A 55,636-nucleotide genomic window follows, 5' to 3' on the forward strand; every position below is an offset into this window, starting at 1 on the left:
AGAGCGCAAAGCTGGATCTGTGCGTTTCCGATCCAGGAGGGGACACTGACCTCTATCTCGCCGCCACTCTGAAGGACTTCATCCGAGTCTACCGCGGTGACGTTCGACTGGCGTCTGCAATTGAAGATGGCCGATTGACGGTCGATGGGGCGCCGAAGCTTATACGTCGACTCGAGCGCTGGTTCAATTTCGGCGTCGTGGAAAGGACCGATCCGGCTGAAAGCGCGCCGGCTCGCCGGCCGGTCGCGAGGACCGCGCAATCTCGTTGATTTGGTTACCAGCGGCGACAAAAGGCCGATCCAGGGCATTCCTTAATCGTTGTGCTATGAAACCATCCGAGGCTTTCATGCGGATGAAATCCGCTCATAGGGGGACACACCATGATCATGCGCATGTTTCAGGTTCTTGTGCGAAAAGGTAAGGAGAAGGAGTTCGGCGGGTTCTTTCACAATGAGACAATTTGAACCGCACCGGTTTTTCCGGAGGCTCCAGATCCCGGCTTGCTATGCCCTTCTCATGCCATCCATAACCTGCGCGAGTTCCGCGCTGATGCCGGGTTCGGACAGCGCGTGCCCGGCCAGCGGGATCATGTGCAGCGTCGCGGCGGGCCAGGCTTGGGCGAGGCCATGGGCGGTCTCGGGCGGGCAAATCATGTCATAGCGGCCCTGCACGATCGTGCCGGGAACGTCCGCCAGGCGGTGCATGTTGGCGAGAATCCAGCCATCATGATCGAGGAAGCCGCCATTGATGAAATAATGGTTCTCGAGCCGCGCGAAGGCGCGGGCGTATTCGGCGGGGCTGTCGCCGGTCTGCCCGGTCGAGCGGATCGAGGCCAGCGCGTTCTCCCATGCCGACCAGGCCTTGGCATGCGTGGTCTGAACCTTCAGGTCGTCGCAGAACAGCCGCCGGTGATAGGCGGCGATCAGGTCGCCGCGCTCTTCCTCGGGGATCAGCCCTGTGAAGCGCGCCCATGTCTCGGGCCAGAACCGACCGGCGCCGCCGCCATAGAACCAATCGAGCTCTCGCCGGGTCATGGTGAAGACGCCGCGCAACACCAGGTGGACGCACGCAGCGGGATGGGTGATGCCATAGATCAGCGCCAGCGTCGCGCCCCAGCTTCCGCCGAAGACGATCCAGCGTTCGATTCCCAGTTCCGCGCGGATGCGCTCTATGTCGGCAACCAGGTGCCATGTCGTATTCGCCGCAACCTCTGCATGGGGTTTCGAGCGTCCGCACCCACGCTGGTCGAACAGGATCACCCGATAGCGCCGCGGATCGAAATAGCGCCGCATCGCCGGGCTGCACCCGCCGCCGGGGCCGCCATGCAGGACCACGACCGGTACGCCGTCGGGCCGCCCGGATTGCTCCATGTAGACTTGGTGGCCGTCGCCCACGTCCAACATCCGCTGGTCAAACGGCTCGACCGGCGGGTAAAGATACTGCACTGCGCTCTTATGGCCCGATACCTTGTCCATATTCATCCTGTATGAAACAGCAGAAACACTTGAGCACATGGAGACAGGAATGCAACCCGCACACTCCACCATCGACGACGCCGAGGTCGCCAAGTTCGAAGCGATGGCCGCCGAATGGTGGGATCCGGACGGCAAGTTCAAGCCGCTTCACATGCTCAACCCCTGCCGGCTGGATTATATCACCACGCAGATCGCGACCGAGTTCGACCGCGACCTTGGCGGCGAGTCTCCGCTTGCGGGGCTGCGCCTCCTCGACATCGGCTGCGGCGGCGGGCTGCTGTCGGAGTCGATGGCGCGTCTCGGCGCGGAGGTGGTCGGCGCGGACGCCGCAGCCGGCAACATCCCCGTCGCGCGGCTTCACGCCGAGCAATCGGGCCTCGACATCGATTACCGCCACACCACCGCCGAGGCGCTGGCCGAGGCGGGCGAAAGTTTCGACGTGGTCCTGAACATGGAAGTGGTGGAGCATGTCGCCTCGCCACCCGATTACCTCTCCGCCTGCCATGCGCTGTTGCGTCCCGGTGGGCTGCACATCTGCTCGACCCTCAACCGTAACGCCAAGAGTTTCGCGATGGGGATCATCGGCGCGGAATACGTGATGCGCTGGCTGCCCCGTGGCACCCATGACTGGAACAAGTTCATCACTCCGGACGAGCTGTTCGGCCTGCTGCGCGACGCGGGGTTCGATCCGGTGGACCGCAAGGGGTTCGTCTTCAACCCGCTCACCTGGCGGTGGTCGCTCTCGGACCGGGACCTGAGCGTGAATTACGTCACGGCGAGCGTCCGGCCCGCCTGACGGCCTACTCTTCGGGCTCCAGCCGGGCGCGCAGGCTGCGCAGCACCGGCAGGATCGCACGCACGCGATCCTCGCCCAGTTCCGCGACGAGCTCGTTGATCAGCGGCGCGATGGAGGCCAGCGCCTCTTCGCGCGCCTCCCTGCCTGCGGGGCTGATCGATACGCGCTTGCGCCGCGCGTCGTCCCAATCGGGGCGGATATGTATGTAACCAGCCCATTCCAGCCGGCTCAGGGTATTGGTCATGGCCCCGCGCGTGACGTGAAAGCTCTTGGCGAGCTGGGCGGGGCTGCGCTCGTTCCCCGCGCGCGCAAGGTGGTTCAACACCGAGAAATGCGAGATTTGCATCCCCTTGGGCAGCACGCGGCTCAGCTGGTTGCGGATCAACTGGTCATTGATCAGCACTTCGCTGAAGAGCGCAACCGCAAGAGAGGTGACCGGCCCGCTCGTCATTCGGGGTCGCCGAAGGGGCGGTCATGGTCCAGCGCCGGGATACGGTCGCGCGCCTGCGCGACGCGCTCCATATCCAGGTCGAGCAGCGTCACGCCGGGATCGGCGCCGCCATCGGCGACCACCTTGCCCCAGGGCGCGACGGCGAGCGAATGGCCATATGTCCGCCTCGACTTCCCGCGCGTCGCGGTATGGGTTCCGCACTGCGCCGGGGCAAGGACGTAGCACCCGGTCTCGATCGCGCGGGCGCGCAGCAGCGTTTCCCAGTGCGCGGCCCCGGTGACGGGCGAGAACGCCGAAGGGACGCTAAGGACATGCGCGCCCGCCTGCGCGAGTTGGCGATAGAGGCGCGGGAACCGCAGGTCGTAGCAGATGGTCATACCAAGCCGCATTTGCCCCATATCGCCCAGCACCGCAGCCTTGCCAGGGCGATAGCCTGTCGATTCGCGATAGGATTCGGTGTCGGAAATGGTGACGTCGAACATATGGATCTTGTCGTAACGCGCGGTAACCGAGCCGTCGGGCGCGACCAGGAACGACCGGTTCGCAAAGCGACCGTCGGCATCCCCGGTCTTGAGCGCGAGCGACCCGATCAACAGCCAGATCGACCGCTTCGCCGCGAGGGCGCGCAATGCCGCCAGCGTCTGGTCCTCGTCCTCGCGCTGAAGAACCTCGTTCTGCCGTGCGCGGCTGGCCGAGACGCAGTTCGTGACCTCCGGCGTCAGGACGAACTCCGCCCCCTGCTCGGCCGCGCTCTCGATAAGGTCGGCGGTCAGTGACAGGTTGACCGCCGGGTCGTCGCCGCTGTTGAGCTGAACCAGTGCCGCCTTCACGCCGCAAGAAGCGGGTCGAGCTTGCCCGCGCGCTCAAGCGCATAGAGCTCATCGCAGCCGCCGACATGCACGTCGCCGATGAAAATCTGCGGCACCGTGCGCGCGCCATTGGCGCGTTGCACCATCTCGGCGCGTTTCCCGGGGTTCACGGCGACATTAATCTCGGAAAAACTGATCCCCTTGCTGGACAGCAGGCGCTTGGCCGCGTGGCAGAACCCGCAAAGCGGCGAGGTGTAGATTTCGACTGGCTTCATGGCGTGGCGCGCTCCGGCATTTGGGTCTTTGCCTGTCAATCTAGGGCGCTTTGCCGGCGCGCGCCAGCGTCAGCACGCTTACTTCGGCCGCGCCTGCATCAAGGCAGGCCGTCGCCGCCGCCCCCAATGTCGCACCCGTCGCCATCACGTCGTCGACCAAGAGCACATGCCGCCCGGCAAGCCGGTTCTGGCGCCTCGGATGCGCCCTGATGCTACCTTCCAGCGCCTCGAACCGCGCGGCCCGGCCGAGCCCCCCGAGCGACGGGGTCGCGTGCAGGCGGGTCAGCAGATCGGGGCACACCGGCAGGCCAAGCTCGCGCCCGACGGCGCGGGCCAGCAGCGCGGACTGGTTGAACCGGCGTTTCAGCATCCGCATCCAGTGCAGCGGCGCGGGCGCGATCAGCATGTGCGGCGCCAGCAGCGGCTGAGCGGCCCGCGCCATCCACAGCGCGGCGGGACGGACCACATCCTGTCGGTCGCCATGCTTCAGCGCGAGGCATAGCGCGCGCCCGTTGCCGTCATATTGCAACGCCGCGCGCCCCCGGGCCCAGGGACGTGCGATGCTCATGCAGTCGTCGCAACGCACAGGGCCGTCCGCGCCGGCCCCACCCATGAGCGGGATCCCGCAATCGTCGCAGACCAGCCCGGAAATGAACGGCGTATCGCGCCAGCACGGCCCGCACAGACCGAAATCGCTGTCCACCTGTACGCCGCAGACGGTGCAACGCGGCGGATAAATGAGCCGGACGGCAGATTGTAAATGTGCGTTCATCCCGTATATGTCCCCTTGATGACTGCTTTGCCCTCTCTGACCGATCGCGCCGCCCTCGCGCGCCAGCGCGCCCGCGCCGCCAGGGCGCCCGAATCGTTCCTTCACGAGGCGGCGATCGGCGAGGTCGAGGATCGGCTGGCGGTGGTTAATAAATCGTTCAGCACGACCGCCATCGTGACCGGGCATCCCGAGATCTGGCGACCCGCCTTTCCGGACGCGCTCTGCGTCGAGGACGCCGAGACGCTGGCGCTGGAAGAGGGGATGCATGACCTCGTGATCCACGCGATGGCGCTGCATTGGGCCAATGATCCGGTGGGGCAGATCATCCAGTGCCGCCGCGCGCTGCGCCCCGACGGGCTGTTCCTCGCGGTGTGTTTCGGCGGCGGCGCGCTGAGCGAGCTTCGCGCGAGCCTTGCGCAGGCCGAATCGGAGGTGACCGGCGGCCTCGCGCCGCGCGTCGCGCCGATGGGCGAGGTGCGCGAACTCGGCGCGCTCCTGCAGCGCGCGGGCCTCGCGCTGCCGGTGGCGGACACCGTACCGCTGAGCGCCAGCTATGCGGACATGACCGCGCTCATGCACGACCTGCGCGCGATGGGCGAGACGAACGCGATGGCCGCCCGCCCGCGCCACTTCACCCGGCGCGCGATCCTGCGCCGCGCCGCCGAAATCTATCGCGACGCGTTCGCCATGCCGGACGGGCGACTGCGGGCGAGCTATGATCTGACCTGTCTTACCGGATGGGCGCCCCACGCCTCGCAGCCGAAGCCACTGCGCCCGGGATCGGCGGGCGCGCGCCTCGCCGATGCGCTGGGCACCGAAGAGACGTCCCTCGATTGACCCCACCGGCAAACCGCTTATCTCCTCGCCGGTGACATGAATGAAAGCGAACAACCCATGCGCGACGCCGTCCCGGCCAAATGCCCGGCCCACGCCCCAGCCGACCACCCCGCGATCCCCGCTGAACGCATCGGCGTACTGATCGCCAATCTCGGGACGCCGGACGGAACCGATTACTGGTCGATGCGCCGCTACCTCAGCGAGTTCCTGTCGGACCGCCGGGTCATCGACTACGCGCCGTGGAAGTGGCAGCCTCTCCTGCAGCTGGTGATCCTGAGCAAGCGGCCCTTCACCAGCGGCGCCGCCTACAGGACCATCTGGGACAAAGAGCGCGACGAGAGCCCGCTGCTGACCATCACTCGCGACCAGACCACCGCCATCGCCGAGGCGCTGCACGACGATTATGGCGACTGGGTGATGGTCGATTTCTGTATGCGTTACGGCAATCCCTCGACCCGCTCGAAGGTGGCGGAAATGGTCGCCGCGGGCTGCACGCGCATCCTCTTCTTTCCGCTTTACCCGCACTATGCCGGCGCCACTTCGGCCACGGCGAACGACCAGTTCTTCCGCGCGCTGATGCAGGAGAAATGGCAGCCCGCCGCTCGCACCGTGCCCGCCTATTTCGAGCATCCCGCCTATATCGAGGCGCTCGCGCAATCGGTCGAGGCCGCCTATGCAGCGATGACGCAGGAACCCGACATTCTGGTCGTCTCATACCACGGGATGCCGATCCGCTACCTGACCGAGGGCGATCCCTATCACTGCCAGTGTCAGAAGACGACGCGCCTGCTGCGTGAACGGCTGGGTTGGGACCAGGGGCGCATCACCTCGACCTTCCAGTCGGTCTTCGGCCCCGAGGAATGGCTGAAACCCTACACCGTGGAAGAGGTCGCGCGCCTCGCGCGCGAGGACGGCAAAAAACGCATCGCGGTGATCGCGCCCGCCTTCTCGGCCGACTGCGTCGAGACGCTGGAGGAGATCAACCAGGAGATCCGCGAGAGCTTCGAAGAAGCGGGAGGCGAGGAATTCACCTATATCCCCTGCCTGAACGACAACCCGGCGCATATTGCGGCGCTGACGGCGGTGATCCGCGAAAACCTCGGCGGCTGGGTCGACTGACCTATAGCGCTGAGCCGCCCCACGACGTTGTTGGCGGTAGCGGTAGAGTTTGCCCAATCGGGACCGGGAATGGAAAAGGGGCGATGGAAACCCATCGCCCCTTCGCCGTAGAATAGTCGCGCGGCTTAGTCGGCGGCGATGACGGCAGCCACGATCGCCAGCAGGACCAGCGGAACCCAGACGCCCGCAGCCGAAGAGCTGGCTTGCGTTTCTTCGACGATGACCGGTGCTTCCATGATCGGCTCTTCGTAGTTGCCGGCGAAGCCGGTCGAAGCAGCAGCGGACAGAGCAGCGGCGAGAACGAGTTTTTTCATTGTATCCTCCAGATGTTGGCCGGACGTCACATGTTGCGACGCCAAGCGCCCAAGACTTACCTCGTGAAGTTTTTCTAATCAGCAAACCCGATTGATTGCAAACCCAACGTGACGCCGGGGCATCGAATTTGGCCGCGATTTCGTCAAATTAGCAACACCTGCGTACCCACCTTGGTCAGGCTGAAGAGTTCCGCGATATGCTTGTTGTAGAGCCCTATGCACCCGTTGGACGACTTGCGCCCGATCTTGCGCGTGTCGTGGGTGCCGTGGATGCGGTAATAGGTCCAGCTGAGATAGAGCGCATGCGTGCCCAGCGGGTTGTCCGGGCCCGGCGGGACATAGCGCGGCCAGTAGGGATTGCGCTTGAGCATGTTGGCGGTTGGGCGCCAATCGGGGCCGACGACCTTGCGCACGACCCGGGTGCGGCCCCGGCGGGTCAATTCCTCACTCAGCGGAACGGAGGACGGGTAGAGCCGGTAGGTCTGGCCATCCTGGCCCCAGAAATGCAGCGCGCGGCTGTCGACGTCGACAAGGATCGCGCCATTGCGCAGCGACGAGAAATAGGGCTGCCAGTCAAGCGCGCGGAAGCTCGAGATATTCCGCCGCACGGCGCCGGACCCCTGGGCGAGCGCGGGCGCGCCAAAAACCGCCGCGGCGCCTGCCAGAAAATGCCGTCTGTTCAACTTGCTGGTTAGATTCGCGGTCATCGTCGTCTCTCGCTCCCATCGCGTTCACCGGAATAGCGGATAATATATTGCGCGAATGTCGCAGTCGCAAATCAAACCATTGCCGGTAGGTAAAGTTCCCTTCATGTGGGTTTGAAACGCAACGGCGGTCATTGTAAAGCCTTCCGAAACAATCAAACCGGGTGGAACCCTCTCATGGCGCGAATTCTGGCACTATTTCTTACCGTGGTCCTGGCTCTCGGAGCATGCGCGGCTCCGCCGCCGCCCGAACCGCAGCTCGGCCCGGATGGCAGGCCGCTGCCCAAGGTCTACAGGATCCGCGCGGGCGACGTGTCCAAGATCGAATACCGGATGCTTGATTCAGTCAATTCGCTGCGCGAGGCCGCCGGGCGCGCGCCCGTCGCGCTCAACGCGAAGCTGAACGCCGCCGCCGCGACCCATTCGCGCGACATGTCGGTGCAGAACCGGCCCTGGCATTTCGGTTCTGACGGATCATCGCCCATCGACCGCATCCGCCGCGTCGGCTACGAAGGCGAACTGGTCGGCGAGAACATCTCGGAAACCTACGAGACCGAGCTCGAGACCCTTGCCGCATGGATGGACGAAGAGGATACCCGCCGGGTGATCCTGTCGCCCGACGCCCGCCAGATGGGTTTCGCCTGGCTGCAGGAAGACAACGGCAAGATCTGGTGGACGCTGGTGATGGGCGAGTAAACCGGCTTCCCGGCGCGCCATTGCGCCGGGGCCGCCCTAGTCAGGGCTGGATGGTGATCGGCGTTCCGTTCTTGACCATCGCGTAGATCCACTCGATATCGCGATCCCTCACCGCGATGCAGCCGGCCGTCCAGTCCGGGCTTTTGCGGCCCTTGTCGTCATTGGGCTGCCCATGGATGAAGATGTCGCCGCCCGGGTCCTTTTTCTGGGCCAGCGCCTGCATCCGGTCGGCGACGTTCGGATAGGAAATCCCGATCGAGAGGTGGAACTTGCTGTTCGGGTTGCGCCGGTCGATGAGGTAGGTGCCTTCGGGCGTACGCCCGTCGCCGCGCTCGGTCTTGTGTCCCGTCGGCGCGAAGCCGAGATCAAATTTGTAATCCTCAAGAACCCGGTCGTGGTGCAGAAGATACATCCGCCGGGCCGTCTTGTTGACCACGACATGCGTGACCTCGGGGCCGTTATACGTCTTGAACTTGGAGGAACAGCCCGACAGGCCGATAGCGACCGCCAATGCGACGGCGATGAGTTTCAGTGCGTTCATGTCCCACGTCCTGCTTCTTTTTTTGCCTCGCGCGGATCATATCGCGAACCGGCGCGATTCACATAGCGAATTTCTACGCCGCAGTCAGAACGAAACGCGCGGCCAACTCGACATGCGCGGACCAGCGAAACTGGTCCACCACCCGCACGCGCTCAATTGTGTAGCCAGCCAGCGCCAGCGTCGCCGCGTCGCGGGCAAAGCTGACCGGGTTGCAGGACACGTAGGCGATCCGCGGGATGTGCGTGCGGGCCAGCTCGGCCACCTGCGCCTCGGCCCCGGCGCGGGGCGGGTCTATCACGGCGGCGTCGAACGCCGCCAGCTCGTCCGACAAGAGCGGGTTGCGGAACAGGTCGCGCGCCTCGGTCGTGACCCGTTTCAGCCCTTGCGCGTTGCGCCACCCGGCGTCGAGCGCGGCGATCATGGCGGCGTCCCCCTCGACCGCGTGGACCTGCGCGGATTGCGCCAGCGGCAGCGCGAAGGTGCCGCAGCCGGCAAATAGATCGACGATCCGCGCGGCGCCCTCCGTGGTTTCCATCACCTCAGCCAGCAATGCCGCCTCGCCCTCCCGCGTCGCTTGCAGGAACGCGCCGGACGGCGGCACGACGCTTGCCGCGCCAAAGACCTGCGCGGGCGCGCGCCGGGTGACGACCGTTTCATCCCCGTAAGTGAGCCGCGCGAGGTCATGCGCGTCGGCCAGTTGCGCAAGGCTCACCCGCAGCGGCCCGTCGAGCGGCCGGCCGCCCGTCACCTGCACGTCAAGCCCGCCTTCGGACAGGCACGCCGCAACATCAAGCGCGCCCTTGCGGCTGGCGCAGGCCCGCGCCAGCGCCTCGGCCACCGGCAGCGCGCGCATGAGGTCCGGGTGCAGCAACTGGCAGTCGAGGATCTCGACGATCACGTCCGATCCCTTGGCGTGAAACCCGGCCATCGCGCCCTTTTTCGTGCGCCGCGCGGCAAGGGTGGCGCGACGCCGGGCCTGCGCGGGCGAGGTGGCCACCGGCGCGAAATCGGCCTTGAGGTCGTGCGCGGCAAGCGCGGAGCGCACCACGTCCACCTTCCATTCGGCGACGAAATCGTCCGAGGCGTGCTGCAACTGACAGCCGCCGCAGGATTTGAAGTGACGACAGGGCGGCGTCACGCGGGTCTCCGACGGTGTCTCGATGCGGATATCGGTCAGGCGCTGGCCCACAAGCGCGCCGCTCACTACCTCGCCCGGCAGGGTGAGCGGCGCAAAGATCGGCCCCTCCGCGATGCCGTCGCCCTGATGGCCAAGCCGCAGGATGGTATGCGTGCTCATTCAAACGCGCCTTTCATCAACTCATCGCGCCCCAGCTTGAAGCCGGAGGCGATCCAGCGGTCCTCGAGCGTCCTCAGCGCCGCGCCGAGCGCGGGACCCGAGAGCGCGGGCATGAGATCCGTCGCGCTGAGCGGGAACTGCGACCGTGCGCCGCGCGCGGCCTCGTGCAACGCCTCCGCCGGCAGCGGCGCTTCCAGGAGCGCAGCGCGCAGCAGCAGGATATCGAGCGCCAGGTCGCTCCCGTGCCGGTAGCCCAGGGCGCCGGGGCCATCGGCCGCCTCGACCCCCTCGCGCAGCACCGCCAGGCGCCTCGCATTCGCGTTGCTCAGCCGCAGGCGCTCCGCCACGCCCTCACCGCCCAGCGCCGCGAGCCGCCGCCGCCAATCGGGCGCGACGCCCGCTTCGCCCTCGTGATGCACGAGCGCGGCCAGCGCGCGATCGTCCGCACCCGGCAGGATGCGCGCCAGAACGCCGCTTTGCCGCATCGCCGCCACGCTCGGCGCCGGATCGGGCGCGGCCAGAAGCTTGGTCATTTCGGCGCCGACCCGCTCTGCCGCGATCTTCTCCAGCCCGTCCTGATGCGCGGCGCAGGCGGCCAGCCCCTCCGCGTCGATCCCGTCGCGCGCGAACCAGGCAGTGAAGCGAAAGAAGCGCAGGATGCGCAGGTAATCCTCGCAAATGCGCCGCTCGGCGTCCTCCACGAAACGAACCCGCCCGGCAAGCGCATCAGGCAATCCGCCCAGCGGGTCGATCACCCGGCCATCGGCATCCGCATAAAGCGCGTTCATGGTGAAATCCCGCCGCCGCGCATCCTCGGCCATGTCGGTGGTGAAGGCGACCCGCGCGTGGCGACCGAAGGTTTCCTCGTCCCGGCGGAAGGTGGTGATCTCGTGCGGCACGCCCTCGATCACGAGCGTCACCGTACCGTGGTCCAGCCCGGTGGGGACGCATCGAATGCCGGCCGCTTTCGCGAGCGCGGTCACCTTCTGGGGTGTTGCGTCGGTGGCGAGATCCAGATCGCCCACCCGGCGGCCCAGCACCGCGTCGCGCACCGCGCCGCCGACGAGGTAGGCGGAATGCCCGCCCTTGTCGATCAGCGCGAAGACCGCCTGAAGATGCGGCGCGCGCAGCCAGTCGCCGCCGATCTTCACGGCTCGCCCGCCACTTCCGCGATGCCGCGCAGGATGCGTGCGGTCGCACCCCAGATGTAGTAGGGGCCGAAGGGCACGACGTAGTAGCGCCTGAGCGTCCCGCGCCAGAGCCGCGCCTCGATGCGGAAATTGCCGCGCCCCATGACATGCGCGAGCGGCACCTCGAACACTTCCTCGACCTCGCCCGCCTCGGGCGCCGGGTCGAAGGGCCGCATGACATGGCCGATCACCGGCGTCACGCGAAAACCCGTCACCGTTTCATGCACCGGCATCGCGCCCAGCACCTCGACATTGCCGGGGTCAAGCCCGATTTCCTCGCGCGCCTCGCGCAGCGCGGCGGCGGTCGCGTCGGCGTCGCCCTTGTCCTGCTTGCCGCCGGGAAAGGCGATCTGGCCCGGATGATGCTTGAGCGCGGAAGAGCGTTTCGTCAGGATCACCCGCGGCCCGGCGTCGTCCAGCAGGATCGGCACCAACACCCCGGCGGGGCGCAGGCGGCGGCCCTCGGGCAGCACGGTTTCGGGGTTGAGGTCGAAATCCGAGGTCGCGCCGGGCGGGCGGATCAGCGCGCTGCGCATCCTCTCAAGCGCATCATCCTTCATCGCCCGAGCCGCTCTCGCCCTCGAACCCGAGCGTCGCCGGGTCGAGATCGTAATGCGCGCCGCAGAACTGGCAATCGGCGGTGACGCGCCCGCCCTCGGTGGTCATCTTCTCGATGTCCTTGGCCGAGTAGATCGACAGGCTCTGGCGCACGCGCTCTTCCGAACAGGTGCAGCCAAAGCGGACCGGCTGCGCGTCGAAGACGCGCGGCGTCTCCTCGTGGAACAACCGCAAGAGCAGGTCGGTGGGCGCGACCGACGGGCCGATCAGCTCCAACTCCTCGACCGTGTCGAGCAGGATGTTCGCGCGGTTCCAATGCTCGCCTTCCTCGTCGTCGAGCATGTCCTGCGCCCCGAGCAACCCGCCCTCACCCGAGCCGCCGCCCGAAATAGACGGTGACGCCTTGGGCATATGCTGCAGCATGACGCCGCCGGCGCGCCAATGTTCGCCGCCACTCCCTTCGGTCGAGCGGCCGAAGCTGAGCGAGAACCGCGTCGGCAACTGTTCGGATTGGGCGAAATAGGCTTCGGCGCAGGCGCTGAGGCTGTCGCCGGCCAGCGGCGTGATGCCCTTGTAGGGCTCCATGCCGCGGCCCTGGTCGATCATGATCGCAAAATACCCCTCGCCGAGCTGCTCGAACGGGGCCGAGTCGTTCAGCCGGTCGGCGTCATAGCTCGCGTAGGCGCGGATGCGCGCCGGCTCGCCCTCTTGGGACGGGCCGTAGTAATCGGTCGCGATCATTCGCACCGGGCCGTTCGACTGCACCTGCAATTGCAGCTTCCAGCGCAGCTTGATCGTCTGGCCGATCAGCGCGGTCAGAAGCGTCATCTCGGCCACCAACGCCTCCACCCCGGGCGGATAGGCGTGCTGGCGCAGGACGCCGTCAAGCACCCCGTCAAGCCGCGCGACGCGCCCCCGGATGTCCGATCGGTCGAGCTGGAACGGCAGAACCGTGTCGTCCCAAGCGAGTTTTTCAGCAAATGTCATGGGGTTTCCTTATCTGCCGGACCTTGGCATATCGCGAAGATATAGGCAGGGGCAACCCGGCCTCCAAGGGAAGGGCCCGCACATGATCCGAAGAGTCGGCGCACCACCCGATCAAACGCGGCGCTACACGCTGCGCCAGGGTGTCTATGCGATCCTGCCGCTCAGGGGCGGCCTGCTCCTCACCGTGCAGATGGCGCCGGAGCCGGACATGCAGCTCCCCGGCGGCGGGATAGACCCGGGCGAATCGCCCCTGCGCGCGCTGCACCGCGAAGTGTTCGAGGAAACCGGCTGGCATATCGCCGCGCCGCGCCGCCTGGGCGCGTTCCGCCGCTTCGTCTTCATGCCGGAATACGACCTCTGGGCGGAAAAGCTTTGCACGATCTATACCGCCCGCCCGGTCCGGCAGCTCGGCCCGCCCTCCGAACCGGATCACGAGCCGCTGATCCTGCCCGCCGAGGTGGCGGCGCGCAAGCTGGGCAATGCCGGCGACCGGCTGTTCGTCAGCCGATGGGCGGGAATGGCTTGAACTCGAGCAGGGCCGCCGACACGTCGTCGGCGAAACTGTCGGTTCCCGCGAATTCCGCCAGCTTCCAGACCAGCGATTCGAGGCAGGCCATGCCGCTGGTCTGACGCAGATCGTCCAGGATGCGCATCAGGCCGGCATCGCCGAGCAGCGCGTCATCCCGGCCCGCGCACTCGACCACCCCGTCCGACGAAATCAGGATGCGGTCCCCGGGTCGCAGGCATGTCTCGAACTCGTCATAGGCAGCCCCCGGGATCAGCCCGACGGGCAGGCCGCCGGCGCCGATCACTTCGGTTCCGCCATCGGCCCGCTGCACGGCCGGCGACGGGTGGCCCGCCTGGCATATGGCCACGCGCCCGCTGGCGAGGTCGACGTCGGCCAGCAGCATGGTGAAGTAATGCTCGGTCTCCATCTCCGAGAGGATCAGGTGGTTCAGCATCTCCATCGTCTCGGACGGCGGGCGGGGCGTGAACCCTCCCTCGGCGTCTCCGCTCAACGCGAGGTTCTGCGCCGGGTTGCTTGCCGACAGGTAGCCCGCAAGCCGCGCGGTCATCAGCGCCGAACTGACCCCGTGCCCGGACACGTCGATGCCATAGAGCCCGATGCGCGACTTGTTGATCGGATACATCCCCACCAGGTCGCCGCCGACATGCCCGGACGAACGCAGCAACAGCGACACCTCGGCTGCGCCGAAATCGCGATGCCGCTCGGCGACCAGCGACTGTTGCAGCTTTTTCGCCTCGAGCAGGTCACTGTCGAGCGAGTCGTAAAGCGTTCGCAACTCCGCCAGTGTCGATTCGACCAGCCGTTTCTGGCGCGTCAGTTCGCGCTCCATCCGCAGGATACGTTCGCCCGCGGCGATGCGCGCGCGCAATTCGCCGGCGTTCACGGGCTTGGTCAGGAAATCGTCGGCGCCGGCGTCAAGACCATGCGCGATCTCGTCCTTTTCCGATTTCGACGTCAGCAGAATGAAATAGCCATAAGTGTCGCGCTTCATCGCCCGGAATTCGCGACAAAATTCCAGGCCCGTCATGCCAGGCATCATCCAGTCGCTCAGCACGAGATCAGGCGGCGTTGCGCGACAGATCCGCATCGCTGCGGCTCCGGACTCCGCCTCGGAGACCCGGAAACCCCATTTGCGCAGGGACGCAATCAGGATGCGCCGCTGCAACCGGCTGTCGTCGACGACGAGCACATGCCGGATCGCCACGCAATCCTCATCCACCGTTCCCGCGGGCTGACGCGCACGTTCCACAGATCCACCTTTTCTCACACCCGAGAACGTCGATACGTCGCAAAACACTAACACATTATGAAAGTTAAACTTTTCCCGGCTTACGGTGCGACGGCCGGTCCGCGCTCACCGTTTCTTAACGAGTCGCGCGCATCCTTTGGGGGCGATAGCAGGACAGGCCGATGATCGACTGGGACAGGGTGACGGAATTGCGCGACGAAATCGGCGCAGAAGGCTTTGCCGAAGTGGTCGAGATTTTCCTCGAGGAAGTGGATGAGGAAATCGCTGCGCTGCGCGACGGCTGCGCCGATGACGCACTTGAATCCACGCTGCATCTGCTCAAGGGCGGGGCGCTCAACCTCGGCTTCGCCAGCTTCGCGGCGCTGTGTCAGGAGGGCGAAACCGCCGCCGCCGCCGGCCGCTACGACGCGGTCGACCTGCAAGCGACGCTGGCCGCCTTCGACGCGGCGCGCGCAGCTTTTCTAGACGGGCTGCATCGGCTCGACGCCGCGTGATGCGCCAGCTCAGATCAGGAACTCGGCCAGGACGGGATCGTCGGTGATGTCTCGGAACTCGAATTCCTGGGCGCGCAGCGCAGCGAGCAGCCGGTCGAAATTCTCCTCGTGTGCGGTCTCGATCCCAATCAACACCGAGCCGAAGTTGCGCGCCGATTTCTTGAGATACTCGAACCGCGCGATATCATCCTCGGGGCCCAGCATGTTCAGGAAATCCCGCAGCGCGCCTGGGCGCTGCGGCATCCGCAGGATAAAGTACTTCTTGACGCCGGAATAGCGCTGCGCCCGCTCCTTGACCTCGGGCAATCGCTCGAAATCGAAATTGCCGCCGGAGGTGATGCAGACCACCCGCTTGCCCCGGATGCGGTTTCGCATGTCCTTGAGCGCGCCCACCGCCAGCGCGCCCGCCGGCTCCAGCACGATACCCTCGACGTTCAGCATCTCGATCAGCGTTGTGCACAGGCGATCCTCGGCCACCGTGATCGCCTGCCCCGGATCGAGATGCGCCAGCCGCGCGAAGGTCCGCGCGCCGACCTGCGCCACCGCCGCCCCGTCGGCAAAGCTGTTCACATGGTCAAGCCGCACCGGCGCGCCCGTCCGCAACGCCGCGCCCAGGCTTGCGCCGCCTTCCGGCTCCACCAGCGTGAAATCGCAGGCCTCGCCGACATAGCTCACCACCCCGGCAGACAGCCCGCCGCCCCCGACCGGCATCACGATATGGTCCGGCATCCCACCCAGGTCGCGCTCGATCTCGACCGCGACTGACGCCTGCCCCTCGATCACGTCCTCGTCGTCGAAAGGCGACAGGAAATGCCCGCCGGTCCGCGCGCAATACTCCTGCGCCGCGGCAAGCGTCACGTCGAAATAGTCGCCAGTCAGCTCGATCCGCACCGCGCCGGCGCCGAATTTCTCGGTCTTGCCGATCTTCTGCCGCGGCGTCGTCACCGGCATGTAGATTACCCCCTCAACGCCGAAATACCGGCACATGAAGGCGACCCCCTGCGCGTGGTTCCCGGCGCTCGCGCAGACGAAGACCGGCGCCGGACCACCCCGGTACAGCACCTTGCGCATCGCGTTGAATGCGCCGCGCAGCTTGTAAGAGCGCACCGGCGTCAGGTCCTCACGCTTGAGCAGGATCTCCGCGCCATAAAGCCCGCTCAGGTGATCGTTGCGTTGCAGCGGCGTCGGCTCGAACACCTGCCGCATGAGCGCCTCGGCGGCGCGCGCGCCATCCTTGAAATCGTCCATGCCGCCTGCCTGCCCCATCGCCCCGCCCCGCGCAAGCGAATGTTGCCCGCCGCCCCTCCCTTGCCCAGCGGATCGAAACCGGATAATCCCGCCGCGACCCCGACAAAGGAGCCCACCCATGTCCGCGCCCAAGAAAGTCGTGCTGGCCTATTCCGGCGGCCTCGATACCTCGATCATCCTCAAATGGCTGCAAACCGAATACGGCTGCGAAGTGGTGACCTTCACCGCCGATCTCGGACAGGGCGAAGAACTGGAACCGGCGCGCGAGAAGGCCGTGATGCTCGGGATCAGGCCCGAGAACATCTACATCGAGGATCTGCGCGAGGAATTCGTGCGCGATTTCGTCTTCCCGATGTTCCGCGCCAACGCGCTCTATGAGGGGCAATACCTCCTCGGCACCTCCATCGCGCGCCCGCTGATTTCCAAGCGGCTGGTCGAGATCGCGCAGGAAACCGGCGCCGACGCGGTGGCCCACGGCGCGACCGGCAAGGGAAACGACCAAGTGCGGTTCGAACTGGCGGCCTACGCGCTCAACCCCGACATCAAGGTGATCGCGCCCTGGCGCGAATGGGATCTGACCTCGCGCACGCGGCTCATCGATTTCGCCGAGAAGAACCAGATCCCGATCGCCAAGGACAAGCGGGGCGAGGCGCCGTTCAGCGTGGACGCGAACCTATTGCACACCTCCTCCGAGGGCAAGGTGCTCGAAGACCCCGCCGAGGCGGCCCCCGATTACGTCTACCAGCGCACCACCGCGCCCGAAGACGCCCCCGACGCGGCGGAATTCATCGAAATCGGGTTCGAGCGCGGCGACGCGGTCAGCATCGACGGCGAGACGCTCAGCCCCGCCAGCATCCTCACCCGGCTCAACGAACTGGGCGGCAAACACGGCATCGGTCGGCTCGATTTCGTCGAAAACCGCTTCGTTGGCATGAAATCCCGCGGCATCTACGAAACGCCGGGCGGCACGGTGCTGCTCGAGGCGCACCGCGGGATGGAGCAGATCACGCTCGATTCCGGCGCGGGCCACCTCAAGGATTCGCTCATGCCGCGGTACGCGGAGCTGATCTACAACGGCTTCTGGTTCTCCCCCGAGCGCGAGATGCTGCAAGCGGCCATAGACCACAGCCAGCAGCATGTGACCGGCACGGTGCGGCTCAAGCTCTACAAGGGCGCGGCCACCTGCGTCGGGCGCCGGTCCGATCATTCGCTCTACTCCGAGGCGCATGTCACCTTCGAGGAAGACGCGGGCGCCTATGATCAGAAGGATGCCGCCGGCTTTATCCAGCTCAACGCGCTGCGCCTCAAGCTGCTCGCCGCGCGGGAGCGTCGGCTGAAGCGCTGACGCCGGTAAACTGCGATCACCACCACGTGACATTCCGTTGCACCCGCTTGGCGGCTGCGCGGGCTTCGGCCATGCTTTCGCACAACAGCGAGGTATGCGCCCATGAGCACATCGACGACCAAAGTGAAGACCCTTCTCCTCGGAGCACTGATCGTGCTCGGTCTCTGCGTCCAATCAAACCGCGCTCGCGCCGCCCAGACCGAGGTGCTGACCGTCGCTGGCGGCTGTTTCTGGTGCGTCGAAGCGGATTTCGAATCGGTCAAGGGCGTGACGGAAGTGATTTCGGGCTATACCGGCGGCATGCTCGAAAACCCGACCTACAAGGACGTGACCGCCGGCGGCACCGGCCATTACGAGGCGGCGCAGATCTACTACGACCCGGCCAGGGTCAGCCGTGACACGCTGCTGTCCTTGTTTTTCCGCTCGATCGACCCCCTGGATGCGGGCGGACAGTTCTGCGACCGCGGCGACAGCTATCGCACGGCCATCTTCGTCGGCAGCGAAGCCGAGCGCCAGGCGGCCGAACGCGCCAAGTCCGACGCGCAGAAGGCGCTGGGCCAAGCAATCGTGACCCCGATCCTGCCGCGCAAGACTTTCTACAAGGCCGAGGATTACCACCAGGACTACTACAAGAGCGACGACCGCCTCGCCTTCAGCAGCGTCGGCATCGGCGTAAAGAAATCGACTGCTTACAAACGCTACCGCAAAGGCTGCCGCCGCGACGACCGCGTGCGCGCTCTCTGGGGCGACGCAGCTCCCTTCGCCAAGGGGCACTGAACGCCACTCGGTCCTTCTTCTTTGTAAAAATACTTAATTAACGTGGCCGTGCATGCGCCCACGTCAGCCCACCTTGCACGCCGCCAGCACCGCCATATTCAGGATATCGGTCGCGGTGGATGCGGTCGGGCAAATCTGGATCGACTGGTCCACGCCCGCCAGGATCGGTCCGATCACCGTCGCGCCCGCCATTTCCTGCATCAGCTTGACCGAGATCGACGCCGAATGCCGCGCCGGCACCACCAGGATGTTCGCCGGGCCGGTCAGCCGCTGGAACGGGTATTGCTCCTGCGCCGCGGTATTCAGCGCCACGTCGACGGTCATCTCGCCCTCGAACTCGAAATCGACGCCGCGCGCTTCAAGCACGCGGGGCGCCCGGTGCATCTTCTCTGCGCGTTCCGAACGCGGATGACCGAAGGTCGAAAAACTGACGAAGGCGACGCGCGGCTCCAGCCCGAGATGCCGCGCCACCCCGGCCGAGCGTTCCGCAATGGTGGCAAGGTCGTCCTCTTCGGGCCATTCATGCACCAGCGTATCGGCCACCAACACGATTCGCCCCTTCAGCATGAGCGCCGTCACCCCCGCCGCCCCGTGCGCCGCGTCCGCGTCGAAGACATGGTTTATGAGGTCCAGCACATGCGCCGCCTTGCGCGTCGCCCCGGTGACAAGCCCGTCGCCATGCCCATGCGCCAGCATCAGCGAGGCAAAGACGTGCCGGTCGCGCGAGGCGAGCCGGTGAATGTCGTGCCGGTCGAAGCCGCGCCGTTGCAGCCGCTCGTAAAGAAAGCGGCGATACTCTTCGAGATGCGCGGTATTGGCCGCATTCACGATCTCGAGCTCGGCGACCGCATCGCCCATGCCGGCGGCGGCGAGCTTTTCCTTCACGTCCGCCTCGCGGCCCACGACCAGCGCGTGACCCATGCCCGCACGCTGGTATTGCACCGCGGCCCGCAGCACGCGCGGATCGTCGCCTTCGGCGAAGATCATCCGCGCCTGCGCGTTGCGCGCCCGCGCGTTGATCGAACGCATGATCGACGCGGTCGGATCCATCCGGCTGCGCAGCGCGACCTCGTAGGCCTCCATGTCCACGATGGGCCGCCGCGCGGCGCCTGTTTCCATGCCCGCCCGCGCAACCGCCGGCGGGATCGTGTAGATCAGCCGCGGATCGAAAGGCGCCGGTATGATGTAATCGCGCCCGAAGCTGAGCTTGCGCCCGTAAGCCATGCCGACCTCGTCGGGCACGTCCGCCCGGGCGAGCCGCGCCAGCGCCGCGGCGCAGGCGATCTTCATTTCGTCGTTGATCGCGCGGGCATGGACGTCAAGCGCGCCTCGAAACAGGTAGGGAAAGCCCAGAACGTTGTTCACCTGATTTGGATAGTCGCTGCGTCCCGTGGCGACGATGGCGTCCTCGCGGACCTCGTGCGCCTCCTCGGGCGTGATCTCGGGGTCGGGATTGGCCATCGCAAAGATCACCGGGTCGCGCGCCATGCTTTCGACCATCGCCTGCGTCACCGCGCCCTTGGCTGACACCCCGAGAAACACGTCCGCGCCCTCCATCGCTTCCTCGAGCGTGCGCAGATCGGTGGCGACGGCATGCGCCGATTTCCACTGGTTCATGCCCTCGCTTCGCCCCTGGTAGATCACGCCCTTGGTATCGCACGCGATGCAATTCTCGTGACGCGCGCCCATCGCCTTGAGAAGCTCGATACAGGCGATCCCCGCGGCGCCCGCGCCGTTAAGCACGATTCGGACATCCTCGATCCGCTTGCCGCTGAGATGCAGCGCGTTGATGAGCCCGGCGGCGCAGATCACCGCTGTCCCGTGCTGGTCGTCGTGAAAGACGGGGATGTCCATCTCTTCCTTGAGGCGCTGCTCGATGATGAAACATTCCGGCGCCTTGATATCCTCGAGATTGATGCCGCCGAAGGTCGGCCCCATCAGCCGCACGGCGTTGCAGAACGCATCCGGGTCCTCGGTGTCCAGCTCGATGTCGATGGAATTCACGTCGGCGAACCGCTTGAAGAGCACCGCCTTGCCCTCCATCACCGGTTTCGACCCTAACGCACCCAGATTCCCCAATCCCAGCACCGCCGTGCCATTGGAAATCACCGCGACGAGATTGCCCTTGTTGGTGTAGTCATACACCGTCTCGGGGTTCTCTGCGATGGCCTGGCAGGGCACCGCGACCCCGGGGGAATAGGCAAGGCTCAGATCGCGCTGCGTGGTCATCGGGACCGTCGCGGTGATCTCGAACTTGCCGGGCGTCGGCTCAAGGTGAAAGGCGAGCGCCTCTTCCTTGGTGAATTTGGGGTTGGGCATCGGGTCTGCGTCCTTGCTAAGCGGTTCTGTCTGCATACCCGCCCTTCGCTGTTGTCTCAACTGCGCGCTTTGGGCTTTCGTCCCCTGCACGGTATTTGTAGGTTCGGGCCAAATCGCCGGGGGGCTTTTCTTGACGTCTGCTGCATCCACCGTGACGCCGATGATGGCGCAATATCTCGAGATCAAGGAAGCGCATTCCGACGCGCTCCTGTTCTACCGGATGGGCGATTTCTATGAACTCTTCTTCGACGACGCCGTCGCCGCCGCCGAGGCGCTCGATATCGCGCTGACCAAGCGGGGCAAGCACCTGGGCGAGGATATCGCGATGTGCGGCGTGCCGGTGCATTCCGCCGAAGGTTACCTTCTGACGCTCATCCGCAAGGGGTTTCGCGTGGCGGTCTGCGAACAGCTCGAAGACCCCTCCGAAGCCAAGAAACGCGGATCCAAGTCGGTGGTGAAGCGCGGGGTCGTGCGGCTGGTCACACCTGGCACCCTGACAGAGGAATCGCTGCTCGAGGCGCGGCGGCACAACTATCTCGCTGCAATCGGGCAGGTGCGCGGGGAACATGCGCTCGCCTGGGCCGATATCTCGACCGGGGCGTTTCATGTGATGGCGCTGAATGGCGCGCATGTGCCGCCGGAACTCGCGCATCTGCGTCCGAGCGAGGTGATCATCGCGGACGGCGCGCAGGAGGATTGGGCCGAAGCAGTCTCTGAAACCGGCGCTGCGCTCACCCCCATCGGGCGCGCGGCCTTCGACAGCGCGGGGGCCGAGAAACGCCTCTGCGCCCTGTTCGAGGTTGGCACGCTCGATTCTTTCGGCGCGTTCACGCGGCCCGAACTCTCGGCGCTTGGCGCGTTGGTCGAATACCTGGAACTCACGCAAAAGGGAAAACTGCCCCTGCTGCGCCCGCCCCAGCGCGAGGACCGCGCCGGAGCGATGCAAATCGACGCCGCCACGCGTCGCAACCTCGAATTGACGCACGCGCTTTCGGGCGGGCGGGCCGGATCGCTTCTCGCGACCATCGACCGGACGGTGACCGCCGGCGGCGCGCGGCTGCTTGAGCGGCGGATTTCCAGCCCGTCGCGCAGCCTCGCCGCGATCCAAGCGCGGCTGGACGCGGTGAGTTTTGCGCTGGAACAGTCTCGAGTCGCGCAGGAACTCCGGGACAGTCTGCGCAAGACGCCTGACCTCGACCGCGCGTTGTCGCGGCTGGGCCTTGACCGGGGCGGGCCGCGCGACCTCGCGGCGATCCGCAACGGACTGCAACAGGCCGAGGCCATCGCCGCTCTGCTCGACCCCTTCGACCTGCCAGCCCAATTGTCCGCGGCCGCCGACGATCTGACGGGGCAGGCCGAACTGCTCGACCTACTGGATCAGGCGCTGGTGGCCGAACCGCCGCTCCTCGCGCGTGACGGCGGCTTCATCGCGGCCGGCTATGACGAGGAACTGGACGAAATGCGCCGCCTGCGCGACGAAGGGCGCGGCGTGATCGCCGGGATGCAGGCCGATTACGCCAAACAGACCGGCATCGCCTCGCTCAAGGTCAAGCACAACAACGTGCTGGGCTACTTCGTCGAGGTAACGGCGACCCATGCCGACAAGATGCTTTCACCCCCCCTCAACGAGACGTTCAAGCACCGCCAGACCACCGCCAGCCAGGTCCGGTTCACCACCGTGCCGCTGTCCGAGATGGAGACCAGGATCCTGAACGCAGGAGGCCGGGCGATCGAGATCGAAAAACGGCTCTATGACAGCCTGAAAGAACAGATCCTGGACCATTTTGCCGAGCTCTCGCAAACCGCCCGCGCGCTCTCTGAGATTGACCTCGCCACCGCGCTGGCCAACCTCGCCGCGGGGTTAGACTGGTGTCGGCCCGACGTGGACGACAGCCGCGCGCTCGACATTACCGGCGGCCGGCATCCGGTGGTGGAGGCGGCGTTGCAGGCGCAGGGCGCGGGGCCGTTCATCGCCAACGATTGCAGCCTCGGCGGGTCCAGCGATATCTGGCTGCTGACCGGCCCGAACATGGCGGGCAAGTCCACCTTTTTGCGGCAGAACGCGCTGATCGCGCTGCTGGCGCAAGCGGGCAGCTACGTCCCCGCGCAATCGGCGCATGTCGGACTGGTCAGCCAGCTTTTCAGCCGGGTGGGCGCGTCGGATGACCTTGCGCGCGGGCGCTCGACCTTCATGGTCGAAATGGTTGAAACCGCCGCGATCCTCAACCAGGCGGATGCACGCGCGCTTGTCATCCTAGACGAGATCGGGCGCGGCACGGCGACCTATGACGGGCTCAGCATCGCCTGGGCGACGCTGGAGCACCTGCACGAGGTGAACGGCTGCCGGGCGCTCTTTGCGACGCATTACCACGAACTGACCCGCCTGCCGGACAAGCTCGGCCGGATCGAGAACGCGACCGTGAGCGTGAAGGAACACGACGGCGAGGTGATCTTCCTGCACGAGGTGCGGCGCGGCGCGGCGGATCGCTCTTACGGCGTGCAGGTGGCCAAGCTGGCCGGGCTACCGGCGAGCGTGGTGGAGCGCGCGCGCGTGGTGCTCGACGCGCTGGAAAAGGGCGAACGCGAAGGCGGCGGCGCGCGCGCCGCGGTGATCGACGACCTGCCTCTCTTTGCCGTGCAGCCCGCCGCACCCCCGCCCCGCGCGTCAGCGCCGCCTGCGGTAGAGGCGCGACTGGCCGAGGTACTGCCAGACACGCTCAGCCCGCGCGCCGCGCTCGACCTGGTTTACGAGCTGTGCGATCTGCTGAACCAGCGGGACGAAGCAGCGGAATAGAGCCGATTCCGCGCGCGTCCACCGCCCGCCGCCGGTTAAGCCTGCATCGATGAAACGCCAACCTGCGCGGGGCGCAGGATGCGGTCATGCAGCATGAAGCCCTCGGCCGAGACCTGGATGATTTCGCCCGCCTTGGTGCCGGGCAGCGGCGCCTCGAACATCGCCTCGTGATGCTCGGGGTCGAACTTGTCCCCGATCTCGGGCGACACGATCTGGATGCCGTGGCGGTTGAACACGTTAATCAGCTCGCGCAGCGTGAGCTCGATCCCCTCGATGAGCCCCGGCGACGCCGTCTTCTGATCATCGTTCACGCTGTCGAGCGCCCGCTTGAGGTTGTCATAGACCGGCAACAGGTCACGGGCGAGCTTGGTCCCGCCGTAATGCTCCGCCTCGCGCCGGTCGCGGTCGGCGCGCTTGCGCACGTTCTCGGCGTCCGCGAGCGCGCGCATGAACTTGTCGCGGAAGGCGTCACGCTCCGCCCGCAGTGAATCAAGCTCGATCGCCTCGTCGGAGATCTCCTCTTCCTGCGCCTCGTATGCTTCCGCTTCGACCTGGTCGATATCGTCCAGGAAGTCTTCGTTCTTCTGCTCGGCCATAGTCCGCCCTTCTAACTTCTGTCCGCTATCAGCTTGCCCACAAGCTGCGCGGTATAATCCACGATCGGCACGATGCGCCCGTAGTTCAGCCGCGTGGGTCCGATGACCCCGACCGCACCGACGATCTTACGATCAGCGTTCATATAAGGAGAGACCACCAAAGAGGAACCCGAAAGTGAGAAAAGTTTGTTTTCCGAGCCTATAAAGATACGCACGCCTTCGCCTTCGTCGGCGAGTTCGAGGAAATCGGCGATGTCGCGCTTGCGCTCAAGGTCGTCGAACAGCGTCTTGATCCGGTCTAGATCGGCCTCGGGCCCCGCCGCGCCCAGCAGATTCGCCCGCCCGCGCACGATCAGTCGTTCGGGGCTGTCGCCTTCGGCCTCCGCGTCCCAGACGGCCAGCCCGCTTTCGACCATCGCATGCGCCAACTGGTCGATCTCTTGCCGGCGCTCGGCGATTTGCTGTGCGATCACGGTTTGCAGATCGCTGAGCGTGCGCCCCTCGACCAGCGCGTTCAGAAAATTCGCGGCCTCGCGCATGGAGCTCGGAGTCTGTCCCGGCGGCGGGGCGAAGATGCGGTTCTCCACGTGCCCATCGGCAAAGACCAGCACCACCATCGCGCGGTCATGGCCCAGGCTCACGAACTCGATATGCTTGATGGGCGCCTCGTGCTTCGGGGCCAGCACCAGCGACGCGCCCTGCGTCACGCCCGAAAGAGCCGAACCGATCCGGTCCAGCATGTCGCCCACGTCCTGGCTGTTGCTGGTCACGGTGGCGTCCATCGCCGCCCGGTCGGTGACCTGCAAATCGCCCACCTCCAGCAGACCGTCCACGAACATCCGCAAGCCCCCTTCGGTCGGAACCCGGCCGGCGCTGACATGGGGACTTCCCAGCAGGCCCATGTATTCGAGGTCCTGCATGACGTTGCGGATCGTGGCGGCGCTGACCTTCTCGCTCATGTCGCGGGTCAGGCTGCGCGACCCGACCGGCGCGCCGGTCGCAAGGTATCCCTCCACCACGCGGCGGAACACCTCGCGCGACCGGTCGTTCATTTCCTCCAGCAGCTTTCTGCCGTCCGTCATCGGGATGTCTGTCCTTTGCTGGTCCGTCATTACAATCCGCCCGCTGCGAAAGGTCAATTGGGGTTGGCTCTGACGCGCGCGCCTTGTATCCCCTGCCCAAAGTGGAAAAAGGGTAGGCCGATGCGTCCTTCGGGAAGAGAGTTAAGCGAAATGCGCACCGTTTCAATCGAAACGGGCGTCACGAAACACGCCGAAGGGTCCTGCATGATCCGCATCGGCGACACGCACGTCCTGTGCACCGCCACCATCGAGGACCGCGTGCCGCCCTTCATCAAGGGATCGGGCCTTGGCTGGGTGACGGCGGAATACGGAATGCTGCCGCGCTCCACCACGTCGCGGATGCGGCGCGAGGCGCAGGCCGGCAAGCAGGGCGGGCGCACCGTCGAGATCCAGCGCCTGATCGGGCGCAGCTTGCGCGCCGGGGTCGACCGCGTCGCGCTGGGCGAGCGGCAGATCACCATCGACTGCGACGTGATCCAGGCCGATGGCGGCACCCGCTGCGCAGCGATCACCGGCGGCTGGGTGGTGCTCAAACTCGCCGTGCAGAAGCTGATGAAGGCGGGCGAAGTGACGAGCGATCCGCTCACCGACCCGGTCGCCGCTGTCAGCTGCGGCATCTATGCCGGTCAGCCCGTGCTCGACCTCGACTATCCCGAAGACAGCGAGGCGGGTGTTGACGGCAATTTCATCATGACCGGGTCCAAGCGTCTGATCGAGGTCCAGATGTCCGCCGAAGGGTCGACCTATTCGCGCGACCAGATGAACCAGCTTCTCGACCTTGCCGAAAAGGGCGTAGATGAGCTGGTCGCGGCGCAATTGGCGGCGACCGGTGCGTAAGTTCTCGGGCGATACGCTGCTGGTCGCGACCCACAACACCGGCAAGCTGGAAGAGATCGCGCACCTCCTCCAGCCCTACGGCGTTCGTGTGATTGGAGCCGCGGCCCGAGATTTGCCCGTGCCGGAGGAAACCGAGACGACATTCGCGGGAAACGCGCGGATCAAGGCCCACGCCGCCGCCCGCGCCACCGGCCTGCCTGCCCTTTCGGACGACAGCGGGCTCGAGATCGACGCGCTGGACGGCGCGCCCGGCGTCTATACCGCGGATTGGGCCGAAACCCCCAACGGCCGCGATTTCGTCATGGCGATGACCAAGGCGCATGACCTGCTGCTCCAGTCCGGCAAGCCCGAGCCTTGGAGCGCGCGGTTCTGCTGCACGCTCGTCCTCGCCTGGCCCGATGGCCATGACGAGGTGTTTCCAGGCGTGATCGAGGGCCGCGTCACTTGGCCGATGCGCGGCGATCAGGGGCATGGCTATGACCCGATCTTCCTCCCCGATGGCTACGACACAACCTTCGCCGAAATGGACCGCTGGGAAAAGAACCGCATGAGCCATCGCGCCGATGCCTTCGCCAAACTCGTGAAGGGCTGCTTTGACTGAGGATTGGCGCGAGGGCGGTTTCGGCCTCTACATCCACTGGCCGTTCTGCGAGGCCAAGTGCCCCTACTGCGATTTCAACAGTCATGTCGCGCGCGAGATCAATCAATCGGCGTGGCGCAGAGCCTATTTAACTGAAATCGACCGGGTCGCCGCGCTGACCCCGGACCGTGTGTTGCGATCCGTTTTCTTCGGCGGCGGCACGCCCAGCCTGATGGCGCCGGAAACCGTCGATGCGATCCTGACGCGCGTGCGCGAAGCATGGACCCAAGCCAACGATATCGAGATCACGCTCGAGGCGAATCCCGGCTCGGTCGAGGCGGGCCGATTTCGCGCCTACGCACAGGCCGGCGTGAACCGCGTATCGATGGGCGTTCAGGCGATGAACGACGACGATCTTCGCAGGCTCGGACGTCTGCATACCGTGCAAGAAGCGCAATCCGCGTTCGATATCGCGCGCGCGTGTTTCGAGCGCGTCAGTTTCGACCTGATCTACGCTCGCCAGGATCAGTCGCCCGAACATTGGCGCGCCGAGTTGACCGAGGCGCTCGCGATGGCCGTGGATCACCTCTCGCTTTATCAGTTATCCATCGAACCCGGCACCGCCTTCGGGGATCGTTTTGCCAAAGGCAAGCTGAAAGGCTTGCCTATTGAGGATACAGCCGCTGACATGTACGAGTTGACGCAAGAGCTTTGCGATGCGGCCGGCATGCCGGCTTACGAGGTTTCGAATCACGCCATACCGGGCGCGGAATCGCGCCACAACCTCATCTACTGGCAGGCCGGCAATTATGCCGGGATCGGCCCCGGCGCGCATGGTCGGCTCACGCTCAACGGTGAACGACACGCCACCGAGGCATGGGCCCAACCCGGCAAATGGCTGAACGCTGTTAAAGATGGCGCGCCCGAGAAGGTCGCGACGCCGCTCAGCCCGAACGAACAAGCCGACGAATACCTGATGATGGGCCTGCGCGTCACCGACGGGATCGACATTCGCCGTTATGCGGCCCTGCGCGGCGCCCCGCTTAACTCCGGGGTCGTGTCCGAACTGACCGAGTTGGGAATGATTTGCGAGGAAGCCGGCCGATTGCGTGCGACGCGGCAAGGTCGCATGGTCCTCAACGCCATCATCACGCGGCTGTTGGCCTGAACGTCACCCCGCGCTCAGAAGACGGCAAAGCGTATCGAGTTCGTCCAGGTTGCCGTAACGGATCGTGATCTGGCCGTTCTCCTGACCTGTCACATGATCGACACTCACCTTCATCCCGAGCGCCGCGGAAAGATCGCTTTCGATCGCGCGGGTATCGGCATCCTTCTGAGCCGGCTTGCCGCGTCTCGCCGATTGTCCCGAATTGGTGAAGACGTTATCGATACTCTTCTTGACGAGCTTTTCAGTATCGCGAACCGACAACCCCTTCTTCACGACTTCCCTCGCCAACACAGCCGCGTTGTCCGAGGTGATCAACGTCCTCGCATGCCCGGCGGACAGCTTGCCGTCCCTGACCAGCGCCTGCACTTCGTCGGGAAGCTGCGTCAGGCGCATCGTGTTCGCGATGTGGCTGCGGCTCTTGCCCAACGCCTCGGCGAGCTTTTCCTGCGTGTGGCCGAATTTCTGCATCAACTGCTGATATCCCGCCGCCTCCTCCACCGGGTTCAGGTCGGCGCGCTGGATATTCTCGATGATCGCGATCTCGAGCACCTCGGTATCGTCGAATTCCCGCACGATCACCGGGATCCGGTGCAGTTGCGCCTTCTGCGCGGCCCGCCACCGCCGCTCGCCCGCAACGATCTGGTAGTCGCCCTCGCTCCCGGGCATGGGCCGAACGATCAACGGCTGGATGATCCCCTTTTCCCGGATCGAACGCGTCAGATCGGCCAGCGCCTCTTCGTCGAATTTCTGGCGCGGCTGGTCGGGGTTGGGGCTGACATGCTCGATCGCGATCATCATGTCGGGCGTCTTGGGCGCAGCCGTGGCCTGCTGATCGGTCACATCGGACATCAGCGCGGACAATCCCCGCCCAAGGCCACGTTGCTTGGATTTCTTGTCTGACATCTGGTTCACCCTTTCCTAGGCGGCGATTGCGGCGTTTTTCTGCATGATTTCCGTCGCTAGGGCGCGATATGCCTCGGCCCCGCGCGAATTCGGATCGTATTCAAGAACCGAAACGGCGTAGGACGGAGCCTCGCTGACACGGACGTTGCGCGGGATTCTTGTCTTGAAAACCAGCTCCCCCAGGTTGTCGCGCGCGTCCTTTTCGACCTGCCCCGACAGGTTGTTGCGGGAATCGAACATGGTCAGCACGATGCCCTCGATCCGAAGGTTTGGGTTTGCCGTCTGGCGAACCTCTCGCACCGTCAGCATGAGTTGCGACAGCCCTTCCAGCGCAAAGAACTCGCTTTGCAGCGGGACCAGAACGGAATGCGCGGCGACCATCGCGTTCACCGTCAATAGGTTGAGCGAAGGTGGGCAATCGATCAACACGTAATCGAGCGCGTAGGAGTCCATTTCCGTCTGACGCAGCGCATCATGTAGCAGATAACTCCGCTTCTCGTTCGAGATAAGCTCAATGTCCGCCGAACTGAGATCAACCGTCGCCGGGATGATCATGAGATTATCGTCATTCGTCGACTGGATCACCTCGCCAAGCGCGATTTCTTCGAGCAATAGCTCATAGGTCGTGTATTCCCGGTTATCCGCTTCGATACCCAGACCAGTCGACGCATTCCCCTGCGGATCGAGATCCACGATCAGCACCCGCTGACCCGCCTGGGCGAGCGCCGCGCCAAGGTTGATTGTCGTCGTCGTCTTGCCAACGCCGCCTTTCTGGTTGGCGATTGCTATGATCCGCGGGCCGCGCGGACGGGTCGGGTCAGTCACGGGATACTCCTGATATCTTGAGGATGGCGGCAGCAGGATCTGTTCTGCTCTTAGCAACTTCAATATCAAAGCGCCACCGCGATCGCGCGTTAGCCACCTCTTCCTGCCAGCGCGCACCTTTCGGAAACAGGGCGCAGCCACGCGTCTTCATATGGCGTTCCGCGAAACCGAGCAGCCGATCGAGATCAGCCAGTGCGCGGGCGCTAAGGACATCTGCTCCCAGCGGCTCGATATCCTCGATGCGGTCCGCGATCACCTCGGCTGTGCAGCCGGTTTGACGCAGTGCGCTTCGCAGGAACGCGCATTTCCGCTGATCGCTCTCCACCAGCGTCATGCGCGCGTCCGGCTGGAACTCGGATAGCAGGATCGCGATGACGATCCCTGGAAAGCCTCCACCGGACCCGAGATCCACCCAATGGCGCAGGGTCGGCGGCGCCAGATCAAGATTCTGGGCAGAATCTGCAATATGACGCTCCCATAGATGTGCAATGCTGGACTTGGAAACCAGGTTGATCCGCGGGTTCCATTTCTCGACAAGTTCGGCGTAAACCTTCAGTCGGTCATTTGTTTCACGTGAAACATTCGGCAAGGTTACCGCATTCATGCCGACCGATCTTTCGCACGCTGCTTCAACCGCGTCAGAAGCAGCGTCAACGCAGCAGGCGTCATGCCGTCGATCCGCGCGGCTTGCCCCAATGTTTCCGGCCGCACATGTGCGAGCTTCAGCTTCAGCTCGTTCGAGAGCCCCGAAATAGCCTCATAATTAAAACCACGCGGAATAATATGCGCCTCATCTCGCTTGATCATTTCCGCATCGCGGTTCTGACGGTCTATATAATTCGCATAAAGCGCATCTCGCTCAAGCTGGGCGCGCGATTCCGCATCCACCTCGGCCCAATCCGATTGCAGGCGGATGAGGTCGTTAAAACCGATCTTCGGGAACGCAAGCAACTGGAATCCGCTCCGGCGCGCGCCATCCTGGTTAACCTCAATCCCCACGTCGATAAGCTGGCGCGGGGTGAACGACTCGGCCTCGATACGCTCGCGCGCTGCCGTAAGGCGCTCCATCTTGTCCTCAAAGACAGCGCGGCGCGGCTCACCCACACATCCCACCCTCACTCCGATCGGCGTCAATCTCTGATCCGCGTTGTCCGCACGAAGCGACAGCCTGAATTCCGCACGCGAAGTAAACATGCGATAGGGTTCGGACACGCCGCGAGTGATGAGATCGTCGATCATCACGCCGATGTAGCTTTCCGCGCGGCTGAACGTGATCGGGTCACGCCCCAACGCTGCCGCCGCCGCGTTCAACCCGGAGACAAGCCCCTGCGCCGCCGCCTCCTCATAACCGGTCGTTCCATTGATCTGGCCGGCGAGGTACAGCCCGGGCACGTCCTTGACAGAAAGATCGGCGTTCAGCGCGCGGGGATCGACGTAATCATACTCGATCGCATAGCCCGGTTGGAGGATCTCCGCATTCTCGAGCCCCCGAATGGATCGGACATAAGCCTGCTGAACCTCCTCGGGCAGCGATGTCGAAATCCCGTTGGGGTAGATCACATCGTCGGACAGGCTCTCGGGTTCGAGAAAGATCTGATGCGTATCCTTGTCCGCGAACCGCACGATCTTGTCCTCGATCGAGGGACAATAGCGCGGGCCGACACCGTCGATATGCCCGCCATACATTGCGGACCGTTCAAGGTTCTCTCGAATGATGTCATGCGTTCGCGCGTTTGTATGGGTGATCCCGCAAACCACCTGCCGTACGCCGGGTTTCCTTGAAAGGAACGAGAACATCGTCGGTTCGTCATCGCCAGGCTGTTTTTCAAGCCGCGTCCAATCGATGGTCTTTCCGTTCAACCGCGGTGGTGTGCCGGTCTTGAGCCGTCCCATCGCCAGATCAAAGCTGTCCATCCGCTCAGCCAGGCGAACAGACGGCTTATCGCCCATCCGTCCTCCGGGGCGCGCCACGTCCCCGATATGAATGACACCCCGCAGGAAAGTCCCCGTCGTCAGGACGACGGCAGCAGCCGTCACTTCGCTTCCATCGGCGAGTTCGATCCCCGAAACCCGCCCATTGCGCATCAGGAAGTCGCAGGCTTCTCCCTCGATGATCGTCAGGTTCGGTTGGTTCGCCATCACGCACTGCATCTGTTCGCGATAGATCTTGCGGTCCGCTTGCGCGCGCGGTCCTTGCACCGCTGGACCTTTGCGCCGGTTCAACAGACGGAACTGAATCCCGGCTGCATCGGCAACCCGCCCCATGACCCCGTCGAGCGCATCGATCTCCCGGACGAGATGCCCTTTACCCAGGCCACCAATCGCCGGATTGCAGGACATCACGCCGATGCCTGCCCTCGTCAGCGTGATCAAGGCCGTGCGCGCACCCATCCTGGCGGCCGCGTGCGCTGCGTCCGCGCCAGCGTGCCCGCCTCCGATGACGATGACGTCGAAATCCCGATGTTTCACGTGAAACACTCCTTACTTACCCAGACAGAAGCTCGCAAAGATTTCGTCCAGCACATTCTCAATGTCGATCCGTCCAACCAGCGAATCAAGGGCCCGGATCGCGGCCCGAAGTTCTTCGGCGGCAAAATCCGACATACCGTCAGCATTACCTAACATGTCCAGCGCTCGTGCGAGCGATTCGTTTCCCCGCATCATGGCCGAGCGATGCCGCGCCCGGGTCGCGATGCCGGCGCTCGCGCTGCGGGTCTTCAACACCTCCGTGATCGCCCCAATTAGCTGCGGAATACCGGCCCCGGTTTTACCGGACACCGCGCCGCTCTCTGCATTCTCGAGCAGATCAGCCTTGGCGCGCAAGACGATATCATCGGCGCTTGGCTCCAAGGGCGGACCTTCCTCCTTTTCAACGAGGAAAACCCGCAAATCCGCCTGCGCCGCCCGGTCGAGCGCACGACTGACGCCGACGGCCTCGATTTCGTCCTCGGCGTCTCGCAGCCCCGCGGTATCCAGCAGCGTCACGGGCAAACCGCCAAGGTCCATCCGAACTTCGATCACATCGCGCGTCGTGCCTGCGATTTCGGAGGTGATCGCCGCATCGCGCCCGGCAAGCGCGTTGAGCAAGGTCGACTTTCCGACATTCGGTGCGCCGACAATCGCCACCTCGAACCCCGAGCGAATCCGCTCGGCCATCCCGACGCCCGCGATCTCGGCCTTGATCGCCGCGCGAACGCCACCGACAAGCTCGCGAACCTCGGGCGCGACATCGACCGGCACCTCTTCATCCGCGAAGTCTATCGTCGCCTCCAGCAACGCCGCCGCGCGGATGAGATCACGCCGCCAGTCCTCCGCGCGCCTGCCCAGATCCCCGGACAGGACCCGCAACGCCTGGCGTCTTTGGGTCTCGGTTTCTGCGTCGATCAGATCGGCGAGTCCCTCGACCTGCGCAGCATCGAGCCGACCGTTATCAAGCGCGCGCCTGGTAAATTCACCAGGTTCCGCAAGGCGAACACCTTCGTGCCGACCGATTTCATCCATAACCGCAGTCACGACCGCCGGACCGCCATGCACCTGGAACTCAACACTGTCTTCGCCAGTATAGCTGCGATCCGCCTCGAACCGGATCACCAGCGCCTGGTCAAGCCGCCCGCCATCCGCCCCGCGGAGCGTTCGCACCGACGCAATGCGCGCAGCAGGCGCGTCACCGCAAAGCGCCTTGCAAATATCGAGACTCTGGGCGCCGGACACGCGGATCACCGCGACGCCGGCCTTGCCCTGCGCGCTCGATAGCGCGTAAATCGTATCCATCGGGGCGCCCCCGTGACAGACCTCTATGTGTTCATCGAATCGAAGAATTCGGCGTTGGTCTTGGTCTGCTTCAGCTTGGAGATCAGGAACTCGATGGCGTCCGTCGTACCCATCGGGTTGAGGATGCGCCGCAGCACGAAGGTCTTTTGCAAATCAACCTTGTCGACCAGCAGGTCTTCTTTCCGCGTGCCCGACTTGAGAATGTCGATTGCCGGGAACACGCGTTTGTCAGCGATCTTGCGATCCAGAACCAGCTCCGAGTTGCCGGTGCCCTTGAACTCTTCGAAGATCACCTCGTCCATTCGGCTGCCGGTATCGATCAGCGCCGTCGAGATGATGGTGAGCGATCCGCCCTCCTCGATGTTTCGCGCGGCGCCAAAGAACCGCTTGGGCCGTTGCAGCGCGTTTGCGTCCACGCCGCCGGTCAGAACCTTACCCGAGGACGGCACAACCGTGTTGTAAGCCCTACCAAGTCTTGTGATAGAATCCAGAAGAATAACAACATCTCGTTTGTGCTCGACCAGTCGCTTCGCCTTTTCGATCACCATCTCGGCCACGGCGACATGGCGCGTCGCCGGTTCGTCGAAGGTGGAACTGACGACCTCGCCCTTAACGGACCGCTGCATGTCGGTCACCTCTTCGGGGCGCTCATCGATCAGCAACACGATCAGGTAGCATTCGGGATGGTTCTTCTCGATCGAATTGGCGATGTTCTGGAGGATAACCGTCTTGCCCGTCCGCGGCGGCGCCACGATGAGCGACCGCTGCCCCTTGCCGATCGGCGCGACCAGGTCGATGATCCGCGCGGTGCGGTCCTTGAGCGTCGGGTCCTCGATCTCAAGGTTGAGCCTTTCATCTGGGTAAAGCGGCGTCAGGTTGTCGAAGGCCACCTTGTGGTTGGCCTTCTCCGGATCCTCGAAATTGATCTGGCTCACCGTGGTGACGGTAAAATACCGCTCCTGGTCCTCGGGCTGCTTGATCTCACCCTCGACCGTGTCGCCCGTGCGCAGGGAGAACCGGCGGATAACCTCAGGCGAAACATAGATGTCGTCCGGTCCCGGAAGGTAGTTCGCCTCGGGCGAGCGCAGGAATCCGAACCCGTCCTGCAGCACCTCGAGCACGCCGTCGCCATAGACGGTCCAACCCTCCTCGGCGCGTTCCTTGAGGATCGAGAACATCATCTCACCCTTGCGCATGGTCGAGGCGTTCTCGATCTCGAGCTCCTCGGCCATTGCCAGAAGATCCTTGGCGGTTTGCGCCTTGAGGTCGGAGAGGTTCAGACGGTCGTCGGACATGGGTTCACCTGTATCCCGCATATCGGTTTGCGGGCGAAACTATAGCAAGAGGAAGACGCGGTACCCGGACGGGACGCAAGGGGCGCAATACCTCGCGGCGGCGCCCGAGTCAACGCCGCTCAGAAGCGCAGCACGACCGAGAAGACGATCACCACCATCAGCACAGTCGGCGCCTCGTTCATCAGCCGGTATCGCCGCCCGCTGACCGAACGAACGCCGGTGGCGAAATCCCTGCGCCGCGCCGCCAGCCAGAAATGGAACCATGTCATCGCCAGCACTCCTGCGGCTTTGGTCCAGGGCCAGGTATCGGACCAATCGACAACGCCGGGCACCGCGACGAGGGCAAGGCCGAGCGCCCATGTCGCGATCATCGACGGGGTCATGATCACGTTCAGAAGCTTGCGCTCCATCTCCTGGAACACGACATCACGGCTGTCTTCGGGTTCGGACTGCTCGGCGTGATAGACGAAGAGACGCGGCAGGTAGAACAGCCCCGCCATCCACGAAATCACCGCCATGATATGCAGGGCCTTCACCCAAGGATAGGTCGAGATCAGGATACCCGTCATTTTGCCCTCATTCCTGGTTCCATTCTCTATAAATAAAATAGAAAGATAAGAAAGGATGATGAAGGTGTAGGGGCGCCGCCAACCTGTGGATTACGAAACCTTGCCCGTGCTTCTCCACAACCCCATGCCATGTGGATGAAACACGGGAGAAATGACAGCTTTCACCGATCTTTGGAAAATCTATATTCAATATCAGTATGTTGAGTATCATTGAAATTGACCGTGACTGGGGATAAGACAGAGATGGATCGGCCGCGAAGAAACGGCCCCCAAGCCGGATCTTATCCCGTTCACAACGTGATGATTTCGCTCGGGACGGGGAAGCATGGCCCGGGATGTGGGGCGTTCCCCACGCGCAGCGTCTTCCGGCGGACCATGCCCGTCTTGACACGCAAACCATACAGGGACTTGTCCACATGAGCGCGCGTATCCTTCTCGCCTCGCAATCCGAAATCCGGCTGACCCTGCTGCGCAATGCCGGCGTGCCCGTCACCGCCATTCCCGCCCGTATCGACGAACAGTCGATCAAGGCCGCCCTCTCGGCCGAGGGCGCTTCACCGCGTGATATCGCCGATGCGCTGGCCGAAGCGAAGGCGCAGAAGCAAAGCGCCAGAATGCCCGAGGCGCTCGTGATCGGCTGTGACCAGGTCCTGGCCCTCGATGGCGTGATCCACTCGAAACCGTCTACGTCCGATGACGCGGTGGCGCAGCTGCGCAACCTGCGCGGCAAGACGCATCACCTCTTCTCCGCGGTGGTGGTCTGCGAAGGTGGTCAGCCGGTCTGGCGACATATCGGGCATGTCCGGCTCAGCATGCGAGAATTGTCAGACGCCTGGCTCGACGGGTATGTCGCGCGCAACTGGGACAGCATCCGCCACAGCGTTGGCGGCTATAAACTCGAGGAAGAGGGTGCGCGGCTCTTTTCGCGCATAGAGGGGGATTACTTTACCGTTCTCGGTCTGCCATTACTGGACCTGCTATCCTACCTGTCGACCCGAGGAGAGCTGGAGACATGACCGCGGAGAAGATTCCTCTCGCCGGCGTGATCGGAACCCCGATCGCCCATACCAAGTCGCCGCAGATCCACCGTCATTGGCTGACATCGATGGGCCTGCCCGGGCATTACATTCCGATGGATGTGGCGACGGATGATCTCGAAACGGTGTTGCGCACCTTGCCCAGGGCGGGGTTTGTAGGCGTCAACGTCACTATCCCGCACAAGGAGCGCGTGCTCGACATCGCGGACCTCGTGACGGACCGGGCAATCCTCATCGGCGCGGCGAACACGCTGATCTTCCGCAAGGACGGCAAGATCCACGCCGACAACACCGATGGGCTCGGTTTCGTGCGCAACCTCGAATCCGCGCCGGGCGGCTGGGATCCGCGCGCCGGGCCGGCGGCGATGTTCGGCGCCGGGGGCGCGGCGCGGGCGGTGATCGCGGCAATGCTGGACGCCGGCGTGCCCGAGATCCTCATATCCAACCGCACGCGCGTGCGCGCCGAGGCGCTGCAATCGGATTTCGGCAAACGCCTGCGCGTCTTCGACTGGGTGCAGGCGGGCAACATGCTCGACTACGCGGCGACGGTGGTGAACACCACTTCGCTGGGTATGCTGGGCCAGCCGCCGCTTCGCGTGCCGCTCGACGGATTGCAGAAGGGCGCGCTGGTGACCGACCTCGTCTACGCGCCGCTCAAGACCAAGCTGTTGGAAGTCGCCGAAGAGGCCGGTTGCCGTACGGTCGACGGGCTCGGCATGTTGCTGCACCAGGCGGTGCCGGGGTTCGAACGCTGGTTCGGAACCCGCCCGACGGTGGACAGCGCGACGCGGGCGGCCGCGCTCAGATGACGTTTCGGCTTGGCCTCACGGGGTCCATCGGCATGGGAAAGTCGACCACCGCGCGCCTTTTCGCCGCGGAGGGCTGCGCCGTCTGGGACGCGGACGCGGCGGTGCATCGTCTCTATGCCGCAGGCGGCGCGGCGGTCGAACCGATGCGGGCCGTCTTTCCCGACGCGATCATGGATGGCGCGGTGTCGCGCGACGCCCTCAAGCGGATGATCGGAGAGGATCCGTCGGTCCTGACGCTGATCGAACGGATCGTTCACCCGCTCGTGGCCGCTGACAGAATGGCGTTTTCAGCCGAAACAGAGACGGAGATTACCGTATTCGACATTCCTCTGCTGTTCGAGAAAGAGACCGAAACACAGCTTGACGCCGTGGTTTGCGTCACCGTACCGGCAGAGGTGCAGCGCGCCCGCGTGCTTGGGCGCGGAACAATGACCGAGGCGCAGTTCGACGCGATCATCGCCAAGCAGATGCCCGACGCGGAAAAACGCGCCCGCGCCGATTACGTCATCGTCACTGACACGGTTGAACATGCCCGCGCGCAGGTGCAATCTGTGCTTCGCGACATCAGGGAAAATCGGCTCAATGCGTGAAATCGTCCTCGACACCGAAACCACCGGGTTCGAGCCTGAACAAGGCGACCGTATCGTGGAAATCGGCGCGGTCGAACTGATGGGCCATATGCCGACCGGGCGCACCTATCACCAGTATATCGATCCCCAGCGCGCCATGCCCGACGATGCGTTTCAAGTGCATGGCCTTGGCGACGATTTCCTGCGCGGCAAGCCGGTCTTCGCCGACATCGCGCAGGCTTTCGTCGATTTCATCGGGGACGCGAAACTGGTGATCCACAACGCCGCTTTCGACATGAAATTCATCAACGCCGAACTTGGCTGGGTGCGGCGCCCGCCTCTGCCAATGGAACGCGCCATCGACACGCTGGCCATCGCGCGCAAACGGTTTCCCGGCTCGCCCGCATCATTGGATGCGCTCTGCCGCCGGTTCGGGATCGACAACTCCTCGCGCACGCTGCACGGCGCGCTGCTCGACTCCGAGATCCTCGCCGAGGTCTATCTTGAACTGATTGGCGGTCGTCAGCCTGACTTCGCGCTGGGTCAGCAGCCCGAACGGGGCGGCGCGCAACAGTCGGCGACCGGCTGGCGCCCCGCACCACGCCCGGAGAAACTCGCGCCCCGCCTGACCGAAGCGGAGCGCGCGGCGCATGAGGCCTTCGTCGCGAAGATGGGCGATGCCGCGCTCTGGCGCAGGTTCAGTTGAGCTCGGCGCTGGCCGGTTTTTCCTGCTCGGCCTGCCGGCGCATGATCTCGTTGCGGTAGATCTGAAGGAAATCAATATTTTCCATGTTGAGCGGCGGGAAGCCGCCGTCGCGCGTCACGTCGCTCACGATGCGGCGCAGGAACGGAAAGATCATCCGCGGACATTCGATCATCAGGAAGGGATGCAACTGTTCTTCGGGGACGTTCTCGACGTGGAAGACGCCGGCATACTCCATCTCGAGCAGAAAAAGCTTGTCCTCGGTGCCCTTGTTCTTGGACTCGACGTTCAGCTTGATCGCCACCTCGTACTGGTGGTCGGGCTTGCGCTTCTTCGCGTCGAGATTGACGTTGACGGTCACATCCGGCTGCACCTCGCCGCCGACGCCGCGCTGGGCCAGGACGTTTTCGAAGGACAGGTCGCGCACGAACTGGGTGAGAATGTGCATCTTGACCTGGGGGGCCTGCTGTTCGGCGCCTTCCTGCGCGCCGGTGGCGACGTTATCTTCGTCTTGCATGAGTGTCTCCCGTGAAAATCTCTTGTTGGTGAGGGTCTAGCAGCAAGCGGTTGCCGCCTCAATGCCTTGTCCAGCCGGACGATCCCTGATGCCCCGTGCCGGGCCTGCGGTCGGGGGGCGTTTCGATCTCGTGATACTCGCCCTCGATCAAAGATGGGTCTTGCGGACGCCTCCGCGGGTCCGAAGGCCCGGCTTCGCTGTGGAAGCTCTGAACGCGGACGCGCGCCCGCAGATAGCGGTAGGCGGCGCGGCGGAAGGCCGGCATCAGCAGCGCGAACCCAAGCGCATCCGTGAAAAATCCCGGCGTAAGCAGCAGCACGCCCGCGATGAGGATCATCGCCCCATGCGCCAGCGGTTCGGTCGGGTCCGCCTGCCGGGTGAACGAGGTGCGCAAATCGTTCAGCGCCGCCGCGCCCTGCGCCCGCATCAGCCAGGTCCCGATAACCGCCGTGATCACCACGATCGCCAATGTCGGCCACAGGCCGAGCCATCCGCCGACCTGGATGAACAACGCGATTTCGATCAACGGCACCGTCAGGAACGCCAGCAGCAGCCACATGAGCCGATCTCCTTTGTTTTGCAGGCGATAAGGTGGACTTGGGCCTGCCCGTCCCCTACATAGTAGCGGACGCGCCGGCTTTCCACGTTTTACCCTTGAATGAGGTGTCCATGAACTCGCCCATCATACAGCTTCTGGTTCTTGCCGGAATCGCCGTGTTCCTTATTCTGCGGCTCAAGAACGTGCTGGGCACCCGCGACGGGTTCGAGCCGACGAACCAGCAAAAAATCGAGTCGACGCGCGGCGACAAGCGCCCCGAACTCGAGGTGATTGAAGGCGGGCCGGATCACGACATCATTGATCACGTCGCCGAGGACAGCGACGCCGCCGCCGAACTCGCCGAGATGAAGCGCGCGGAACCCTCCTTTGAGGTGGGCCCGTTCCTGCAGGGCGCGCGCGGCGCCTACGAGATGATTTTGATGGGGTTCGAACGTGGGCGACTGGACGACCTGGTGCCGTTTCTCGACCCCGAGGTCTACAACACCTTCTCCGAGGTGGTCGACAAGCGGCAGGAACAGGGCCTGCACATCGAATCCGAATTTGTCGGAGTGCGCGAGATCACGCTGCTCAACGCCGATTTCGACCAGGAAACGCGGCGCGCCAACATCACCGTGCGTTTCGTCGGAGAACTGATATCGGTGGTCAAGGACAAGGACGGCAAGATCGTCGAGGGCGAGCCGGGCAAATCCAAGAAGCAAAAGGATGTCTGGACGTTCGAACGCGTCATGGGGGCGGACGATCCCAACTGGCGGCTCGTCGCCACGGGCGAATGATCCGGGCGGCCCTCGCCGCCCTCTTGTTCGTGCTGCCGGTCCCCGGCGGTGCGGCCGCGAATGAGACCTCCTATACCGTCCTCGACTTCGACGACCTGACGGGGTGGGAACAGGACGACCACGCCGCGGCGCTCAGGACGTTTCTCGTCACCTGTCCCGACATGAAGGATCCCGACTGGCGCGCGCTCTGCGCGCTGGCCCAGCAGAAGCCGGACGCCAAGGCGTTCTTCGAGCTGTTCTTCCGCCCGATGTTGATCACCGAGGGCAAGCCGGCCCTCTTCACCGGCTATTTCGAACCGGAACTGCGCGGCTCTCTGCGCCCCGGCGGGCGCTACCGCTATCCGCTTTATCGTGAGCCGCCCGAGGCCCGCGTGAGCAACCCCTGGCTGACCCGCGCGCAGATCGAGAACGCGCCGGAAATGCGCGGTTACGAAATCGCCTGGGTCGACGACCCGGTGGAACTCTTCTTTCTTCAGATCCAGGGGTCCGGGCGTATCCGGCTGCCCGACGGCAACGTGATCCGGGTGGGTTATGGCGGCAACAACGGGCATGAGTACCGTTCCGTCGGCGCCGAACTGGTGCGCCGCGGCGTCTATTCGGTCCACCAGGTTTCGGCGCAGGTGATCAAGAACTGGGTGCGCCGCAACCCCGAGGCGGGCCGCGACCTGTTGCGGCACAATCCGTCCTACGTGTTCTTTCGCAAGCTCATCGGCCACGCCGACGATCTCGGCCCGTTGGGTGCGATGAACCGGCCGGTGACGCCGGGACGCTCCATCGCGGTCGATCCGAAATTCGTCACCCTCGGCGCGCCGGTCTGGATCGACAAGGGCGGCAAGCGTCCGATCCGGCGGCTGATGATCGCGCAGGATACCGGTTCGGCGATCAAGGGCGCGCAACGCGCCGACATCTTCTTTGGCACCGGCGACAAGGCGGGGCGCGATGCCGGACGGCTGCGCGATCCGGGCCGGATGGTGGTTTTGATGCCGATTCAGCGCGCCTATGCGCTGGCGACAGAGACCCTGCAATGAGCCGCCGCAAGCTGCGTCCCGAAGAGCTCGCGCTCTGGCGCAAGGTGGCCGAGACGGCGGATCCGCTGACCCGCGACCGCCCGCAACCGGCCCCTGCCCGCCCGTTCTCCGATCCCGAACCGTCGTCGAAGCCAAAGGAACAGCCGCCGATCGCACCGTTCCGGGTGGGCGAACGCGCGGAAGGCGCGCTTCCGGGTCTCACCGACCGGACGGTCGCGATGCCGGTCACGATGGACAAGCGCGCGCATACCAAGCTCAAGCGTGGCAAGATGAAGCCCGAGGCGCGGATCGACTTGCACGGCATGACGCTGGATCGCGCGCATGGCGCGCTCACGGCGTTCATCCTGCGCGCGCATGCCCAAGGCAAGCGCCTCGTGCTGGTCATCACCGGCAAGGGCAAGCGATCGGATCAGCCGGGGCCGATCCCCGTCCGGCAGGGCGTGCTGCGCCATAACGTGCCGCATTGGCTGCAAATCCCGCCGCTCGCGCAGGTCGTGATGCAGGTGAGCGAGGCGCATGGCCGCCACGGCGGCGGCGGCGCCTATTACGTCTATCTACGCCGCCCGCGCGGGTAAGAGCGGCCGCGCCCGCGCGATGCCGATCCCCATCAACACGGTGGTCAGCACGAAATAGCCCGCCACGGCCATGTATTGCCGCTCGAGTCCGATCCCGAGGTCGATGCCCAGCCCGGTGATCCCCGGTCCGATGGCCGATCCCAGCACCATCACCGCCGCCGCCATCGCCTTGATGGAGCCGAGGAATCGCGTGCCGTAGAATTCGGCCCAGAATGCGGCGGGCAGCGTCGTGTTCACCCCCGTGTTGAGCCCGAGAAAGAAGAACCCCAGCCACAGCCCCGCCACGCCCTGCGCCAGCGCGAAGGTGGCGAAGGCGGCGACCATCGGCAACTGCATGAACGGGATAAGACGCGCCGTTCCCACCTTGTCGAGAGCCCAGCCGCTCGCCACCATCGCGAGGATGCTGACCCCGGTGAAGAAGGGAAAGATCGCCACGAACTCGATATGCGCGACGCCCTTGATGTCCGCGAAATGCACCTGGTGAAAGAAGAACGCCGTGCTGAAGGCAGACGGTCCCAACAGCGCGGGGATCATGAACCAGAACAGCCAGTGCCGGAACGCCTGGTTGCGCGTCCATTGCCGCGCCTCCATCCCGGCCGCCTGATCGGATTGCGCCATCGATTGCGGCGTGCGCTCCGCGCGAAGCAGCAGCAGCAACACCGGGATGCCAAGCACCGCGACCACCCCCGCCACCACCCAGAGCAACCGCCAATCCACCACCAGCAACAGCGACACGAAAAGAAGCGGCAGCACCGCCTCGCCCGCGGCAAAGCCGAGCGTGGCCACCGACAGCGCCTTGCCCCGCCTGACGATGAACCAGCGCGACATGGCGACCGCGGCGATGTGGCTGGTCATCCCCTGCCCCGTGAAGCGCAACGCGAAGATCGCCAGCGGCAGCAACCACCAAGTCGGATTGAGCGCCATGAAGACGCATGCCCCCATCAGCATCACCAGCACGATCGCGCCAAGACCCCGCACGCGGAACCGGTCGGTCAGCCCCCCGGCCCAGACCATCAGCGCCGCAGAGGCCGTCGTGCCCAGCGTGTAGATCCCGCCCCATTCCCCGTGACTGAGATCGAACGCCGCGCGGATCTCGCCCGCGAAGATCGAGATGAAGAATGTCTGCCCGAAGCTGCTTAGGAACGTCAGCAACACCCCGGCCGACAGCCAGCGCGCATTTTCGCGAAGGAACGTGAGGGTGTTCATGCCCTTACGTCGCCCGATTTCCCCCCGAATGGAAGGCGGAAAATCGGGCATGACACCACCTGCGTGGCGCGACGGTCAGGCCGGGGAGGTGGGTGTTCTCACCGGGAAAAAGTCCAGCAGCTTTACAGCACGTAGCGGCTGAGGTCCGCGGATTTCATCAACTCGCCCAGGTTCGCCTGCACGAAATCCTCGTCCACCGTCACCTCTTCGCCCGCGCGGTCGGGTGCGTGGAAGCTCAGTTCCTCGAAGACGCGCTCCATCACGGTGTAAAGGCGCCGCGCGCCGATATTCTCGACGGTGCTGTTCACCTCGGCGGCGATGTGCGCAAGCGCCTTGATCCCGTCCTCCGTAAAGGTGACGGTGACCTCCTCGGTGCCCAAAAGCGCGGTGTATTGGCGTGTCAGGGCGTTGTCCGTCTCGGTCAGGATACGCACGAAATCCCCTTCGGTGAGCGCGCGCAGTTCGACCCGGATCGGCAGGCGGCCCTGCAATTCCGGTAGCAGGTCCGACGGCTTGGCGATATGGAACGCGCCCGACGCGATAAAGAGGATGTGATCGGTCCTGACCGCGCCATGCTTGGTCGAAACGCTCGTACCCTCGATCAGCGGCAGCAGGTCGCGCTGTACGCCTTCGCGGCTGACCTCACCGCCGCGCGCGTCGTGGCGGGCGCAGACCTTGTCGATCTCGTCGAGGAAAACGATGCCGTTCTGCTCGACCGCGTCGAGCGCGGCGCGGTTCACCGTCTCGTCGTCCAGCAGCTTGTCCGCCTCTTCGCCGATGAGGATCTCGTAGCTTTCGGCGACGGTCATGCGGCGGCGCACGGTGCGCTGCCCGAACGCTTTGCCGAAGATGTCGCCAAGGTTCATCATCCCCATCTGCCCGCCGGGCTGGCCGGGAATGTCCAGCATCCCCATCGGGTTGGAGTTGTCGGCGACGTCAAGCTCGATCTCGGTATCGTCCAGCTCGCCGTTCTTGAGCTTCTTTCGGAACATCTCGCGCGTGCCTTCGCGGGCGTCCTCCCCGGCGATGGCGCTGATGACGCGCTCTTCGGCGGCGGCGTGGGCGCTGGCCTTTACGTCTTCGCGCATCTGTTCGCGCACCATCGCGATCGCCGAATCCACGAGGTCGCGGATGATCTGCTCCACGTCGCGCCCGACATAGCCGACTTCGGTGAATTTCGTGGCCTCCACCTTGATGAAGGGCGCGCGGGCGAGTTTGGCGAGCCGGCGGCTGATCTCGGTCTTGCCTACGCCGGTGGGGCCGATCATCAGGATGTTCTTGGGATAGACCTCGTCGCGCAGATCGTCCGAGAGCTGCTTGCGCCGCCAGCGGCTGCGCAGGGCGACGGCGACGGCGCGCTTGGCGTCCTTCTGGCCGATGATGAACCGGTCCAGTTCCGAGACGATTTCGCGGGGGGTAAGGTCGGTCATGATATTCTCCTGGCACCGTGCTTCGGCGGAACCTAAGCACGGGGATGAAAATGGCAAGTCAGCGATTCACGTCGTAGGGCGGCAGGCGATCCTTGCCCGGGAAGTCGGGTAGCGCACGCATCAGCGCGACGCGCAGCCCGATCCAGAACGTGCCGAGCGCGGTCACGATGCCGCCCAGCACCAGGAGCAGGACCGGCCAGCTCAGGTCGGACTGGCCCAGCTGCATCGCCCAGGCCACCACGAAGGCGAGATAGCCAAGCCCCGCCGTCAGGAACGACCGCCGGTCGATGATGAGCGCCAGGACCGTGATCGCCACGAGGGCTGCGGCGGTGAGCATCATGCCGGCGCCGCCGCCCGTGTTGTAGGCGGTCATCGCCACGGTGTTGACCAGTGCAGGCGCGGCAAGCAGGTGCAGCCAGAAGGCCGAGCGCGCCATGCGCCCGATCCGGTGGGGATCGCGCATGTCGAACCAGAGCCCGGCGGCCAGCGCGAGCAGCCCGAAAACCAGCGTGCCGATGGCAAGCCCACCGCCGCGCCGCAAGTCGAAGAACCTGTTCCAGTCGCCCATGAGGCCAATTTGAACGTCGGTCATCGTCCCGGTGAGCCCGAACACCACGGCAAGCCCGAAAAGCCCCGCAAGAAACATCGCAAAGGGCACCCGGAACACGCGGTAGTAGATCGCCATCGCCCCGATCCCCAGCAGGCCGAAGACCACGACGATCACGCCCTCGCCGCGCGCCAGCGGCGATTCCGACAGCGCGAAACCGATGATCGTCGCCGCCGCCATCGCATAACCCACCGCCAGCACGATCGAAGGCAGCGCCATCCGCCGCTTGCGCGTGAAATAGAGCGCGCCGAACCAGCAGAGCGCGCCCATCACCGCCGCGATGCCCACGCCGCTGCCCAGCAGCGCGGCAAAGGCGATCGCCCCGCTCAGCAGCAGGATGAGGCCGACCGAGACGAAGATCTCGGCGAATCCGCGAAACAGTTCGAACGGCTCATCGTCGGGCAACCTGCGCGCGAGGCGACCCGCGCGTTCGTGGCCAAGATGGATCAGCCGGGCCGCCTGCGCCTCGGTGATGATACCCGCGGCGGCGGCGGCGCGCAGATCGTCGTCCGTCAGCTTGGTGTCGGCGCCGTTCATGCGCTGGCCGAGATCTCTTCGACGGTCAGGTTGCCATTGGTGTAAACACAGATGTCGGCGGCGATGGCCATCGCGGCGCGGGCCACTTCCTCGGCGCTGCGGTCGGTGTCGATCATGCCGCGGGCGGCGGCCAGAGCGTAGTTTCCGCCCGACCCGATTGCGGCGATGTCATGCTCGGGCTCAAGCACATCGCCCGCCCCGGTAATCACCAAAAGATCGCGCCCGTCGGTCACGATAAGCATCGCTTCGAGCTTTTGCAGATACTTGTCGGTGCGCCAGTCCTTGGCCAACTCCACGCTGGCGCGTTGCAACTGTCCCGGCGTCGCCTCGAGCTTGGCCTCGAGCCGCTCGAGCAGGGTGAAGGCATCCGCGGTCGATCCGGCGAATCCCGCCACCACGTCGAAGCCGCCGGGCGACAGGCGGCGCACCTTGCGCGCGCTGCCCTTGATGACGGTCTGGCCCAGGCTCACCTGCCCGTCGCCCGCGATCACCACGCGGCCGCCCTTCTTCACGCCGATGATCGTGGTGCCGTGCCAGCCGGGAAAGTCGTCGTTTCGCATGATCTGCCTCCTGTCGGGTCCGTCCGATATAGGGGTTGCGTATTTGGCGAACATCGAAAGCCCAAGGAAAAGGGCCCCGCCGATGCGGCGAGGCCCCGATATCAGGCTCTGATCCGGCTCAGATCGCCTCGTCGATCCAGCTTTGCAGCGCGGCCTTGGGCGCGGCGCCCGCACGGTTCGACACGACTTCGCCATCCTTGAAGATGAACAGCGCCGGAATGCCGCGCACGCCCATGGAGGCGGCGGTGTTGGGGTTGCTGTCGACGTCGACCTTGGCGATCTTGACCTTGCCCTGCATCTCGGTCGCGATCTCCTCGAGCGCGGGGCCGATCTGCTTGCAGGGGCCGCACCATTCGGCCCAGAAATCCACCACGACGGGGATATCGGAATTCTTCACTTCGGCGTCGAAGGTATCGTCGGTGACGGCTACGGTGGCCATTTGGCGTCTCCTCTCGGGGAATTGCTGCGTTGCGCAGAACGTAGGTAGAGGCCGGGGTGACGTCAAGCGGCGCCGGCCTGCTGTAACGCCTGCGCGATCAGCGCCCGCGGCAGCGGCATGAGCTGCGCGGTCCGCGTCCAGAGGATCGCCGCGTCGATGCGCCGGTCGGGGTAAATCTGCGCGAGCGCGGCCGCGTAGGCGCCCATCTGCCGCAGGATGCCGGAGGGGCAGGCGTCGGGCCCATCAGGAATGGTGCGGTTCGACTTGAAATCGACAATCAGCACATGGTCGGGCGCGACGATCAGCCGGTCGATCGCGCCGTGTATCCGCGCGCCGCCGAGTTCGGGCAGCGTGGCGGTGACCGGCGCTTCGGTGAGCGCGCCATGCGCGAAAAGCGGGCCGTCGCCATGCGCCGTCAGCACGCCCGCCGCCTCGGCCAGCAGCGCAGCCTGCGTTGACGCATCGGCCGCGTCGGGGCCGGCGGAAAACAGCCGCGCCGCCTCGGCAGGCCAGTCCGCCGCCGGATGGCCGGGCAGCACCTCCAACAGCAGGTGCACCTGCCGCCCCCAGCGTTTCGCCGCGTCCTCCTCCGGCCCCGCATCACCCGGAAGCGCCTTGGCTCCGCCGAGATCGGTCGAGGGGCTGAGCGTATCGGCGCGTTCGGGCGCCGCCGGAATCGTGGCGAAATGCGCGGGCAAGGAGCGCGCGGCGGCAGGTGCGACGGTTGCGGAATCAGTCACTGTTCCGCCCCAATCGCCCTGTTCCATGCGCTTAATGCCGTCGCCATGTTCGCGCGCGGCGCCAAGCCGCTCCATCGCCGCCGCGATCTTCTCGTACCAGCTTCGGCCCTTTTTACCCGGCGCCTTGGGGCAGGCGACGATCAGCCAGGTTTCCGCCCGCGTCATGGCGACATAGAGCAACCGGTCGCGCTCGGCTTCGCGCGCCTCGGCCGCGAGGTCGAGCGCGTCGCGCACGGGCGCCGGCGCGCTGGGCGCGGGCATACGCCAAAGCGGCGCCTCGCCGCCGGTCACGAACTGCCCGCCTTTCGGCGGCTTGCGCTCGGCGGTGTCGGGCAGGATCACCACGGGGGATTCCAACCCCTTCGCGCCATGCACCGTCATCACGCGGATGCGGTCGTCCGCCGCGTCCAGCTGGCGCTTGATCTCGACCTCGTCGGTCTCGAGCCAGACGAGAAAGCCGGTGAGGCTGTCCACGGCCTTGCGTTCATAGGCGAGCGCCTGCGCCAGAAGCGCGTCGATTCCGTCCTCGGCCTCGACCCCCAGCCGGCCGAGCAGGCGACGGCGCCCGTCATGGCGGGTCAGGATTCGCTCGATCAGGTCGAAGGGGCGCAGGTAATCCGCCTGGGCGCGCAGGTCGGTCAGCATGGCGAGCGTTTGCGGATGCGTGTCGAACTGGCCGCGAAGGGTCTGCCACAGGTGGCGCTCCGCGCGCCCCTGGGCAAGCGCGTAAAGCTCTTCCTCGCTCCAGCCGAACAGCGGCGAGCGCAGCGCGGTGGCGAGCGAAAGGCTGTCCTCGGGCGTGGCGAGGAAGGACAAGAGCGCGGCGAGATCCCGCACCGCCAGTTCAGCGCCGACGCGCAGCCGGTCCGCTCCGGCGATGGGCAGGTCGCGCGCCTTGCAGGCGCGGATGATCTCGTGAAAGAGGTCCGAACGCCGCTGCACGAGGATCAGGATATCGCCCGCGCGCACCGGCCGCATCGCGTTGCCCTCGCTCGCCGGGATCGGCTGCTTGCGCGCGATCATGTCGGCGATCTCCTGCGCGATCCGCTCGGCCAGGACCACCGCCGGATCGTCACTCGCCAGCATGTCCACGGGATCGTGCCAAGGGGGGGCTTCGCCCGGCTCCGCCTCGGTCGGAACGGGCCAGAGATCGATCCGTCCAGGCAGGTCGGTCCTGAAGGCGATATGCCCCGAGCCAGAGCCTGTTTCGCCCTGATCCGTGTCCGACATCACCGCGTCCACGAGATCGAGGATCACCTGCGATGAACGGAACGAATGTTCGAGCCGCGTGCGTTGCAGCGGTTCGGGCGTGACCGACAGACGCTGCGCGAACTCCTCCTGCATGCGGTCGAATTCGCCCGGATCGGCGCCCTGGAAGGAATAGATCGACTGTTTCTTGTCGCCGACGACGAAGATCGTGCGCCGCACGTCCGGGCGCGCGCCGATGCCGCTGGTGAACTCCTGCGCGAGCCGGTCGATCACCTGCCACTGCACCGGGCTGGTGTCCTGCGCCTCATCCACGAGGATATGATCGATCCCGCCATCGAGCCGGAAAAGCACCCAGGCGGCGACATCCGCCCGCGTGAGCAGGTCCCGCGCCCGCAGGATCAGGTCGTCGAAATCGAGCCAGCCGCGCGCCTGCTTGGCCTCAGCGTAGGCAGGCAGGAAGATATGCGCGAAATCGTGCAGCGCGCGCGTGGCCTCCAGCGCCTCGAGCGCGACGCGATCCTCGCGCGCGGCCTCGACCCGGCCCATCCAGGCATGGAGACCGGCCAGAAGTTCGCCCAGCTTCTCGCCCGTCGCCTTGGTCGGGAAAGACCCTATCTTGGCCGAAAACGGCTCTTTCGTGTTCGCGCCGGTCAGGAATATCCCCTCCAGCGCGGGCAAGCAGTCGATATCGAGCGCGTCCAGCTCCGCCAGCCGATCGGCGTTACGCTGGTCGGTGACCGAGCCCTCGCGCAGCACCGGCAAGAGCGCGTCGAGAAGCGCGCGCTCACCGCCCGTGAAGACCTCCGCCTCCAGTTGCGCCGCGCTGCGGTCATGGCGCAGGCCCAGCATGCGGCGCAGCCCCGCGTCGGTCCATTCGGTCTCGAACAACGTCCGGTGCTGCGCGATCTCGCCGGCCAGGTCGGCAAGCGTCTGGCCGGAATAGTGCCGCGCGACGGCGTGCAGGACGCCGACCTTCGGCTCGGTCGCGATCTCCTCCACGATCTCCGCGCGCAAGAGCGCGGCCGCGCGATCCTCCATCTCGGTGAATTGCGGGCTGACCCCTGCCTCGAGCGGGAAGCGCCGCAAAAGGCCCGCGCAAAACGAATGGATCGTCTGGATCTTGAGTCCGCCGGGCGTCTCGACCGCCTGCGCGAACAGCCTGCGCGCCTGGCGCAGCGCCGCGTCCCCGCGCGCCCCTTCGGCGCCCAGCGTCTCGAGCTCGGTGGTGAGTGCTGCGTCATCCAGCATCGCCCAGGCGCCAAGGCGCCGGAACAACCGGTTCTGCATCTCGCTCGCCGCGGCCTTGGTGTAGGTCAGGCACAGGATATGCTGCGGATCGACCCCGTCGAGCAGCAGCCGCGCCACCCGGTCTGTCAGCACCCGCGTCTTGCCCGACCCGGCATTTGCCGACAGCCAGGTCGAGCGGTCCGGGCGCGCGGCGGCGATCTGGCGCAATGTGGCGGCGTCGAAACTCATCGACCGACCTTTCGCTTGTCCGGGGGCGCGGTCGCGTCCCATTCGCCGAACCGCGCCAGTTGGTCGTAATCGCCCGTATCTTCCTTCTTCTGCATCGCACGGCGCGCGGTATAACCCATGTCCTCCTGAGCATAGGCCGCGATGAGCGCGGCAAGCTGCGCCCAGACCTCCCCCGGCGGCGTTTCGTCGAGCGGGGCGGGCACGACCTTGCCGCTTCCGCCGAGGCCAATATAGGCGGCCTGCGCGACCGGCGCGGCAGGGATGCCGTCAAAGCCCGCGATCTGGGCCATCGCCGCTTCAAGCAGGAGCTGCTTGTCGAAATACTGCTGTTCCTTGGGCGTGGGGGGCTCGCCCGATTTGTAATCGAAGATATGCAGCTTGCCGGTCGGGGCGATGTCGATCCGGTCGGCATAGGCGACGAGCGTGAAACCCAGCGCATCGATCCGCGCCTCGCCGCGTTTCTCGAACCCCGTGGGCTGGGCGATCGCGCGGCGCGTCAGTTCGGTCGTAACGAAACGCTCGGCGATCCGACCCAGCCGCGCGCGCCACATCACCCGCGCCTCGCGCCACGGCACATGTTCGGCCAGCACCCGGTCAGCAGTGGCGAGCAGCCTTTCAGTCGTGCAGAGCGCCGCATCCTGCGCGGTTTCCGAGACAAACACCTCGAGCACCTTGTGCAGCACGATCCCGCGCAGCAGGTAATCCGGCAGTTTCATCAGCGGATCGAGCGGGCGCAGCCGCAGAACGTGTTTCGCGTAGATGCTGTAGGGGTCGCGAATCAGCCGCTTGATCTCGGTCACCGACAACCGGTCGGGCCGGTGCGCAACGGGCGGGCAGGGCGAGGGGCGCGGCGCGGGCGGGATCAGGGGCGCCTCTTCAAGCCGCGCGGCGAGGTCGAGCCACGCCCGTCCCCGCGCGCGCATCGCGTCCAGCGCCGCCGCGCCGCCCTGATCGGGCAGCCCAGCCAGCAGGTTCTGCAACCGGTTGACCCAGCGCGATACGACGGTCTCGGACTCCTCGCTGCGCACCGACCGGGTCAGCCAGACCTTGCGCGCCGCGATCGCCTGCTGGAAATCATGCGCAGCGAGCCCGATCCGGCGCTCGGGCAGCAACAGCCCCGCCCGGTGCCGCAATTCGCGGTTGAGCCAGGGATCGGGGCTGGCCGCCTCGGGCCAGCTTCCCTCGTTCAGACCGGCGAGGATCAGCAGCTCCGCCCCCTGCACCCGCGCCTCGAGCGTGCCCCAGATCAGGATATCGGGGTGCGGCTCATCGGGGTTGCGCACCTCGCCGCGCGACAGGATCGCGTGGACAAGGGCCGCGTAGTCGGCCGCCCGCATGTCGCCGCCATGCCCGGCCTCGGCGTGCAGTTCCTCCATCGCCTCCCGCGCCGCGCGCCCGTCCTCGCGCGACCAGAGCGCGCCGGGCGGCTCCGCCCGGCAGCCGCCCGCGATGGCGCCCGCGGTCGCGAGATGCGCCGCGACCCGCGCGGTCAGCGGGCGTTCGGCGCCGCCGTCCTCCTGCCCGCACAGATGCGCGGCAAGCCACGCGCCCCAGTCCGCTGCCATCTCGTGCGTCTGTTCGGCGGCCCAGCCGATCACGTCCTCGGCGGTGGGGTAGGGCGGGCCGTTGCGCCGCAGGTGCAGCTCAAGTTCGCGCGTGAGCAGCAGATGCGCGCCCCGCTCGCCACCCGAATGGGTCATCGGATGCTTGAGGATGGTCAGCAGCGTCTCGGCGGTCAGGCGGCGGCAGGGCAGGTCCGCCACGTGCCGCAAGAGCCGTCCCGGCGGCGTCAGGTGCAGCGGCACGCCGGCGCTGTCATCCGGCACGATGCGCCAGCGGTCAAACGCGGCGGCCACCTGCCGCGTCAGCCCCCGGTCGGGCGTGATGAGCGCGGCGGTCTGCCCGTCCTCGGCGGCCTGCCTCAGCCGCATCGCGATCGTCAGCGCCTCCTGCCGCTGCGATGGCGCCTCGAGCAGCGTCACGTCCGCCATCGCCGCATCCAGATCGTTCAGCGCCGGCCCCTCCTCGCGCCAGGCGTCGGTCATCGGGGCGGGCCGCAGCGCCAGCGACACGACCCGGTTGCGCGCCGGGTTGGCCGGGGCGGCGCCGGTCCAGCGGGCGATGTCCCGCGGCCCGAGGTCCAGCGCGCGGCGCAGCGCGTGGTAGCGGTATTGCGGGTGGTCTTCGGACAACAGCGGATCGGCCATCCCGCCCCAGACCGCATCCGGCATGTCGAAATCGTATCCCGGCAGCACCACCGCGCCCTGCGGCAGCCGCGCCACCGCCTGCATCAGCATCTGCGTCGCTCCGCGCGACCCGGTCGAACCCGCGAGGATCACCGGATGCGCGGGCGGCGCGGCCTGCCAGGCGGCGATGGTCGCCTCCACGGCCTGGCGCTGCCACGCGCCCGCGTCGGGAAGGTCGGGCGCCTGCGTGAAGCGGCGCACGATGTTCAGGAACGCGCGGATGCGGTCCCAGTGTCCGGACTGGTCGCTGACATCAAGCGCGTCGATGGCGTCCGGCGACACGCCCTCGGTCTGCATTTCGTCCATCAACGCGGCAAGGCTGTCGGCCAGGTCGTAAAGCGCGCTGCGCGGGGCGAGGTCGGGCTGCTGCTCGATCAGCCGCGCGATCAACTGGATAAGCTCCAGCCGCCGGCGCAACGCGGGCGCGGGCGCAGGCAGGCCGGTATGCAGGCCGAGGTCTGTCACCAGCGCGATCCGCGGCAGAAGGCGCGGCGGCCCGGCGTCCCAGAGCGCGCGGATGCGCCGCGCCATCCGCCGCGTGTTGACGATAAGCTGCACCCGCGCCAGCGCCTCGGGCGGCTCACCGGCCAGCCGCGCGTCAAGCCCCGCGATCAGTTCCGCCGGGAAATCGACGCCCGGGGGCAGGGCGCAGACACGGGGGATCTCCTGCGGCTCAAACATCGCGGCCCGCCAGCATGTCCTCGGCCAGCGCGATCCCGCCGGGATGGCCGACATCGCACCAGCGACCCGGATAGGGCAGAGCGTGCAGCGCGCCGCGCGCGATCATCCGGTCCCATACTTGGTTGAGCGAAAACGCCTCCTCCTCCACCTCGGCCAGCAGCCCGGTCTCGAGGATCTGCACGCCGGTATAGACAAGGCCGGCGCCCCGCGTCGCCCGCCCCGCATCATCGACGCGGAAATCCCCCGCGCCGTCATGGCCGATGGCCCGCGCGGGCGGCGCGCACAGCAGCAGCGCCCCCATCTCGCCCGGCCGCCACGCGCGGGCCAGCAGATCGAGCGGGTTCGGCCCGTCCCAGACCGCGTCCGTGTTCATGGTAAAGAGCGGCCCCGCCCCGGTCAGCGGCAGCGCGGCGCGCAGCCCGCCCCCGGTATCGAGGATATCGGGCGCCTCGACCGTCACCGTCACGTCGCTGTCCCTGAAATGATCGATGATTTGCCCGGCGCGGTAATGCGCGTTGACGACGATCCGGCCCACCCCCGCCGCACGCACGAGGTCGAGCGCATGATCGATGAGCGCGCGGCCCCCCACCTCGATCAGCGGCTTGGGCCGCTCGCGGGTGAGCGCGCCCATGCGCGTGCCGAACCCGGCGGCGAAGAGCATTACCGACTCGATGCGCATTTTTCCCTCAGCATGTTCAGCGTCTCTGCGTCGGGCTCCGGCAGCGCCGCCCGCACGATCGGGGCGAGCCCGGCCAGCGCGGGGTGGTCGAGGTCGCTCATCAGGTGATCCCAGACCCGGGGCATCAGGGTCAGGTAATGCGGCTTGCCGTCGCGCAGGCAGAGCCGGGCGAAGACGCCCATGATCCGCAGGTTCCGCTGCGCCCCGAGCACGTGATAGGCGCGCTCGAACGCCTCCGCGTCGGCCCCGGTGCGCGCCGTGTAGCGCGCGATCATCCGGGTGGCGACGGCTGGCGGCACGTCGCGGCGCGCATCCTGGAGGAGCGAGACGAGATCATAAGCCGGATGACCCAGGAGCGCGTCCTGGAAATCGAGCAGCCCGACACGCGCCACGCCCGCCCGCCCGGGCAGCCAGAGCAGGTTCTCGGCGTGGTAATCGCGCTGGATCAGCACCGCGGCGCTGGATGCGTGGGTTTCAAGCGCGGCATGAATCGCCGCGCGCATCGCCGCGCGCGCGCCCGCGTCCGCGCCGCGCGCCCCGGCAGCGTACCAGTCGCAGGCCAGCGCGGCGAGATCGGCCATCGTGTCGGCGTCGTAGGCGGCCAGATCAGCGGGCGGCGCGTGTTCGTGCAGCGTGACGAGCACATCGGTCGCGGCTTCGTAGAGCGTGTCCTCAAGGGTCGGGTCCGACGGGATGACCCGCGCGAAGAGCGCATCGCCCAGATCCTCGAGCAGCAGGAACCCGCGCTCCGTATCCGCGGCGAGGATCCGCGGCGCGCTGAGGCCCAGCGATGCGAGGTACTCCGCGATCCGCACGAAGGGTCGCGTGTCCTCGCCCTTCTCGGGCGGGGCGTCCATCAGCACGGCGCGCGCGCCGGTTCCGGGGTCCGTCAGCCGCAGGTATCGCCGATTCGACGCATCTCCCGCCAACGGCGCGAACGCGGCGCCGCGCCAACCGGCAGCCTCCGCAAAGACGCGGGCCATCGCGTCGCGCTCAGCCATCGCACAACCCTTCCAAGCGCGAGGCCCAGCGCGGATCGCGCCAGCGCAGGGTCATGCGGCGCATCTCCGGCCGGTCGGTCATGGCGAGGTCGAGCCAGAGCGCGTTTTCCGGGGCGAGATCGCCCAGCCGGTCGGGCCATTCGACAAGGCAGATCGCGGCGTCGAACGCATCGGTCAGGCCAAGCTCGATAATCTCGGAAGGACCGGTGACGCGGTAGAGATCGGCGTGCCAGACTTCACCGTCCGGCACGGGATATGTCTGGACCAGCGTATAAGTCGGGGACGGCACGTCCTCGGGCGCGATGAGCCGTGCCTGGATCAGGCAGCGCGCGAAATGCGTCTTGCCCGCGCCGACGTCGCCCGACACCAGGATCACGTCGCCCGCGCCGAGGCGCGGGGCGAGCGCACGGGCCACATCGCAGGTTTGCGCAGGGCTGTACAGGGTGCAGGCGAGGGTCGTTCCCGTCATGGCGGTGACACTACACGCGCCGCCGTCCCCTGCAACCGGGATCAGCCCATCGTCGTGGCCAACCGTTCGGATTTCTGCCCCAGCCCTGCGTCTTGATCGGAGTCGAGGATCAGCATGCGCGCGCCGCCCGGCAGCGGCTCGACGCGAACGGACACCGCGCCGCGCCCGGCGACATGCGCGTTTTCGCGCAGCGGGGTCGGCAGGCTGCGGCGGCGCAACGCCTGTTCGACCCGTGTCCAGAGTTCAGATTGCGGGATGGCCGCGTCGCAGGCGCGGACCAGGTCGGTGACGCCCATGTCGGCAAAGCTGCTGTCCGGATCGATCCCCAGCAGCCGCGTTGCGCCTTCGTTGCAGAAGGACAGCACGCCGTTCGGCCCGGTGACCATCACCGCCTCGGGCAGCGCGTCGAGCGCGGATTGCCGCAGGTCGAGCTGCGCGCGGTAGCGCCGCGCGCCCAAAACCTCGGCGGTGATGTCCTCGAATAGGAACGCGACCGCGCCGTCGGGATGTGGCCGTCCGGTCACCCGGTAGGTCACGTCGTCGGGAAGCGACCATGTCTCCTGGTAGAGCCCGTCCCTTGCCGA

At 65.9% G+C, this 55,636-nt stretch carries 56 protein-coding genes and 1 pseudogene (1 of these 57 cut by a window edge); 20 read left to right on the forward strand and 37 right to left on the reverse strand.

Features of this window, described 5'->3' with window-relative positions; translation table 11 throughout:
* Nucleotides 1–269, forward strand: a pseudogene (locus D6850_RS13625) (SCP2 sterol-binding domain-containing protein); the annotation flags it as partial.
* Between the two features lie 234 nt (nt 270–503).
* Here the strand turns inward: D6850_RS13625 and pip are convergent.
* Nucleotides 504–1,475 carry a prolyl aminopeptidase gene (pip, locus tag D6850_RS13630; protein ID WP_121167905.1) on the reverse strand — a complete coding sequence of 324 codons (972 nt, stop codon included), beginning with the start codon at nt 1,473–1,475 and terminating at the stop codon, nt 504–506.
* A gap of 49 nt (nt 1,476–1,524) precedes the next feature.
* On the opposite strand from pip, the gene ubiG reads away from it, so the two are divergent.
* Nucleotides 1,525–2,271, forward strand: a complete 747-nt coding sequence (gene ubiG, locus D6850_RS13635; protein ID WP_121167907.1) for a bifunctional 2-polyprenyl-6-hydroxyphenol methylase/3-demethylubiquinol 3-O-methyltransferase UbiG — start codon at nt 1,525–1,527, stop codon at nt 2,269–2,271.
* 4 nt (nt 2,272–2,275) lie between these two features.
* On the opposite strand, the gene D6850_RS13640 is transcribed toward ubiG, so the two are convergent.
* The 4 genes from D6850_RS13640 to D6850_RS13655 are packed head-to-tail and all read right to left on the reverse strand — an operon-like array spanning nt 2,276 to nt 4,578.
* On the reverse strand, nt 2,276–2,722 hold the full coding sequence (locus tag D6850_RS13640; RefSeq protein WP_121167909.1) for a MarR family winged helix-turn-helix transcriptional regulator: 447 nt from the start codon (nt 2,720–2,722) through the stop codon (nt 2,276–2,278).
* Nucleotides 2,719–3,552 carry a carbon-nitrogen hydrolase family protein gene (locus tag D6850_RS13645; RefSeq protein ID WP_121167911.1) on the reverse strand — a complete coding sequence of 278 codons (834 nt, stop codon included), beginning with the start codon at nt 3,550–3,552 and terminating at the stop codon, nt 2,719–2,721. The genes D6850_RS13640 and D6850_RS13645 overlap by 4 nt, the downstream gene beginning before the upstream one ends.
* Nucleotides 3,549–3,806, reverse strand: coding sequence for a glutaredoxin 3 (gene grxC, locus D6850_RS13650; protein WP_121167913.1), 258 nt, complete (start codon nt 3,804–3,806; stop codon nt 3,549–3,551). The genes D6850_RS13645 and grxC overlap by 4 nt, the downstream gene beginning before the upstream one ends.
* Before the next feature lie 40 nt (nt 3,807–3,846).
* A complete protein-coding gene (locus D6850_RS13655; protein WP_121167915.1) occupies nt 3,847–4,578 on the reverse strand; it encodes a double zinc ribbon domain-containing protein in 732 nt (243 codons plus the stop codon).
* Nucleotides 4,579–4,596: 18 nt separating this feature from the next.
* On the opposite strand from D6850_RS13655, the gene D6850_RS13660 reads away from it, so the two are divergent.
* On the forward strand, nt 4,597–5,415 hold the full coding sequence (locus tag D6850_RS13660) for a methyltransferase domain-containing protein (protein ID WP_121168435.1): 819 nt from the start codon (nt 4,597–4,599) through the stop codon (nt 5,413–5,415).
* 57 nt (nt 5,416–5,472) lie between these two features.
* Nucleotides 5,473–6,534 (forward strand): ferrochelatase, encoded by a 1,062-nt coding sequence (hemH, locus tag D6850_RS13665; protein WP_121167917.1) that lies wholly within the window; start codon nt 5,473–5,475, stop codon nt 6,532–6,534.
* Nucleotides 6,535–6,659: 125 nt separating this feature from the next.
* On the opposite strand, the gene D6850_RS13670 is transcribed toward hemH, so the two are convergent.
* Nucleotides 6,660–6,848: a hypothetical protein gene (locus tag D6850_RS13670; RefSeq protein ID WP_121167919.1), complete on the reverse strand. Its 189-nt coding sequence runs from the start codon at nt 6,846–6,848 to the stop codon at nt 6,660–6,662.
* Nucleotides 6,849–6,991: 143 nt separating this feature from the next.
* Complete coding sequence (locus tag D6850_RS13675; protein WP_121167921.1) at nt 6,992–7,555, reverse strand: L,D-transpeptidase; 564 nt, start codon at nt 7,553–7,555, stop codon at nt 6,992–6,994.
* Between the two features lie 174 nt (nt 7,556–7,729).
* On the opposite strand from D6850_RS13675, the gene dalA reads away from it, so the two are divergent.
* A complete protein-coding gene (gene dalA / locus D6850_RS13680) occupies nt 7,730–8,248 on the forward strand; it encodes a divisome-associated lipoprotein DalA (protein ID WP_121167923.1) in 519 nt (172 codons plus the stop codon).
* A 40-nt stretch (nt 8,249–8,288) separates the two neighbouring features.
* Here the strand turns inward: dalA and D6850_RS13685 are convergent, their stop codons facing one another.
* The 5 genes from D6850_RS13685 to hslO form a co-directional block, all read right to left on the reverse strand.
* The gene (locus tag D6850_RS13685) at nt 8,289–8,789 is read right to left on the reverse strand and encodes a L,D-transpeptidase family protein (protein WP_121167925.1); all 501 of its coding nucleotides are present in this window, start codon (nt 8,787–8,789) and stop codon (nt 8,289–8,291) included.
* Nucleotides 8,790–8,862: 73 nt separating this feature from the next.
* Nucleotides 8,863–10,086 (reverse strand): class I SAM-dependent RNA methyltransferase, encoded by a 1,224-nt coding sequence (locus D6850_RS13690; RefSeq protein ID WP_121167928.1) that lies wholly within the window; start codon nt 10,084–10,086, stop codon nt 8,863–8,865.
* Nucleotides 10,083–11,237, reverse strand: a complete 1,155-nt coding sequence (locus D6850_RS13695) for a CCA tRNA nucleotidyltransferase (RefSeq protein WP_121167930.1) — start codon at nt 11,235–11,237, stop codon at nt 10,083–10,085. Before D6850_RS13695 ends, D6850_RS13690 begins: the two co-directional genes overlap by 4 nt.
* Nucleotides 11,234–11,836 carry a CoA pyrophosphatase gene (locus D6850_RS13700; protein ID WP_121167932.1) on the reverse strand — a complete coding sequence of 201 codons (603 nt, stop codon included), beginning with the start codon at nt 11,834–11,836 and terminating at the stop codon, nt 11,234–11,236. Before D6850_RS13700 ends, D6850_RS13695 begins: the two co-directional genes overlap by 4 nt.
* Nucleotides 11,826–12,821, reverse strand: coding sequence for an Hsp33 family molecular chaperone HslO (gene hslO / locus D6850_RS13705; protein WP_121167934.1), 996 nt, complete (start codon nt 12,819–12,821; stop codon nt 11,826–11,828). The genes D6850_RS13700 and hslO overlap by 11 nt, the downstream gene beginning before the upstream one ends.
* A gap of 82 nt (nt 12,822–12,903) precedes the next feature.
* On the opposite strand from hslO, the gene D6850_RS13710 reads away from it, so the two are divergent.
* Nucleotides 12,904–13,347 carry an NUDIX domain-containing protein gene (locus tag D6850_RS13710; RefSeq protein ID WP_121167936.1) on the forward strand — a complete coding sequence of 148 codons (444 nt, stop codon included), beginning with the start codon at nt 12,904–12,906 and terminating at the stop codon, nt 13,345–13,347.
* Here the strand turns inward: D6850_RS13710 and D6850_RS13715 are convergent.
* Nucleotides 13,322–14,599, reverse strand: coding sequence for a PP2C family protein-serine/threonine phosphatase (locus D6850_RS13715; protein ID WP_245964193.1), 1,278 nt, complete (start codon nt 14,597–14,599; stop codon nt 13,322–13,324). The genes D6850_RS13710 and D6850_RS13715 overlap by 26 nt on opposite strands.
* Nucleotides 14,600–14,760: 161 nt before the next feature.
* On the opposite strand from D6850_RS13715, the gene D6850_RS13720 reads away from it, so the two are divergent.
* A complete protein-coding gene (locus D6850_RS13720; protein ID WP_121167938.1) occupies nt 14,761–15,093 on the forward strand; it encodes an Hpt domain-containing protein in 333 nt (110 codons plus the stop codon).
* 9 nt (nt 15,094–15,102) lie between these two features.
* On the opposite strand, the gene ilvA is transcribed toward D6850_RS13720, so the two are convergent.
* On the reverse strand, nt 15,103–16,341 hold the full coding sequence (ilvA, locus tag D6850_RS13725) for a threonine ammonia-lyase IlvA (protein WP_121167940.1): 1,239 nt from the start codon (nt 16,339–16,341) through the stop codon (nt 15,103–15,105).
* Nucleotides 16,342–16,459: 118 nt separating this feature from the next.
* Between ilvA and D6850_RS13730 the strand changes: the two genes are divergently transcribed.
* Nucleotides 16,460–17,686: an argininosuccinate synthase gene (locus D6850_RS13730; RefSeq protein WP_121167942.1), complete on the forward strand. Its 1,227-nt coding sequence runs from the start codon at nt 16,460–16,462 to the stop codon at nt 17,684–17,686.
* 102 nt (nt 17,687–17,788) lie between these two features.
* Nucleotides 17,789–18,463 (forward strand): peptide-methionine (S)-S-oxide reductase MsrA, encoded by a 675-nt coding sequence (msrA, locus tag D6850_RS13735; protein ID WP_121167944.1) that lies wholly within the window; start codon nt 17,789–17,791, stop codon nt 18,461–18,463.
* A gap of 63 nt (nt 18,464–18,526) precedes the next feature.
* Here msrA and D6850_RS13740 read toward each other — a convergent pair whose 3' ends face one another.
* Entirely contained in the window at nt 18,527–20,782 is a 2,256-nt protein-coding gene (locus D6850_RS13740) for an NADP-dependent malic enzyme (protein ID WP_121168437.1), read from the reverse strand.
* 160 nt (nt 20,783–20,942) lie between these two features.
* On the opposite strand from D6850_RS13740, the gene mutS reads away from it, so the two are divergent.
* Complete coding sequence (mutS, locus tag D6850_RS13745; protein ID WP_121167946.1) at nt 20,943–23,576, forward strand: DNA mismatch repair protein MutS; 2,634 nt, start codon at nt 20,943–20,945, stop codon at nt 23,574–23,576.
* A gap of 35 nt (nt 23,577–23,611) precedes the next feature.
* Here mutS and D6850_RS13750 read toward each other — a convergent pair whose 3' ends face one another.
* Nucleotides 23,612–24,172, reverse strand: coding sequence for a nucleotide exchange factor GrpE (locus tag D6850_RS13750; RefSeq protein ID WP_121167948.1), 561 nt, complete (start codon nt 24,170–24,172; stop codon nt 23,612–23,614).
* Nucleotides 24,173–24,183: 11 nt separating this feature from the next.
* The gene (gene hrcA / locus D6850_RS13755) at nt 24,184–25,254 is read right to left on the reverse strand and encodes a heat-inducible transcriptional repressor HrcA (RefSeq protein ID WP_121167950.1); all 1,071 of its coding nucleotides are present in this window, start codon (nt 25,252–25,254) and stop codon (nt 24,184–24,186) included.
* Between the two features lie 120 nt (nt 25,255–25,374).
* Here hrcA and rph point away from each other — a divergent pair, with 120 nt between their 5' ends.
* The 3 genes from rph to hemW are packed head-to-tail and all read left to right on the forward strand — an operon-like array spanning nt 25,375 to nt 27,839.
* Entirely contained in the window at nt 25,375–26,091 is a 717-nt protein-coding gene (gene rph, locus D6850_RS13760) for a ribonuclease PH (RefSeq protein WP_121167952.1), read from the forward strand.
* The gene (gene rdgB / locus D6850_RS13765; protein WP_245964194.1) at nt 26,084–26,692 is read left to right on the forward strand and encodes an RdgB/HAM1 family non-canonical purine NTP pyrophosphatase; all 609 of its coding nucleotides are present in this window, start codon (nt 26,084–26,086) and stop codon (nt 26,690–26,692) included. The genes rph and rdgB overlap by 8 nt, the downstream gene beginning before the upstream one ends.
* Nucleotides 26,685–27,839: a radical SAM family heme chaperone HemW gene (gene hemW, locus D6850_RS13770; protein ID WP_121167956.1), complete on the forward strand. Its 1,155-nt coding sequence runs from the start codon at nt 26,685–26,687 to the stop codon at nt 27,837–27,839. The genes rdgB and hemW overlap by 8 nt, the downstream gene beginning before the upstream one ends.
* A gap of 3 nt (nt 27,840–27,842) precedes the next feature.
* Here the strand turns inward: hemW and D6850_RS13775 are convergent, their stop codons facing one another.
* From D6850_RS13775 to hemJ, 7 genes are all read right to left on the reverse strand, one after another.
* The gene (locus D6850_RS13775; RefSeq protein ID WP_121167958.1) at nt 27,843–28,742 is read right to left on the reverse strand and encodes a ParB/RepB/Spo0J family partition protein; all 900 of its coding nucleotides are present in this window, start codon (nt 28,740–28,742) and stop codon (nt 27,843–27,845) included.
* 15 nt (nt 28,743–28,757) lie between these two features.
* Nucleotides 28,758–29,567, reverse strand: coding sequence for a ParA family protein (locus tag D6850_RS13780; RefSeq protein WP_121167960.1), 810 nt, complete (start codon nt 29,565–29,567; stop codon nt 28,758–28,760).
* Nucleotides 29,560–30,171 (reverse strand): 16S rRNA (guanine(527)-N(7))-methyltransferase RsmG, encoded by a 612-nt coding sequence (gene rsmG / locus D6850_RS13785; protein ID WP_121167962.1) that lies wholly within the window; start codon nt 30,169–30,171, stop codon nt 29,560–29,562. Before rsmG ends, D6850_RS13780 begins: the two co-directional genes overlap by 8 nt.
* Entirely contained in the window at nt 30,168–32,045 is a 1,878-nt protein-coding gene (gene mnmG / locus D6850_RS13790; protein ID WP_121167964.1) for a tRNA uridine-5-carboxymethylaminomethyl(34) synthesis enzyme MnmG, read from the reverse strand. Before mnmG ends, rsmG begins: the two co-directional genes overlap by 4 nt.
* Before the next feature lie 3 nt (nt 32,046–32,048).
* Nucleotides 32,049–33,338 carry a tRNA uridine-5-carboxymethylaminomethyl(34) synthesis GTPase MnmE gene (gene mnmE / locus D6850_RS13795; protein ID WP_121167966.1) on the reverse strand — a complete coding sequence of 430 codons (1,290 nt, stop codon included), beginning with the start codon at nt 33,336–33,338 and terminating at the stop codon, nt 32,049–32,051.
* A 23-nt stretch (nt 33,339–33,361) separates the two neighbouring features.
* The gene (gene rho / locus D6850_RS13800; protein ID WP_121167968.1) at nt 33,362–34,633 is read right to left on the reverse strand and encodes a transcription termination factor Rho; all 1,272 of its coding nucleotides are present in this window, start codon (nt 34,631–34,633) and stop codon (nt 33,362–33,364) included.
* Between the two features lie 119 nt (nt 34,634–34,752).
* A complete protein-coding gene (gene hemJ, locus D6850_RS13805; protein ID WP_121167970.1) occupies nt 34,753–35,202 on the reverse strand; it encodes a protoporphyrinogen oxidase HemJ in 450 nt (149 codons plus the stop codon).
* Nucleotides 35,203–35,618: 416 nt separating this feature from the next.
* Here hemJ and D6850_RS13810 point away from each other — a divergent pair, with 416 nt between their 5' ends.
* The 4 genes from D6850_RS13810 to dnaQ are packed head-to-tail and all read left to right on the forward strand — an operon-like array spanning nt 35,619 to nt 38,323.
* Nucleotides 35,619–36,218, forward strand: a complete 600-nt coding sequence (locus tag D6850_RS13810) for a Maf family protein (RefSeq protein WP_121167972.1) — start codon at nt 35,619–35,621, stop codon at nt 36,216–36,218.
* Entirely contained in the window at nt 36,215–37,048 is an 834-nt protein-coding gene (locus tag D6850_RS13815; RefSeq protein WP_121167974.1) for a shikimate dehydrogenase, read from the forward strand. The genes D6850_RS13810 and D6850_RS13815 overlap by 4 nt, the downstream gene beginning before the upstream one ends.
* Nucleotides 37,045–37,638: a dephospho-CoA kinase gene (gene coaE, locus D6850_RS13820; RefSeq protein WP_121167976.1), complete on the forward strand. Its 594-nt coding sequence runs from the start codon at nt 37,045–37,047 to the stop codon at nt 37,636–37,638. The genes D6850_RS13815 and coaE overlap by 4 nt, the downstream gene beginning before the upstream one ends.
* A complete protein-coding gene (gene dnaQ, locus D6850_RS13825; RefSeq protein ID WP_121167978.1) occupies nt 37,631–38,323 on the forward strand; it encodes a DNA polymerase III subunit epsilon in 693 nt (230 codons plus the stop codon). Before coaE ends, dnaQ begins: the two co-directional genes overlap by 8 nt.
* Here the strand turns inward: dnaQ and secB are convergent.
* Nucleotides 38,316–38,837 (reverse strand): protein-export chaperone SecB, encoded by a 522-nt coding sequence (gene secB, locus D6850_RS13830; RefSeq protein ID WP_121167980.1) that lies wholly within the window; start codon nt 38,835–38,837, stop codon nt 38,316–38,318. The genes dnaQ and secB overlap by 8 nt on opposite strands.
* Nucleotides 38,838–38,895: 58 nt before the next feature.
* A complete protein-coding gene (locus D6850_RS13835; protein WP_121167983.1) occupies nt 38,896–39,396 on the reverse strand; it encodes an FxsA family protein in 501 nt (166 codons plus the stop codon).
* A gap of 110 nt (nt 39,397–39,506) precedes the next feature.
* Here D6850_RS13835 and D6850_RS13840 point away from each other — a divergent pair, with 110 nt between their 5' ends.
* Genes D6850_RS13840 through D6850_RS13850 form a run of 3 tightly spaced genes read left to right on the forward strand, consistent with a single transcriptional unit; the run spans nt 39,507 to nt 41,772 of the window.
* Nucleotides 39,507–40,169, forward strand: coding sequence for a Tim44/TimA family putative adaptor protein (locus tag D6850_RS13840; RefSeq protein WP_121167985.1), 663 nt, complete (start codon nt 39,507–39,509; stop codon nt 40,167–40,169).
* Entirely contained in the window at nt 40,166–41,197 is a 1,032-nt protein-coding gene (mltA, locus tag D6850_RS13845; protein WP_121167987.1) for a murein transglycosylase A, read from the forward strand. Before D6850_RS13840 ends, mltA begins: the two co-directional genes overlap by 4 nt.
* The gene (locus D6850_RS13850; protein WP_121167989.1) at nt 41,194–41,772 is read left to right on the forward strand and encodes a Smr/MutS family protein; all 579 of its coding nucleotides are present in this window, start codon (nt 41,194–41,196) and stop codon (nt 41,770–41,772) included. The genes mltA and D6850_RS13850 overlap by 4 nt, the downstream gene beginning before the upstream one ends.
* Here D6850_RS13850 and D6850_RS13855 read toward each other — a convergent pair.
* From D6850_RS13855 to D6850_RS13905, 11 genes are all read right to left on the reverse strand, one after another.
* Entirely contained in the window at nt 41,752–42,978 is a 1,227-nt protein-coding gene (locus D6850_RS13855) for an MFS transporter (protein ID WP_121167991.1), read from the reverse strand. The genes D6850_RS13850 and D6850_RS13855 overlap by 21 nt on opposite strands.
* Before the next feature lie 122 nt (nt 42,979–43,100).
* Nucleotides 43,101–44,408, reverse strand: coding sequence for an ATP-dependent protease ATPase subunit HslU (gene hslU / locus D6850_RS13860; RefSeq protein ID WP_121167993.1), 1,308 nt, complete (start codon nt 44,406–44,408; stop codon nt 43,101–43,103).
* Between the two features lie 58 nt (nt 44,409–44,466).
* Nucleotides 44,467–45,552 carry a hypothetical protein gene (locus D6850_RS13865; protein ID WP_121167995.1) on the reverse strand — a complete coding sequence of 362 codons (1,086 nt, stop codon included), beginning with the start codon at nt 45,550–45,552 and terminating at the stop codon, nt 44,467–44,469.
* On the reverse strand, nt 45,549–46,112 hold the full coding sequence (gene hslV / locus D6850_RS13870) for an ATP-dependent protease subunit HslV (protein WP_121167997.1): 564 nt from the start codon (nt 46,110–46,112) through the stop codon (nt 45,549–45,551). Before hslV ends, D6850_RS13865 begins: the two co-directional genes overlap by 4 nt.
* A gap of 118 nt (nt 46,113–46,230) precedes the next feature.
* On the reverse strand, nt 46,231–46,551 hold the full coding sequence (gene trxA, locus D6850_RS13875) for a thioredoxin (protein WP_121167999.1): 321 nt from the start codon (nt 46,549–46,551) through the stop codon (nt 46,231–46,233).
* 62 nt (nt 46,552–46,613) lie between these two features.
* Complete coding sequence (gene addA, locus D6850_RS13880) at nt 46,614–49,976, reverse strand: double-strand break repair helicase AddA (RefSeq protein ID WP_121168001.1); 3,363 nt, start codon at nt 49,974–49,976, stop codon at nt 46,614–46,616.
* Nucleotides 49,973–52,903, reverse strand: a complete 2,931-nt coding sequence (gene addB, locus D6850_RS13885) for a double-strand break repair protein AddB (RefSeq protein WP_121168003.1) — start codon at nt 52,901–52,903, stop codon at nt 49,973–49,975. Before addB ends, addA begins: the two co-directional genes overlap by 4 nt.
* Nucleotides 52,896–53,582 (reverse strand): nucleotidyltransferase family protein, encoded by a 687-nt coding sequence (locus tag D6850_RS13890; RefSeq protein WP_121168005.1) that lies wholly within the window; start codon nt 53,580–53,582, stop codon nt 52,896–52,898. Before D6850_RS13890 ends, addB begins: the two co-directional genes overlap by 8 nt.
* Nucleotides 53,564–54,583, reverse strand: coding sequence for an aminoglycoside phosphotransferase family protein (locus D6850_RS13895; RefSeq protein WP_121168007.1), 1,020 nt, complete (start codon nt 54,581–54,583; stop codon nt 53,564–53,566). The genes D6850_RS13890 and D6850_RS13895 overlap by 19 nt, the downstream gene beginning before the upstream one ends.
* Complete coding sequence (gene tsaE, locus D6850_RS13900; RefSeq protein ID WP_121168009.1) at nt 54,576–55,052, reverse strand: tRNA (adenosine(37)-N6)-threonylcarbamoyltransferase complex ATPase subunit type 1 TsaE; 477 nt, start codon at nt 55,050–55,052, stop codon at nt 54,576–54,578. Before tsaE ends, D6850_RS13895 begins: the two co-directional genes overlap by 8 nt.
* 41 nt (nt 55,053–55,093) lie before the next feature.
* Nucleotides 55,094–55,636, reverse strand: partial view of a PAS-domain containing protein gene (locus tag D6850_RS13905; RefSeq protein ID WP_121168011.1) — the final stretch only. The gene runs 981 nt beyond the window's last position; the window shows 543 of its 1,524 coding nt (coding positions 982–1,524); the start codon falls outside the window, past its right edge — the gene reads right to left on this strand; its stop codon occupies nt 55,094–55,096.

The sequence above is a fragment of the Roseovarius spongiae genome (genome assembly GCF_003651245.1).
Taxonomy (GTDB): Bacteria; Pseudomonadota; Alphaproteobacteria; order Rhodobacterales; family Rhodobacteraceae; genus Roseovarius; species Roseovarius spongiae.

Coding starts and splice junctions, on each gene's coding strand:
- trxA (WP_121167999.1), bottom strand. CDS start 46,551: ATGGCCACCGTAGCCGTCACCGACGATACCTTCGACGCCGAAGTGAAG.
- D6850_RS13810 (WP_121167972.1), top strand. CDS start 35,619: ATGAGCGCGCGTATCCTTCTCGCCTCGCAATCCGAAATCCGGCTGACC.
- D6850_RS13710 (WP_121167936.1), top strand. CDS start 12,904: ATGATCCGAAGAGTCGGCGCACCACCCGATCAAACGCGGCGCTACACG.
- D6850_RS13775 (WP_121167958.1), bottom strand. CDS start 28,742: ATGTCAGACAAGAAATCCAAGCAACGTGGCCTTGGGCGGGGATTGTCC.
- secB (WP_121167980.1), bottom strand. CDS start 38,837: ATGCAAGACGAAGATAACGTCGCCACCGGCGCGCAGGAAGGCGCCGAA.
- grxC (WP_121167913.1), bottom strand. CDS start 3,806: ATGAAGCCAGTCGAAATCTACACCTCGCCGCTTTGCGGGTTCTGCCAC.
- D6850_RS13835 (WP_121167983.1), bottom strand. CDS start 39,396: ATGTGGCTGCTGCTGGCGTTCCTGACGGTGCCGTTGATCGAAATCGCG.
- addB (WP_121168003.1), bottom strand. CDS start 52,903: ATGTTTGAGCCGCAGGAGATCCCCCGTGTCTGCGCCCTGCCCCCGGGC.
- D6850_RS13660 (WP_121168435.1), top strand. CDS start 4,597: ATGACTGCTTTGCCCTCTCTGACCGATCGCGCCGCCCTCGCGCGCCAG.
- D6850_RS13750 (WP_121167948.1), bottom strand. CDS start 24,172: ATGGCCGAGCAGAAGAACGAAGACTTCCTGGACGATATCGACCAGGTC.
- D6850_RS13670 (WP_121167919.1), bottom strand. CDS start 6,848: ATGAAAAAACTCGTTCTCGCCGCTGCTCTGTCCGCTGCTGCTTCGACC.
- D6850_RS13890 (WP_121168005.1), bottom strand. CDS start 53,582: ATGCGCATCGAGTCGGTAATGCTCTTCGCCGCCGGGTTCGGCACGCGC.
- D6850_RS13675 (WP_121167921.1), bottom strand. CDS start 7,555: ATGACCGCGAATCTAACCAGCAAGTTGAACAGACGGCATTTTCTGGCA.
- tsaE (WP_121168009.1), bottom strand. CDS start 55,052: ATGACGGGAACGACCCTCGCCTGCACCCTGTACAGCCCTGCGCAAACC.
- D6850_RS13730 (WP_121167942.1), top strand. CDS start 16,460: ATGTCCGCGCCCAAGAAAGTCGTGCTGGCCTATTCCGGCGGCCTCGAT.
- D6850_RS13720 (WP_121167938.1), top strand. CDS start 14,761: ATGATCGACTGGGACAGGGTGACGGAATTGCGCGACGAAATCGGCGCA.
- mltA (WP_121167987.1), top strand. CDS start 40,166: ATGATCCGGGCGGCCCTCGCCGCCCTCTTGTTCGTGCTGCCGGTCCCC.
- D6850_RS13855 (WP_121167991.1), bottom strand. CDS start 42,978: ATGAACACCCTCACGTTCCTTCGCGAAAATGCGCGCTGGCTGTCGGCC.
- coaE (WP_121167976.1), top strand. CDS start 37,045: ATGACGTTTCGGCTTGGCCTCACGGGGTCCATCGGCATGGGAAAGTCG.
- rph (WP_121167952.1), top strand. CDS start 25,375: ATGCGTCCTTCGGGAAGAGAGTTAAGCGAAATGCGCACCGTTTCAATC.
- D6850_RS13865 (WP_121167995.1), bottom strand. CDS start 45,552: ATGAACGGCGCCGACACCAAGCTGACGGACGACGATCTGCGCGCCGCC.
- hslU (WP_121167993.1), bottom strand. CDS start 44,408: ATGACCGACCTTACCCCCCGCGAAATCGTCTCGGAACTGGACCGGTTC.
- D6850_RS13850 (WP_121167989.1), top strand. CDS start 41,194: ATGAGCCGCCGCAAGCTGCGTCCCGAAGAGCTCGCGCTCTGGCGCAAG.
- addA (WP_121168001.1), bottom strand. CDS start 49,976: ATGAGTTTCGACGCCGCCACATTGCGCCAGATCGCCGCCGCGCGCCCG.
- ilvA (WP_121167940.1), bottom strand. CDS start 16,341: ATGGACGATTTCAAGGATGGCGCGCGCGCCGCCGAGGCGCTCATGCGG.
- pip (WP_121167905.1), bottom strand. CDS start 1,475: ATGGACAAGGTATCGGGCCATAAGAGCGCAGTGCAGTATCTTTACCCG.
- D6850_RS13895 (WP_121168007.1), bottom strand. CDS start 54,583: ATGGCTGAGCGCGACGCGATGGCCCGCGTCTTTGCGGAGGCTGCCGGT.
- dalA (WP_121167923.1), top strand. CDS start 7,730: ATGGCGCGAATTCTGGCACTATTTCTTACCGTGGTCCTGGCTCTCGGA.
- hslV (WP_121167997.1), bottom strand. CDS start 46,112: ATGCGAAACGACGACTTTCCCGGCTGGCACGGCACCACGATCATCGGC.
- D6850_RS13700 (WP_121167932.1), bottom strand. CDS start 11,836: ATGAAGGATGATGCGCTTGAGAGGATGCGCAGCGCGCTGATCCGCCCG.
- hslO (WP_121167934.1), bottom strand. CDS start 12,821: ATGACATTTGCTGAAAAACTCGCTTGGGACGACACGGTTCTGCCGTTC.
- ubiG (WP_121167907.1), top strand. CDS start 1,525: ATGCAACCCGCACACTCCACCATCGACGACGCCGAGGTCGCCAAGTTC.
- D6850_RS13690 (WP_121167928.1), bottom strand. CDS start 10,086: ATGAGCACGCATACCATCCTGCGGCTTGGCCATCAGGGCGACGGCATC.
- D6850_RS13740 (WP_121168437.1), bottom strand. CDS start 20,782: ATGCCCAACCCCAAATTCACCAAGGAAGAGGCGCTCGCCTTTCACCTT.
- D6850_RS13840 (WP_121167985.1), top strand. CDS start 39,507: ATGAACTCGCCCATCATACAGCTTCTGGTTCTTGCCGGAATCGCCGTG.
- rho (WP_121167968.1), bottom strand. CDS start 34,633: ATGTCCGACGACCGTCTGAACCTCTCCGACCTCAAGGCGCAAACCGCC.
- hrcA (WP_121167950.1), bottom strand. CDS start 25,254: ATGACGGACGGCAGAAAGCTGCTGGAGGAAATGAACGACCGGTCGCGC.
- D6850_RS13815 (WP_121167974.1), top strand. CDS start 36,215: ATGACCGCGGAGAAGATTCCTCTCGCCGGCGTGATCGGAACCCCGATC.
- dnaQ (WP_121167978.1), top strand. CDS start 37,631: ATGCGTGAAATCGTCCTCGACACCGAAACCACCGGGTTCGAGCCTGAA.
- msrA (WP_121167944.1), top strand. CDS start 17,789: ATGAGCACATCGACGACCAAAGTGAAGACCCTTCTCCTCGGAGCACTG.
- mutS (WP_121167946.1), top strand. CDS start 20,943: ATGATGGCGCAATATCTCGAGATCAAGGAAGCGCATTCCGACGCGCTC.
- mnmE (WP_121167966.1), bottom strand. CDS start 33,338: ATGGATACGATTTACGCGCTATCGAGCGCGCAGGGCAAGGCCGGCGTC.
- rsmG (WP_121167962.1), bottom strand. CDS start 30,171: ATGAATGCGGTAACCTTGCCGAATGTTTCACGTGAAACAAATGACCGA.
- hemH (WP_121167917.1), top strand. CDS start 5,473: ATGCGCGACGCCGTCCCGGCCAAATGCCCGGCCCACGCCCCAGCCGAC.
- hemJ (WP_121167970.1), bottom strand. CDS start 35,202: ATGACGGGTATCCTGATCTCGACCTATCCTTGGGTGAAGGCCCTGCAT.
- D6850_RS13655 (WP_121167915.1), bottom strand. CDS start 4,578: ATGAACGCACATTTACAATCTGCCGTCCGGCTCATTTATCCGCCGCGT.
- D6850_RS13640 (WP_121167909.1), bottom strand. CDS start 2,722: ATGACGAGCGGGCCGGTCACCTCTCTTGCGGTTGCGCTCTTCAGCGAA.
- D6850_RS13685 (WP_121167925.1), bottom strand. CDS start 8,789: ATGAACGCACTGAAACTCATCGCCGTCGCATTGGCGGTCGCTATCGGC.